Source organism: Halpernia sp. GG3 (assembly GCF_052976925.2).
The window spans coordinates 57,672-115,342 of the sequence record NZ_JBRIIR020000014.1 but is presented as its reverse complement, the minus strand read 5'-3'; the positions used below and the strand labels follow the sequence as shown (position 1 = coordinate 115,342).

44 protein-coding genes and 2 pseudogenes (2 of these 46 cut by a window edge) are annotated in these 57,671 nt (G+C 34.5%); 22 read left to right on the top strand and 24 right to left on the bottom strand.

Annotation, left to right across the window (positions count from 1 at the left end):
* The 10 genes from ACVBED_RS07975 to ACVBED_RS07930 all read right to left on the bottom strand — a co-directional run.
* On the bottom strand, positions 1-1,210 hold the 5' portion of the coding sequence (locus ACVBED_RS07975) for a T9SS type A sorting domain-containing protein (RefSeq protein ID WP_473094833.1). The gene continues 332 nt to the left of window position 1, outside the view; only the first 1,210 of its 1,542 coding nucleotides appear in the window; it begins with the start codon at positions 1,208-1,210; its stop codon lies beyond the left edge, outside the window.
* A gap of 166 nt (positions 1,211-1,376) precedes the next feature.
* A complete protein-coding gene (locus tag ACVBED_RS07970; RefSeq protein ID WP_473094832.1) occupies positions 1,377-3,089 on the bottom strand; it encodes a family 16 glycosylhydrolase in 1,713 nt (570 codons plus the stop codon).
* Entirely contained in the window at positions 3,082-4,029 is a 948-nt protein-coding gene (locus tag ACVBED_RS07965) for a glycoside hydrolase family 17 protein (protein WP_473094831.1), read from the bottom strand. Before ACVBED_RS07965 ends, ACVBED_RS07970 begins: the two co-directional genes overlap by 8 nt.
* An 8-nt stretch (positions 4,030-4,037) precedes the next feature.
* Positions 4,038-4,943, bottom strand: a complete 906-nt coding sequence (locus tag ACVBED_RS07960; RefSeq protein WP_473094830.1) for a glycoside hydrolase family 17 protein — start codon at positions 4,941-4,943, stop codon at positions 4,038-4,040.
* Positions 4,944-4,960: 17 nt separating this feature from the next.
* On the bottom strand, positions 4,961-7,330 hold the full coding sequence (locus ACVBED_RS07955) for an MFS transporter (RefSeq protein WP_447121327.1): 2,370 nt from the start codon (positions 7,328-7,330) through the stop codon (positions 4,961-4,963).
* 3 nt (positions 7,331-7,333) lie between these two features.
* Complete coding sequence (locus ACVBED_RS07950; protein ID WP_473094829.1) at positions 7,334-8,788, bottom strand: glycoside hydrolase family 30 protein; 1,455 nt, start codon at positions 8,786-8,788, stop codon at positions 7,334-7,336.
* A 50-nt stretch (positions 8,789-8,838) separates the two neighbouring features.
* The gene (locus ACVBED_RS07945) at positions 8,839-12,279 is read right to left on the bottom strand and encodes a hypothetical protein (protein ID WP_473094828.1); all 3,441 of its coding nucleotides are present in this window, start codon (positions 12,277-12,279) and stop codon (positions 8,839-8,841) included.
* 51 nt (positions 12,280-12,330) lie between these two features.
* Positions 12,331-13,161, bottom strand: a complete 831-nt coding sequence (locus tag ACVBED_RS07940; RefSeq protein WP_447121324.1) for a glycoside hydrolase family 16 protein — start codon at positions 13,159-13,161, stop codon at positions 12,331-12,333.
* Between the two features lie 11 nt (positions 13,162-13,172).
* A complete protein-coding gene (locus tag ACVBED_RS07935; protein ID WP_447121323.1) occupies positions 13,173-15,059 on the bottom strand; it encodes an Ig-like domain-containing protein in 1,887 nt (628 codons plus the stop codon).
* Between the two features lie 105 nt (positions 15,060-15,164).
* Positions 15,165-18,299: a glycoside hydrolase 5 family protein gene (locus tag ACVBED_RS07930; RefSeq protein WP_473094827.1), complete on the bottom strand. Its 3,135-nt coding sequence runs from the start codon at positions 18,297-18,299 to the stop codon at positions 15,165-15,167.
* A gap of 493 nt (positions 18,300-18,792) precedes the next feature.
* Between ACVBED_RS07930 and ACVBED_RS07925 the strand changes: the two genes are divergently transcribed.
* Together ACVBED_RS07925 and glk are read left to right on the top strand one after the other, a co-directional pair.
* The gene (locus ACVBED_RS07925; protein WP_447121319.1) at positions 18,793-19,374 is read left to right on the top strand and encodes an SOUL family heme-binding protein; all 582 of its coding nucleotides are present in this window, start codon (positions 18,793-18,795) and stop codon (positions 19,372-19,374) included.
* A gap of 96 nt (positions 19,375-19,470) precedes the next feature.
* On the top strand, positions 19,471-20,541 hold the full coding sequence (gene glk / locus ACVBED_RS07920) for a glucokinase (protein WP_447121318.1): 1,071 nt from the start codon (positions 19,471-19,473) through the stop codon (positions 20,539-20,541).
* Between the two features lie 29 nt (positions 20,542-20,570).
* Here the strand turns inward: glk and ACVBED_RS07915 are convergent, their stop codons facing one another.
* From ACVBED_RS07915 to ACVBED_RS07875, 9 genes are all read right to left on the bottom strand, one after another.
* Positions 20,571-21,326, bottom strand: a complete 756-nt coding sequence (locus tag ACVBED_RS07915) for a hypothetical protein (protein WP_447121317.1) — start codon at positions 21,324-21,326, stop codon at positions 20,571-20,573.
* A 62-nt stretch (positions 21,327-21,388) separates the two neighbouring features.
* Complete coding sequence (pgl, locus tag ACVBED_RS07910; RefSeq protein WP_447121316.1) at positions 21,389-22,111, bottom strand: 6-phosphogluconolactonase; 723 nt, start codon at positions 22,109-22,111, stop codon at positions 21,389-21,391.
* A gap of 2 nt (positions 22,112-22,113) precedes the next feature.
* Entirely contained in the window at positions 22,114-23,628 is a 1,515-nt protein-coding gene (zwf, locus tag ACVBED_RS07905) for a glucose-6-phosphate dehydrogenase (protein ID WP_447121315.1), read from the bottom strand.
* A 35-nt stretch (positions 23,629-23,663) separates the two neighbouring features.
* Positions 23,664-25,100, bottom strand: coding sequence for an NADP-dependent phosphogluconate dehydrogenase (gene gndA, locus ACVBED_RS07900; protein ID WP_473094826.1), 1,437 nt, complete (start codon positions 25,098-25,100; stop codon positions 23,664-23,666).
* A 4-nt stretch (positions 25,101-25,104) separates the two neighbouring features.
* Positions 25,105-25,728 (bottom strand): HAD family hydrolase, encoded by a 624-nt coding sequence (locus ACVBED_RS07895; protein WP_447121312.1) that lies wholly within the window; start codon positions 25,726-25,728, stop codon positions 25,105-25,107.
* A 3-nt stretch (positions 25,729-25,731) separates the two neighbouring features.
* A complete protein-coding gene (gene tal, locus ACVBED_RS07890) occupies positions 25,732-26,823 on the bottom strand; it encodes a transaldolase (RefSeq protein WP_447121311.1) in 1,092 nt (363 codons plus the stop codon).
* A gap of 65 nt (positions 26,824-26,888) precedes the next feature.
* Positions 26,889-27,353 carry an RpiB/LacA/LacB family sugar-phosphate isomerase gene (locus ACVBED_RS07885; RefSeq protein ID WP_447121310.1) on the bottom strand — a complete coding sequence of 155 codons (465 nt, stop codon included), beginning with the start codon at positions 27,351-27,353 and terminating at the stop codon, positions 26,889-26,891.
* 47 nt (positions 27,354-27,400) lie between these two features.
* A complete protein-coding gene (gene tkt, locus ACVBED_RS07880; RefSeq protein ID WP_447121309.1) occupies positions 27,401-29,407 on the bottom strand; it encodes a transketolase in 2,007 nt (668 codons plus the stop codon).
* A 394-nt stretch (positions 29,408-29,801) separates the two neighbouring features.
* Positions 29,802-30,269 (bottom strand): Lrp/AsnC family transcriptional regulator, encoded by a 468-nt coding sequence (locus ACVBED_RS07875; protein ID WP_447121308.1) that lies wholly within the window; start codon positions 30,267-30,269, stop codon positions 29,802-29,804.
* A gap of 111 nt (positions 30,270-30,380) precedes the next feature.
* Here ACVBED_RS07875 and ACVBED_RS07870 point away from each other — a divergent pair, with 111 nt between their 5' ends.
* The 19 genes and pseudogenes from ACVBED_RS07870 to ACVBED_RS07780 all read left to right on the top strand — a co-directional run bounded on the left by ACVBED_RS07870 (position 30,381) and on the right by ACVBED_RS07780 (position 52,483).
* Positions 30,381-31,850 carry a CoA-acylating methylmalonate-semialdehyde dehydrogenase gene (locus tag ACVBED_RS07870; protein ID WP_447121307.1) on the top strand — a complete coding sequence of 490 codons (1,470 nt, stop codon included), beginning with the start codon at positions 30,381-30,383 and terminating at the stop codon, positions 31,848-31,850.
* Positions 31,851-32,054: 204 nt separating this feature from the next.
* Positions 32,055-33,401 (top strand): aminotransferase class III-fold pyridoxal phosphate-dependent enzyme, encoded by a 1,347-nt coding sequence (locus ACVBED_RS07865; protein ID WP_447121306.1) that lies wholly within the window; start codon positions 32,055-32,057, stop codon positions 33,399-33,401.
* 51 nt (positions 33,402-33,452) lie between these two features.
* On the top strand, positions 33,453-34,913 hold the full coding sequence (locus ACVBED_RS07860) for an NCS1 family nucleobase:cation symporter-1 (protein WP_447121305.1): 1,461 nt from the start codon (positions 33,453-33,455) through the stop codon (positions 34,911-34,913).
* 39 nt (positions 34,914-34,952) lie between these two features.
* Positions 34,953-36,335 carry a dihydropyrimidinase gene (gene hydA / locus ACVBED_RS07855; RefSeq protein WP_473094825.1) on the top strand — a complete coding sequence of 461 codons (1,383 nt, stop codon included), beginning with the start codon at positions 34,953-34,955 and terminating at the stop codon, positions 36,333-36,335.
* Between the two features lie 159 nt (positions 36,336-36,494).
* Entirely contained in the window at positions 36,495-36,626 is a 132-nt protein-coding gene (locus tag ACVBED_RS07850) for a four helix bundle protein (protein ID WP_447121540.1), read from the top strand.
* 140 nt (positions 36,627-36,766) lie between these two features.
* Entirely contained in the window at positions 36,767-37,633 is an 867-nt protein-coding gene (locus ACVBED_RS07845) for a nitrilase-related carbon-nitrogen hydrolase (protein ID WP_447121302.1), read from the top strand.
* A gap of 259 nt (positions 37,634-37,892) precedes the next feature.
* A complete protein-coding gene (locus ACVBED_RS07840) occupies positions 37,893-39,230 on the top strand; it encodes an NAD(P)-dependent oxidoreductase (RefSeq protein ID WP_447121301.1) in 1,338 nt (445 codons plus the stop codon).
* A 193-nt stretch (positions 39,231-39,423) separates the two neighbouring features.
* Entirely contained in the window at positions 39,424-40,692 is a 1,269-nt protein-coding gene (gene preA / locus ACVBED_RS07835) for an NAD-dependent dihydropyrimidine dehydrogenase subunit PreA (protein ID WP_447121300.1), read from the top strand.
* A 181-nt stretch (positions 40,693-40,873) separates the two neighbouring features.
* Complete coding sequence (locus tag ACVBED_RS07830; RefSeq protein WP_447121299.1) at positions 40,874-42,109, top strand: M20 family metallo-hydrolase; 1,236 nt, start codon at positions 40,874-40,876, stop codon at positions 42,107-42,109.
* An 88-nt stretch (positions 42,110-42,197) separates the two neighbouring features.
* Positions 42,198-43,406, top strand: coding sequence for a helix-turn-helix domain-containing protein (locus ACVBED_RS07825; protein ID WP_447121298.1), 1,209 nt, complete (start codon positions 42,198-42,200; stop codon positions 43,404-43,406).
* A gap of 121 nt (positions 43,407-43,527) precedes the next feature.
* Positions 43,528-43,875 carry a hypothetical protein gene (locus tag ACVBED_RS07820; RefSeq protein WP_447121297.1) on the top strand — a complete coding sequence of 116 codons (348 nt, stop codon included), beginning with the start codon at positions 43,528-43,530 and terminating at the stop codon, positions 43,873-43,875.
* Between the two features lie 273 nt (positions 43,876-44,148).
* The gene (locus ACVBED_RS07815; RefSeq protein WP_473094824.1) at positions 44,149-46,077 is read left to right on the top strand and encodes an ABC-F family ATP-binding cassette domain-containing protein; all 1,929 of its coding nucleotides are present in this window, start codon (positions 44,149-44,151) and stop codon (positions 46,075-46,077) included.
* A 130-nt stretch (positions 46,078-46,207) separates the two neighbouring features.
* Positions 46,208-47,534, top strand: a pseudogene (locus tag ACVBED_RS07810) (hydroxymethylglutaryl-CoA reductase, degradative).
* A gap of 169 nt (positions 47,535-47,703) precedes the next feature.
* Positions 47,704-48,090 carry a DUF423 domain-containing protein gene (locus ACVBED_RS07805; RefSeq protein WP_473094823.1) on the top strand — a complete coding sequence of 129 codons (387 nt, stop codon included), beginning with the start codon at positions 47,704-47,706 and terminating at the stop codon, positions 48,088-48,090.
* 190 nt (positions 48,091-48,280) lie between these two features.
* Positions 48,281-49,033 carry a DUF1223 domain-containing protein gene (locus ACVBED_RS07800; RefSeq protein ID WP_473094822.1) on the top strand — a complete coding sequence of 251 codons (753 nt, stop codon included), beginning with the start codon at positions 48,281-48,283 and terminating at the stop codon, positions 49,031-49,033.
* 21 nt (positions 49,034-49,054) lie between these two features.
* Positions 49,055-49,312, top strand: a complete 258-nt coding sequence (locus tag ACVBED_RS07795) for a hypothetical protein (protein WP_447121295.1) — start codon at positions 49,055-49,057, stop codon at positions 49,310-49,312.
* Positions 49,313-49,394: 82 nt separating this feature from the next.
* Positions 49,395-50,678 carry a chloride channel protein gene (locus ACVBED_RS07790; protein WP_447121294.1) on the top strand — a complete coding sequence of 428 codons (1,284 nt, stop codon included), beginning with the start codon at positions 49,395-49,397 and terminating at the stop codon, positions 50,676-50,678.
* A gap of 225 nt (positions 50,679-50,903) precedes the next feature.
* A pseudogene (sucC, locus tag ACVBED_RS07785) lies at positions 50,904-52,096 on the top strand (ADP-forming succinate--CoA ligase subunit beta).
* Between the two features lie 96 nt (positions 52,097-52,192).
* Positions 52,193-52,483, top strand: coding sequence for a GNAT family N-acetyltransferase (locus ACVBED_RS07780; protein ID WP_447121292.1), 291 nt, complete (start codon positions 52,193-52,195; stop codon positions 52,481-52,483).
* Here ACVBED_RS07780 and ACVBED_RS07775 read toward each other — a convergent pair.
* The 5 genes from ACVBED_RS07775 to smpB form a co-directional block, all read right to left on the bottom strand.
* Positions 52,472-53,443: a glycosyltransferase family protein gene (locus tag ACVBED_RS07775; RefSeq protein WP_473094821.1), complete on the bottom strand. Its 972-nt coding sequence runs from the start codon at positions 53,441-53,443 to the stop codon at positions 52,472-52,474. The two genes, ACVBED_RS07780 and ACVBED_RS07775, sit on opposite strands and share 12 nt — an antisense overlap.
* Complete coding sequence (locus ACVBED_RS07770) at positions 53,440-54,270, bottom strand: UDP-2,3-diacylglucosamine diphosphatase (protein ID WP_447121290.1); 831 nt, start codon at positions 54,268-54,270, stop codon at positions 53,440-53,442. The genes ACVBED_RS07775 and ACVBED_RS07770 overlap by 4 nt, the downstream gene beginning before the upstream one ends.
* 149 nt (positions 54,271-54,419) lie before the next feature.
* Complete coding sequence (locus tag ACVBED_RS07765) at positions 54,420-55,160, bottom strand: YebC/PmpR family DNA-binding transcriptional regulator (RefSeq protein ID WP_447121289.1); 741 nt, start codon at positions 55,158-55,160, stop codon at positions 54,420-54,422.
* 95 nt (positions 55,161-55,255) lie between these two features.
* Positions 55,256-56,779: an OmpA family protein gene (locus ACVBED_RS07760; RefSeq protein WP_473094820.1), complete on the bottom strand. Its 1,524-nt coding sequence runs from the start codon at positions 56,777-56,779 to the stop codon at positions 55,256-55,258.
* 77 nt (positions 56,780-56,856) lie between these two features.
* Positions 56,857-57,315: an SsrA-binding protein SmpB gene (gene smpB / locus ACVBED_RS07755; RefSeq protein ID WP_473094819.1), complete on the bottom strand. Its 459-nt coding sequence runs from the start codon at positions 57,313-57,315 to the stop codon at positions 56,857-56,859.
* 86 nt (positions 57,316-57,401) lie between these two features.
* On the opposite strand from smpB, the gene ACVBED_RS07750 reads away from it, so the two are divergent.
* Positions 57,402-57,671, top strand: the beginning of a protein-coding gene (locus ACVBED_RS07750; protein WP_473094818.1) for an ABC-F family ATP-binding cassette domain-containing protein. Its footprint extends 1,359 nt past the window's final position; 270 of the gene's 1,629 nt are visible here — the first part of the coding sequence; it begins with the start codon at positions 57,402-57,404; the stop codon falls past the right edge of the window.

Genomic DNA, 57,671 nt, shown 5'->3' with positions numbered 1-57,671 from the left:
AAAAGGTCGCTGGATTAAAACCTTTTGCCACAAATGTTGCAAGTGGAACCGAGATTGTTTGCCAAGAACCTTTAACCAATACTGCATCTCCGCCGGTAGGTTTTATTTCATAATTGCTTTCTTTCACTGGGCTATTGGAAATAAGATCGAAGTAAAATTCATCTCCATTAGCTCCTGGAGTTTCATTAGCAGGAACAAAGTAATCAAAATTAAAATAGGAATAGCTGCTAACATTTCTATTTGCTGCACTTCCAGCACCATAACCAGTAGTAAAATCAGTATAAATAGCATTATTAGTTCCTGACGTTGCTAAATTTTTAATACTTGTAAACCCACCAAAAGTGTAATCTGGATTCCAAACTGTTGCCGTTGACGGCGTTCCAGTATCGTTTACAGTCGCATTTGTATTGAAATTAAGAGGTAAAAGTGTACCGGTAGTAGTATGATATGGTGAAGCATTTGGTAAATCTGCTATAAAATTAACCGTATAAGTACTCGTTGTTGTTCCATCTACAGCCGTTACCTTAACCGTTGCGCTTCCTGGCAGAGCTGTTGCTTGTGTAATAATTTTTGAAGCTGCAGCATTCGTAGTAGTAGCGGATGTTATTTGTGGTACAATTGTAGTTCCAACTGGTAATTCATAAGTATAAGATTTTGTTCCAGTAAGAAAACCTGCGATCGTGGTGCCCTTTACTTTTAAATCGCTTAAAGAAGCATCAGTAGTAGGATCTTGAACAAATACTTTTAGAGAAACATTATCAATTCGTACAATTCCAACTTCTGCACCCATATCGAAGATAATTCTACTATCCGAATCACTAACTGTAGGCGTAAAACTTAAAGTATAAGTAGTTACTGCGGTTGTAATATTTTGTTGTGCAGTAACAGACGTATACGGATTATGATTTAAACCTAAACCAACAATAAAACCTCTTGGTGCGTCAGACCATGAGTCAAATTTTAAAGTGTATTTTGTACCGGCTGTTAAAGAAAGAACATAACTTAAGTTATTTGTGTAAGCTGGTTGTCCTGGTGTGGTGACATTGGTTTGATAATAACTGTTTCCACCAACAGTTACTACATTTGCCGCATTACCGCCAGACCATCCAGTATAACCGGCATTAAAATCACCATTCGTTACGAGTTCTTGCGCAAAGCCAAAAGCAAAGCTAAAAACTACGATTAAAAAGGATAAAAATTTTGTTTTCATTCTAGAATTTTAATTTATATTACATTAATTTTTAATTCAGATCATGACTTTCATTCCTGAATTTTCTTCTCAAATATACTTACTTAGCATCTACTAAATCGTTGTAAAACAGTAAAATACCGATCTGTATATACAATGTATAGATGGTATCGCGGAGATGTTTTTTTTAATTCTTTAGGATTTTTAAAGTTTGTGACTTTGCGCTATTTTTAATTTCCAAATAATAAACACCTGGTGGATTTTTAGATAAATCTAAAGTCGTGCTCTTACCACAGTTTTTAGTTAAAATAGTTTTACCACTTTCATCAATAAGCTTAAGAGTATTTTGGGCTTGTTGCAATTCAATATTTAAAATATCTTTCACTGGATTTGGATAAATTTTCGCACTTTGATCAGAAGTTTCCGAAGTATTTAAACTACATGTGCTTCCCACGACATAAGGGAAATATTTTGTCACCGAAAGTCCACCTGCAAAAGCAAATTTCACGGCATAATTTATCGTAGAATTCACGGTTTGACCAGAGATTGTTTTGGTGAACGTGTTATTTCCTAAAGCGTCCATCGGTGTTTCTGTGAAGGGGCTTTGTTTCCACAAATAAGCAACCACGCCAGTTTTATCGGTATCCAATAATTTAAAAGTAAATTTAACGTCCGTCCCGATTGTTTGAAATTGATAATTATAACCTGAAGTAAAAGAACCTTGGCTCGCATCTGCACTTGTTCCACTGCAATTATTACTGACATTATTTGTCGTTTTTGCACTAATATTTAATGGACTATTTGCAGCATAATTTCCTGCATTATCTGCACCGGCAACCGTAAAATTATAAGTAGTGTTTGGCGTAAGATTATTGATGACCACAGATTTATCTACCCCAGATGCGCCCGTTACATTAATATCAGTTCCATCGTGCGACACTTTATAATTTAAAGTGCCGTAATTGTCTGTTGCATTTAGTAAAAGTTCGATAGAATTATTATCAATAGCACCTGTTTTTGCTGTAAATAAAGTCGGTGCTTCTGTATCTGGCGCGTTATTTTGATAAATCTTTACATAATCTACCTGCATAGAAGTTTGAGTAAAATTCGCAGGAATAGACCCCGCAACACCGCCCAGTGCAATATTCAAAAGTAAATACTGTTCTTTATCAAAAGGCCAGGTCGAAGCGTTTTTTACGGAAGGATTATAAGTGTAATATGCAACACCATCCAATAAAAAAGTCATTTGGTTCGGTGACCAGTTCAAAGAGTAAATGTGATAATTAGACTGCAAATCACTATTTGCAATTGCACCACCGTTGTTTACTGAATTACCATAAGAAGAAGGCGTATGTAAAGTACTTTGGATGTAATTAGTCGGTTTTCCACCGAAAATACCGTGTTCCATCATATCAGTTTCCCCACAAGCTGGCCAATTAGTAGTACCATATGTCGCAGAATAATAACCACCAGGTTCATTTACATTTTTACCTAAAAGCCAAATTGCAGGCCAAGTTCCCCCATCAATTGGCACTTTTGCGCGAACATCTACTCTACCATATTTAAAAGAAAATTTAGAATTTAATCTTGCAGACGTATAATCTTTAGTAAAACCATTACTGGTGTAGGTTTCCTTTTTTGCAACAATGTTCAATAAGTCATTATTAACAAAAGAATTGTCCACTCTATCTGTGTAATATTCTGACTCACCATTAAATTGTTCTCCGTTTGCGCCAGGCAACAACGTCTGGTGAAACCATTTAGTAGCATCTACAGGACCATTTGTGCTAAAATCATCAGACCAAACTAAATCGTGATAAACAACATCTACCTGTGCTTTGCCCATGATATGAAAAAATAAAAGAAGAGAAAATATTCTAGAAAATAGTGGTTTAAACATAATTAAATTTTGTTATTGAAAGATTGGTCAATGCTTGTTTTGAAGTCCGGTTTTCATAAAATAAACCCCAATGTTTTTCCGGTTCCAACAAATCATTCGAGCCTTTCCAAGATTCATCAAAAGCTTCAAAATAAAAGCATAAAATATGTTCAGTTTTGCACCAATTCATTAAAGCTTTAAAATAAGCTTGCTGCGCGTTTTCATTGGCATTTTCTGCTGGAAATCCTTTTCCGTTGGCTGATGTTGCCCATCCCGCCTCAGTAATCACAATCTGTTTATCTGGATATTTGCTTTTTACCGCTTGGTAATTTTGAATCGTAAAATTTAAGGCCTCAGTGATATTTTTATATTCCCAAAGCGGATAAGAATGAATCGAAATAAAATCTACCGTTTCTGCTAAAGTTTGCAATTTATCAATCCAAGGCAAATAATTTTCACAAAAAGTGACAGGTTGTGTTGTTTTTTCTTGAACTAATTTTGTGTAGTTAATCACACTTTCCTCTGACACTAGATGATCTGTCCAACTCACGCAAGCTTCATTTCCCACTGATAAAAACGAAACTATTTTAGTATATAAATTGGCCAAATCAATTAATTTATAAATTTTTTGCTCATTGTTTTGCTGGTTAAATTTCATTTGTTCATCAGACAAAAAAGGCGTTTCCCACGGACAGTTTTCATTATTTTTTTCTGCTTCAATGTGAGCACCAAGCATAATTTTAAAATCAAATTTTTCTTGTGTAATAACTTTTAAGAGAATTTCTGCATGCAGATCAATATCATAAATTCTCAAATATTTAAAATGAGTTTGAAGTAATAATAAATCTTCTCTGATTTCGTCATAAGACGGATAATTTCCGCCTGGTTTTTGACCTGCCCGAAAACCGGAATAGCAGACTGCATTTCCTGGGGAAAGATTATATTTTTCGAAAATTGTCATTTCTAATTTTAAAATTTTAAGTTTTCATTTTCATCCCAAATTCCCCAATGCGCACCAATTTCTCCTTCCGCATTTTTCTTCCATCCTTCATCAAAAGTGGAAAAATAGAAAACCTCAACGTTTTCATCCGCTGCCCAAAGTTGGCTTTCTATAAAGTATTTTTCACTTTGTAAAAGCGATGGAACAGAATTTCCAATCTTTTCCCCAGCAGTAGGCCAGCCAGTTTCTGAAATAATCACCTTTTTATTTTGAGCGACATTTTTACATTGCTGGTACATATCTTTTAGGTGATTTAAAGAAAATTCACCCGGTGTTCCTTCCCAAAACGGATAACAATTACATAAAATTACGTCGCAGATTTCGGTGATTTTTGGACGAACAACAAACTCATAATAAGCATCAACATAACCAACTACACAATCTGGAATTGCATTTTTAACATACAGAATATGCTCCATTAATTCTTCTTCAGTTAAATCTTCACGGTATAAAACTTCATTCCCAACCGAGGCGATATCAACAAAACCGTCTTTTTGAAGTTGGATCAAAGCATCCATTTCAACTTGGTTTTTATCTTTTTCATTACCAAGCCACGCGCCTACTAAGGTTTTCATCCCATATTCTTTTGCGATTTTTGGTATTAATTCATTGCCTTCTGTGCAGGAAAAAGACCGAATCCAATTGGTATAGGGCTTTATTTTCTCAATTCTGCGGCGGACCTGTTTTTCTGTGATAATATCACCTGGTTTTTGACCTTCTTCATAAAGACTAAAACATAAGCCGTGAACCCCGCTCTGAAGTATGTCTGTAAATAAATGTTGAAGTTCTTCCTCAGATTTATTTTTAAAAAATGAATCTTCAGTTTTAGTGCTTGTATCGTTATAATTTAAATATTGGCTTATTCTAAATGACATGTTTAAAAATTTAATTATTAATATTTAAAATTTTCTTCACTATTCCAAAGTCCCCAAGAAGTGCCTGTCCAACCTTCAGCATGAATTTTCCAAGACTCATCAAATGAAGAAAAATAATACAATTCCATATTTTCTTTTTCAATCCAGTTATGAATTTTTATAAAATACTTCATTACATTTTCTGGGGAAGGTTCGGCGTTTCCCACTTTATTTCCTTTGCTTGGCCAACCAGTTTCAGTAATAATTACTTTTTTTTCAGCGGCTGCAATTTTGGTTTTCTCATACATTTCCTGCAGGTAAAATCCCGCATTATTTATCCCAACCCCTTCCCAAAAAGGATAGCAATTAGCCAAAATAACATCACAAGCGGCGGTTAATTTTGGTCTGTTGATGAATTGATAATACACATCAACACACGCAACTGGTGTTCCATTCGCGGTATTTTTTATTTTTTGGATATAACCAATTACAGTTTCTTCACTCAACTCATTGCGAAAAAGAACTTCATTTCCAACCGCAGCAATATCAACCAAGTTATCTTTTATAAGATTTGATAAAGATTGCAGTTCTAATTCGTTTTCTTCGGATTTATTATTTATCCACGCGCCTACTAAGGTTTTTAAACCCATTTCTTTTGCAATTTTTGGTATTTTTTCATGGCCATTTAAACAAGAAAAAACTCGGATCCATTTCGTATGTGGTTTTAATAGTTCTAATTTTCTTCTAATTTGTTCTTCGGTAATGTTGTCGCCAGGTTTTTGTCCGTCATCATAAGCGCTAAAACAAATTCCGTGCATTCCTCTATTAAATACATTTTGAAATTCTGTTTTTAAATCTTCTATGGAATTTTTTTTAAAATCAATGCTAGAAGTAGATATAAACGGATATTGACCTTTTAATTCTGCCTCGGTTAAAAAATTAAAATTCATACCTGCGGCTAATAAAGTTTCCGAATATCCTGAAGGTTGAGGTGTTTTTCTTTTCTTTAATTCTGCACTTATACCAACTGCTTTTTCCTCCGTTAAATCATAGTTTCTCATAATGAGCATTGCGCCAATTGTACCAGCAATGGGTAAACCAGAGAAAAATAATCTTAAACCTGTTACAGATTCGGGAGAATTTACTGCATCTGGAACAAAACCAACGACCGTCATTATTACACCGGTTAATAATCCCGCAATTGCAAAACCAAATTTTACCATCCACCAATAGATCGCACCAAAAATACCTTCTCTTCTCTTACCCGTTTCCAATTCGTCTAAATCACAAACATCTGCCGTCATAGACATCATTATTGTGAATAAACTGCCGATACCAAAGGAAAAAAATGGCAAAGCAAATAAAAACATATAAGGTTTTCCGGGTATTAATAAAAAGTAAAGCATAATATAACCAACCACAGAAATGCCCTGTGAAAGCATAAATGCATCTTTTTTACCCATTTTTTTGGACATCCAAGCCACAATTGGAATTACAATAAAAGTAGTTGCTAAAGCACCGATACATCCAAATAAAGTTGGCCAAAGTCCCGCTGCAGGTGCATTACCTTTAAAAAGATAATAAACAATGATGAAAAAAGTAAAACCTGCAACCGTGTTAAAAGCATTGAAAATTAAAAAAGTAGAAAAACAAAGTTTTTTAAAAACATCATAACTAAAAGCTTCTTTGAAACTTTCGAAAATTTCTTTAAGACTGCCGCCAATGGTTTTGAGTGTCAATGGCGAATAACTTGTTTCGTTTAAAGTCGATTTACTTTTTATAAAAAATGCAGGCACCATTGCTAGAATAGCGCAAGAAATTCCCACCCATATCGCTAAAGTTCTTGTCGCAATATCACCAGAAGGAAACCACTTTGGATCATACATAATTACCCAAAACCATGGTGCGATTACCCATGCCCATTGACCAATCCATTGTGCAATGGCCATTATATTAGTTCTTTCATTGTAATCATCACTCATCTCATAACCCATTGCTACGTAAGGAACACTGAAAATGGAAAGACCTAAATAAAAGACAAAAGACCACAATAAAAAATAAATAAAATTGTAGGTAACACCATCTGCTTTCGTCATTTGCCACATTAAAGAAAATGAAATTCCCATAATAACCGCACCAATGAAAACATACTGTCTTCTTCTGCCCCAAACAGATTTTGTATTATCCGTAATAAACCCCATAATGGGATCTACAAAAGCATCAAAAATTCTTGGGAAAAAGAATAGCGTTCCCCACATTAACGGAGGAAAACCTAAGTTTTGAACAAGAACGACCATAAAAATACCCAAAGCAGCGGGAAACATTTGGTTGGCAAGCATACCAAAACCAAACGCTATTTTTTGGCCCATTGCTACCTTATTTTCAGTGATTGAGGCATTTTGATTCATTAGTTATTTTTTAATGATTATAGTTTGTAACGCTTTTTTTGATATCTGAAAACTTGTTGATTGATGCCCTAAAACTATTTTACCTTTTTGTAATTCTTCTGACGGATTAAAAATGATTACAACAAAATCACCATTTGGATTTTTTAAAGCAGTCGTCATCAAAGTTTGATTATCACTTTTAAAATCAATCCGAACTGCGTCTGGCCGAATGAATTTGCTGAATTGTGCCATCACATAATAAATCGGTGTAAAATAAACTTCATCTTTTTCCGGATCTACAATAACCGGCGCCACGCACCAGTTTTTAAACCAATTTGGACCGCCTTGTTTATTCAAAATCATATTCCAATCAATCCAGCCGTTGACTGAATGATTCAGACAACCAATTATATCTCGTGCATAGCGATAAACAGGAACATATTTTGGGTGTAAATGTTGGTCTTCTTTTGGCGCCCAATCAAAACCCCAATCCGTCGCTTCCTTGCTCCAATACCACGCATCATCTTGCCAGTGCGGCACATCTGCATCAACGCACGCCTCCGTTTGAATAATTAATTTATCCGGATTATCAGCATGTGCTTGATCTAAAATGTTCGGAAAATAATCATAAGTACTGTCATACCAATGAATTGCTGCACCAGTAAAATATTTTGAAGATTCTTTATTGCGGTACATTTCTTTCGTCCAGTTCAGTAAATCTTTTCTATTTTGATCGTAACCTAAAATTTTAACATTTTTAAAAGGTGAATTTTCTAATTGTGGACCTAAATAATTTTGAACAAAATCTGTCATTTCTTTGGGTGTAAAATGCATACTTTCCCAATTTCCACCGTTTCCGTTAGGTTCATTTTCAACAGTTAAACCCCAAATATTAATATTTTTTTTCTGATATTCAGCGAGATATTTTTCGAAAAACAATGCCCAGGTTTTATCGTATTTTGATAATAATTTACCATCAATCCAGCTGTTATTATCTTTCATAAACGGCGGCGCAGTCCACGGTGAAGCAATAATTTTGAAACTATTTTTTGAAATCTTTTGTGCGTCTTTTATCATCGGAATTAGATATTCTAAATCATGCGAAATGCTGAATTTTTTTAATTCTAAATCTTCCGGATCTGACACGTAAGAATAATGATTTAAAGCAAAATCTGTAGATCCGATTACTGTGCGGGTTAAAGAATAATTTGCCCCTTCTTCACTGAAATAAGCATTTAAAACTTTTTCCTTATTCTTTTGTCCTAATTCATTGTAGAGATAAGCGCTGCTCTCTGTAAATGCACCGCCAAAACCGATTATTTTTTGATAGGTTTTTTCTGGATTTAAAGTAATTGTAGAATTATTTTCAGGTTCATTTTTAAACTCTGGACTATTCAATTTTGTTAATTGGTGGCCTTCCGATGAGGTTTCAAAAACTTCTACCTTTAAAGCAGAATGTTGTGCGGTGTAACTTTGCATAAAGCAGAGCGATATATAAATTAATATTATGTAAATTTTTAAATTTTTCATTAGCGTAACTGCGCTTCTAAAATTCCAACGTTAATACTTTCTATTTTACCTATTCTTTTCCAGATTTCAGCGCTCAATTTTTCATTTAAACTATTGGCTAAAATGCGCGATTCATCCCGGTCAAAATATTTAATTTTGATAAAATTTTCATCTGAAATTTGGTAAATGATTGGCACTTGACAAAGGGTAAAACCAATAGAGTTTTTTGGTAATTCAAAACTGATTTTATCATTATTGACATCCGTCATCTCAAACCTATTTTTTTCTGCTAAAAAATTAGATTTCTTTAATAAAAAAGGATCAAATTTCACGCAACCGTTTTCTACCACGACACCCAATTCACCATATCTTGCGAGTAAATCTTCTTTCACTTGTCCCGTCATTCCTGGTTGTTGTGCACCGCGGTGCAAGGGTGTGTGAGAATAAGGATCTGTGGGAAATGCGCCATAATTTTTTGGAGATTTATGCGCACCAATTCCGTCTTTTATGTCTTCGTAATAACCAATTAATTGATTAATAACCTCCACAGAGTTTCCGTCTTTTCTGGCTTTTATAACTACTTCCTGAGTTGCCAAAAGTAATTTTGAAACCATATGCCAATAAATAGAACCCAAACCTTCATAGGCGAAGAAAGTTCCAGATCTGCCGGTAAATTCTTTGTGGTGAAAGACGTTTTCGTAGATATTTAGAATTTTATTTCTTTCCCGATCATTTGTGTCTAAGGCGTGTAATTCTTTATTTAAATCATCTCCATTTTTAAATTGACTATTAAAATGGTAGTGATTTGTCACATCTTTTTCAATCAAACTTTTATTGCCCGATTTTAAGTGGTTTGTTAAAAGTTCTGACTTTAAAACTTCACTTTCTGGAATATTATTTTTTGTTAAAAACCCTTTCAATTCATGATTTGGGTAAAGCAAATAACTATTTTGATCTTGTCGATACAAATCGCTTTTTCGCAAAGCTTCTAAGACGGCTAACGATTCGTTTGCAGAGAGAAATCCTGAACTTAGAACTGCAACTTGCCCTTCTAACATATCATTTAAATGAGAAATCGTCGCGGAGTTTTCAGTGTAAGAAATAAGATTGTAAGCGTGGTAAAGTCCGTTTTGTTTTTTATTAACGCTAATTGTTTGATCTAAAAACTTCAACGAAACCGTCATTAAATTTAAGATCTCTGAAGTATTTATCTTTTTAAAATTTCCTGAAAATGACTGGTCGTAAATTTGTTCGCGATAAATGCTTCCCGCATTCCCGAGCGCATCCATAATACTTTTACGTGATCCGTCGCTTATTTTATTTTGAAGAAGATGTTGATTATTTTCAAAAATTTTAACCAAGTTTTGAAAAAATGTTTCTAATTCTTCAGAAATTTCTACTTTCTTCTCGTGTGATTTTTCTAAAATATTTTTAAAAAAATTAAGAAATCTGCTTAGATAATTGAGCGTCACCATAGAAACGCCATTTCCAACCAACGCATTATTCGCGTCGTTCCATTCTGGGCGTTGCGTATTCATCCAAATGCCGCCTTCGGGGATAAAATTTGAAAGTTTACTTAGTGTTGTTGCAAGAATCTTTTCTAAAAAAGTAACGTGGTGAATTTCATTTTTCTGGTTTACTTTTAAAGTAGCATCTTCCCCTAAAATTGATTTATTTTTATGAATTTCTAATTCCTGATCTTGCTCAAAATCGATGGTTGATTTTGGATTTTTTAGAATGTCCTCATATTTTTTTATTCTATATGGCACATTGGCGTAAACAAATGATTTTTGTAAAAATAGATCTTCTAAATATTTAGGATAATAATTTTCGGAAAATTCTAAAAATTTAAGTAAATAAATTATCTGATGGTCGCCCCAATAACCAATGTAAGACCAGGGATCATCTGGTTCAATAGTTTCCCAATCGAAGCCATTTTTAGTAATTCTGTACGAGTTGTATCCATCGAAAGTGGAGGCGTTTAAAAATCTAAAAAGCATCGAATTTTGCCACTCTGGAAATGCGTGCGCCAATGCTTCCCAGTTTTGAAAAATATCGCGCCAGTTTCCTTCGTAATTTAAAATTTTAGAACCGTCTTTTTCACTTCTTGTTTCAATGGAAAATTTATTCCAAGGACGAGAAGGATCGCCGTGACGGCGGCTAAACTTTAATGGTAAATATTCTACACTTAGTCTTTTTAAGTCTTCATTACCTTGATTTTCAACGAAATCGGCAAGCTCAAATTTTGTAAAGGAATCTGGTAATTGATTTAATTTTTTAAAATAATCTTGGTATATTTTTGAATTCCTTTTTTGAATTGAATTTAGAAAATCTTGTTTTTCTATGCAATATTGATCATCAAAGACGCCGCCGCGCATAATGTTGAAAAGCGTGTTAGAATAATATCTTGCATCATCCCGCAAATCTGCAGTATGCTGAATGCCGTCTGCGGAATTGATTAATTTTAAAAGATTTTTTGTACCTAAATGAATGTCTGAAGTGATTTTTTTAATGAAATTTTCTTCATTTTTAATTTCAGAACTTAGATTTACAATGTTTGAAATGTTTTGATTAACATTTGCAATAATTTCCCAGTTTTTACTTTTATTAGCAGAAAGTTTAAAATCTTCCACAATAAAATAAGCGCCTTTTTCGCCTTTAGAATCAACTTCTTCTAAAATTTCTTTGTTTTCTCTAAAATTTTGAAGTTGTAAAGCGGAAAGCAAAATTTTAGGATTTTTAAAACCCAAAGACCAAGTAATATTAGCGTTAAGAGATTCATTAGGTTCGGCTTTATCTACAATTGTCGCACTCAAAGCGTAAATACCAATTTTAGACGCAGATTCTAATTCACTTCTTTTGTAGGCATCAACTAAATTGCTGGTGCTGTTTTGTAAATCGCTGCCAACGCCGGCAGGCAAAATATTTTGTAAACCGTCACAAATACTGAGATTTGTGTCTGCATCTGAAATGTTTTTCAATTCCGTTTCCCGAACGAAACCGTAAAGATTAGAATTAGACCATTTGTATTTAAAAATGAGACCTAGATCTTCATTTATTTCCTCAAAAATAATGGAGTTTCCGTAAATGCTTTTGTATAAATTCCTTTTAATATTATTAACTTGATTTCTAATGGAAAAAGGTTCCCAAATTAAAATTCCTTCATTTTTTAAAATTTTAATAATGGTTTTACTTCCGGTAATTTCTGCTGACTCTGTGATTTTATCGTCTGTATAGTAAGGGAAAAGTGCAAATTCACTATTTTTTCTTCCTGCACTCAGAGCGCCATTACTTGAAATAAACATCCAATGATTCGAGTCACTTACAACGCTCATAAAAAATGGACGCATTTGATCAACATTAGAAATTTTAAAAAAAACTTCATTCTCAATTTTGATTTGTGACATTTTCACAGGACAAATTTTATTTTCTTGAGTAATATTTAAAACAGAATCGTTCATGAAGAAGTAACTAAATTTTAATTCAGATTTTTTTGTAATTAATTATAAAAACTATTTGTAAACCCGCACGTAATCTACTGTCATAGTTTGTGGAAAAGGAGTTAATGAGGTTGGAAAACCAACATAATTACCACCTACGGCAAGATTTAAATAAATATAAAAATCATGATCAAAAACCCATTTTCCTGTTACTTTTTCGGGCGTTACACGTTGGTAAAGAAAATTATCTACATAGAAATCGATTTGGTTTGGCGACCATTCTACAGAAAAATTATGAAAATCTTTATCAAATCTATCATTTGGCAAACCATATTCTTTAGTAATAGATGCACTGCCAGAATAGCCTGGGCCGTGAACGGTTCCATTGATAATATTGGGTTTTTGACCCCGAAGTTCCATAATGTCTATTTCGCCGCAATTTGGCCAAGTATTCGTATCTTCATCGGCGCCGATCATCCAGAAAGCCGGCCAAATTCCGGGTCCATAAGGTGTTTTTATTCTGGCTTCAATTTTACCGTAAGTGGTTTTGAAAAGACCTTTTGTTTTTATACGGCTTGAGGTAAATTGACTTCCGTTATAAGCTTCGTTTTTTGCTGTTATTACCAGTTTCCCGTCACCGTCTTGGGATATATTTTGGGGTCTATTAGTGTAATATTCTAACTCTTGATTACCCCAACCGGAAGCGCCAGTTCCGATATCGAAGTTCCAGTTTTTTGCATCGGGTGCACTTCCAGCAGAACCATTAAACTCATCACTCCAGACCATCTGCCAATTGTGATTTGGCAAATCTTGAACGGCATCTCTTTGGCAAGAATTTATAGTGAAAAGTGCAAGCAGAAATAATAAAATTGAACTGAATTTATATAATATTGATTGTTTCATTTTGTAAAAATTTATTTATGAAAATAGAGATTGTCTAAAAATATATCACCGTTACCATCAAACTTAAATTGGATGATATTCGCAAGATTTACTGGTGAAAAGGCGGATAATGGAATGTCAATACTTTTCCATCCAGTGGTTGTATTATTCGTCGGAACTGGAAGTGCGAAAGGTTTTTCCACAGGTCCTGTACTTATTAAATAAACATTTAAAGCAGCAGAATTTGCAGAGTAATAATCTAAATGAAGATAGTTCATCCCAGTTGCGTCAAGTGAATTTGCCAATTGAATTCCTTGGTAATCTAATCCTGCATATTTTAAAGTATTATTCCCAGCGATTAATTGTTGAGAAACCACAGTTTTTTGACCCCAATTAGGATTTAGATCTGAACCAGATAAATTGGTGTAAGTATCGCTAAAAACTGAAATTACATCTGCGGCATTTGCGTTAGGAACAGGCGCGGCGACAGTTGGTGCTGCTGGAATAATACTCCCATCATTGTAGAGATATATATTGTCTGCATAAAAATTATCAATGTTAGTTCCAGATAAAATAATCTGACCTAAATGCTTTTTATTTTTCAATCCAGACAATGCAGAAAAAGGAATATCAATACTTACCCATTTCTGTCCGGCAAGAGTAGGTGCGGTGTAAACTTTTGTACCTGAAGTGTCATCACCTCCCCCATAAACACCGTCTGCACCCCAATCTAACAACTGAATTGAAAAATTAGCGCCCGCTTTTATAGCCTGAGGTAAATAAATATCCATATGAAAAGTGGACATTGCGGAAGCATCAATTGTTGGTTGACTAAACTGAATCCCTACAAAATTAAAATTAGTATAATTTAAAACATGGTCATTATTTACAGTAAAATCTGCAGACTGCGTAGTTTGATATGGTGCGTAATAACCATTATAATAATCTACCGGAACACTTTTATATTTATCAGTAAAAATTGAAATTACTTTTGTAGGATCTTGCTGAGGTATTGGTGCCGATAAAAAAGACCCCGATGAAGTAATTGTTAAACTTCCTTTCGCTAAAGTCTTACCTAAATTAGCAGTAATTTTGGCCGTTCCAGTTCCTACTGTCGTAATGACACCCGATTCACTGACCGTCGCAACGGCTGGAGCAGAAGAATTAAAAGTAAAATAACTTGGGGAGGCATTTACAGTCTCATTTACACCATTTGGCAAATTAAATATTGTTGCAATATCATCAACTTTATTGGTAACACCAGTGAAAGAATTTGCATTTTTATCTTGACCTTTAAATATTGACGCTTGCGCATTACCTATTGTTCCAATGTTTTCAAATTTTAAGTCATCAATCCAAAAAGTATAACCTCTTCCATTTTCCGGACCTTCGGAAACATAAAACATTCCTCTTTCGGCGGTTAGTTTTGCAGCATCTGGAATTGGAATATAAACTTTTTGCCAGTTTGTGTTTACAGGTAATCCATTTATTGAAACTTGATATTTATTAGCACCCAAATCAGTCCCGAAGCCCAACACATCTATATTTGCGGGTTGCGTGGCTTTAATCCAAAAACTTAGCGTGGTATAGCCAGATAAATCCCGCGGTTTACTCGTAAAAAAAGCACCACCAGCATAAGAACCGTTTGGATCATTAAAATCTGGAACGGCAAAACTCATTGATGCTGCAGAGTTGTTATAAGTGACCGATTTATCAACTTGAAAGGCAGTTGGAACACTACCGCCAAAAGCGGCGTATATTAAATCAGGGCTAAAACCATTAATGAAAATATCTCCATTGGTGGGATTTTTTGCAGGTTGCAATTCACTAATATCCCGTTGGCAAGATCCTATCAAAAGTAGCGCGGAAGAGGCCAATAAAATTTTGGTGAATTTGTATATATTTTGTTTTGATTTCATTTGTTGATATTTATTTATTTTAAGGGTCAAATAATATTGCCATTCATGAACGTTAGTTTGGATAACAATTTTTTAAACATGGTGATTTCCATATTTTTTCACATATTACTTACCGATGCTTATTTGAATATAAGTTCTAATTTCCCACTCATTTCCATTAGGAAAACCAATCGCAGTAGGATCTGGAAGATAATCTCCTGCAGGATTAAATGATGACGTAGGATTGTAACGCGGTGAATATTGATTTAAAGTTCTGTACGTCCCTCTAATCCCAATTTGAGTTCCCGGAAGTATAAACCAATCTGGTTTGCCAATTGTGGTAGAAAGATCTAATACAAATTGAAGTGGATAGGTTAAATTGAAATCCCGGTGATAATCATAAGGTCCCCAATCATTAAATTTAGCACCTGCTACTAATTTTACTTTTTTGTAAATTGTTCTTAGATCCACACCCAAACGCATGATTTTTCTTTGATCACTTCCATTTGCTTGGGCGTCACCGCCGTAAAAATTAGAAATAAAACCAAAATCAGAGTTTATTTTAGAAATTACTTTGCCATTTACTTCCCAAAGATTTGCTGCTGGTGGCGCACCTGGAAAAGCAAAAGTTGAGCGTCCATCAGGGAAAATACCAATTGCGGCATCCTGAGTTGTAGGCATGTGTCTGTAGATAACGCCGACATTAAATGCAAAAGGTGCATCTTCCGCGCGGTCATTATCCCATTGATACATCCAAGTCGCTGGTGTTGGATCGTAAGTAAATAATAATTCTCCGGCAGTCATTTGACGGTTCACACGCACACTAAAAGGATCATCTAAGATATTTCTTGGTCTTCCAGGAGTTGGAACACCCATTGGAATTGGTCCTTCAATAGGTTTTTGCCATAAAAAGTTCGGTGCAATCTGAAAATCTCCGATGTTGTAAGTGAAACCAGAAAGAAAATTATATTGATTGCCACTTCCGCTGTCTTTTAAATGCCATCCAGTGAAAGTTTGGGTGTAATCTGCCCCACCAAAAGCAACTAATCCCATTGCAGCGCCTTGCGCGTACCAATTGAATTTTCCTCCCGTGTAAGTCAGTTTCATTTTTCCCCCAAAATTATCTTTAGATTTAATGACATCTTGGTAAACTGTATAATTGCCTTCATTACCTCTTACTGCCTGGAATACACGACCGTTTAAAGGTTGACCCGCCCAAATACCGCCTAAATCTATTTTAAATTTCCCGAAAGTTCTGTCCATTGCTAAAGTCACACGTCGTGTTTTAGGTTGTGGAATTGCGTAAGAACTTGTGGTGCTTTGTTGTTTATCTAAATCTTCATGATAAATACCTGTCAAATTATATTTTCCTAATTTTTTAGAATATTTAACTAAAACGGCTGGATTTGCGCCCCACCAAAGTTGTGGACCGAAGGCGATTTTTAAACCATTAAGTTCTTTTTTACCCGTAAATTCAAATCCGACGGGCGCTTCACCATTATAAATATCGATGTTTGGGCCATAGTTCGCTTCCGGATAAAGTCCGAAGAAATCACCTTCATATTCCCAATGGTAATGGCCAGTTCTATAAAATCCATTTAAGTCAAAATATTTTGCTTGCCAGTTATAACTTGCTCTGTAAAGCGCCACGCGACCTTCTGAATTTAGAACCGTTGTTCCATCAACCGTTTTGACTTTTACTGGTCTTGCTCTATTTTCGTAGAAAATCTCATCAATTGGATTTAATGCAACGTGCCCAACAATATTAAATTCTGCAGTAGCACGCATATTTGATGCAGGATTTGCTTCAACGCCCACATAAACAGATTCCATGTGATCAAAACCCAATCGATTTGGATAAACTGCTTTGTTAGGATCGGGTTGTTTAGGCGTCGTAATTAAGCTTCCCCCTGTATTGTAAGTACTAAAATTTGCATTGAAGGTGCTTAATCTTAAAAGTTTTGAAGAATTTCCTTCCAGTGCAGCGGCATCGCCACGGGCTTGTAAACCGGCAGAAGTAGAATTAATATTTTTAAACTGATCATCCAATTTCACCAGAGATTCATTTCCAGAAAATAATTTTAAATGATGAATGTCCTTCAAAGCGTAATAAGCAGCTCGTGGATAAAGTTGATATAAACCGTTACCGTCTGCAGGACCTTTTGCGCAAATCCCAAACCATTCTTCGTTCATATTATTTTCACCTTGCACATAATCTTTTATGTAACCACCGTTGCTCCACGAAGCATCGGTATTGTGAATATCTAAATCTACAGTTTGTCCAGATTTCCACCAGCCGTCGCTAAACTGAAAAGTAAAACCTCCCAAAGCATTTCCTGCTTTGCCGAAACCTGCAGCATTTTCATAAATTTCCTTCCAGTTATTAATCAAATAATCGGCTTGGTCTTTTTGATTTTCTTTTTGCTCGATATTATTAAAAGCATCTGCGCCAAATTCTGTGAACATGACTGGTTTATCTACCACTTTTTTTACCCGTTGAAAGGCATCACCAAAAGAAGTTCCGCGATAAACATTTATACCTAATACATCAATATCCGGACATTCTTTTGCGATCATATCCAAAAACAATAAATCACCGTTGCAGATAGAAACGGGATGAGATTTATCGATATTTTTTACAGCTAAAGCTCCTTCATTAAATAAGGCATATAAAGCGACCGCTTTTTTAGTAGATTTTCTATCTTCTATGGGAATGTTTTCTGTCTCTGCGCCTTCCCAAAATAATCCATAGTTACTTTCATTTCCTAAAAGATACATTAGAAGTCCTGGCGTACCTTTATATTCATTAGCCATGTCTTCCACTTCTTTTAAAAGTACTTTTTTCACGCGTGGATCGCCATAATCTGTATTTGGTGCCCAAGTTCCATCTAAAGTTAAACCATATCTACCGAAAGTATCATTAAGAACGGTATAAATACCATAGTTTTCGTAGATATATTTAATCCATTTTGGAGGAATTCCTGCATAGACTCTAATGGTATTTACACCCATATTATTGAGTAATCCCATCTCAGTATCCAGCGCTTTTTTTACGGTATCATCAGATTGTTTCCAAAGGCTGTAGGTAAAATTTGTACCAATTGGATAATAATCCCAATTCATTCCATTAATCATAAATTTTTGCTGATCTACCATTAAATGGTTTCCATCATTATCCTTTGTGAGCTTTATCTCATTCGCTTGCGAATAAAATTTTGATGAAAGGACAATTAAGAATAGAAAATAAACATATTTTTTCATCTATTTATAAATCGTTTTTTGGTTACTTAATTTGATTATTCGTTTTTATTATATCTTGATTTTTAAATGTAAATTAAAGTTTTGATGTACACTTATATACATTCTATATACAAGCTTTAAAATTAATTAAATAACTGAAAAACAGTGGTATATAAATTTTAAACATCTTTACATAATAGAGATCAATGGTAAAAGCAGAAAAATTAGTTAAAAAAAAACTTTGAAAACTTTCCTTAAATAGGACGTTAGTTAAGGGAATGTTAATTATTAATTAAATTTCTGTCTTAATAAAAGATAATATAAGTCAAGGTATCTATTTTATAAGTTGTCAATAAATTAGAAGAATTACCAATTAAAATGAGCATTTTTCCTATTAGAAATAATTAAACAGAAAATCTTCAGCAGTATCTATTTCGGTTACATTTTTGCTTAGGTTAGTTGTTACGATTACAAATTTTTGGATTAAAAATTGTCTTTAATAAAACTACAAATCATGAAAATTGCTTTAATTCTAGGCGGCTCAATAATTATCTTATTTATTATTTCCCAATTATACCTTATAATGGCTAAAACAGAAACGCAACCTTATCAAGTTATTAAAAAAGAAAAAGATTTTGAGATTCGTCATTATCCGTCCGCAACTATGGCAAGCGTTTCGATGAATGCAAAATCCTACAAAGAATTATCCTCCGCAGGTTTTAGAAAATTGGCATCTTTTATTTTTGGTGGAAATCAGTCGAATAAAAGTATTGCGATGACCTCGCCGGTTCGTATGGATATCAATGATTGCGGATCATCCATGAGTTTTGTAATGCCTGCTGAATACACAAAAAATAGTTTACCAAAACCAAATGATCCCGCTATAAACATTGAAACTAAGGTCGAAGAATATGTTGCTGCCATTCATTTTGGCGGATTTGCAAATGATGAAGAAATTAAAAAATACACTTCTAAACTTGAAAGGGAATTGAAAGCAAAGGGAATTGATTACCATGGAAATTTTCGATTTTTAGCTTACAACGCGCCTTATCAATTGGTGGATAGAAGAAACGAAATTATTGTAAGTGTAGACTAGCGCTAATAAATTCATTTTAAATTTACTAAATAATTAAAGTTTTCTTTAAAGCAAATTTCTAGTAGAAAACACTTCAAACACATCAAACATAACTTAATGGAAGCATTTAAATCAATTTCTCTACCCGATATTTCTGACACAAAACTTCAGATAGCATTTCCTTCAGGGAAAAATAAATTACCCAAATCGGGAATTGTTTTGGCAGCAGATGTGGGCGGAACGAAAACTGAACTCGCACTTTTTCAAATTAAAGACGGAAAATTGGTTTCGCTTAAAAATCAACGTTATCCTACAAGTGACCATCAATCTTTTGTAAAAGCGATTCATGAATTTCATGATGATAAATCTCTAAAGATTAATTGCGCTTGTTTAGGCGTTGCAGGAACTGTTGATGGTGATAAAGTGAGCGGTACCAATTTCGCCTGGGAAATTGATGCAAAAAAATTAGAAAAAGATTTAAATATAAAAAGTGTTCTTTTAATTAATGACCTTCAAGCCAATGCTTATGGACTTTCCGCGCTTAAAAAATCTGACTTTGAAATTTTGTGTAAAGGCGAAAAAAACGAAGGAAATGCCGTTGTAATTTCTCCCGGAACTGGTCTTGGTGAAGCCGGATTATTTTGGGATGGTTCAAAATACAATCCTTACGCAACAGAAGGCGGCCATTGCAATTTTGCACCGCGAACAGACTTGGATATAGAATTATTTAAGTTTTTGCATCATAAATTTAACCACGTTAGTTGGGAAAGAGTGATTTCTGGAATGGGAATAATGAATATTTATGAATTTCTGCGACACTACAGAAAAGTAAAAGAACCAAAATGGCTTACGGAAGAACTAAAAATTAACAATTCAGCGAAGATAATTTCTGCTGCGGCATTAGAAAAAAAAGATGCAGTTTGTGAAGAAACCATCCAACTTTTTATAAAATACCTCGCTTTAGAAGCCAGCGAACTGGCATTAAAAGCAAAAGCCACGGGCGGAATTTACATCGGAGGTGGCATTGTCCCAAAAATTCTAAGTTTAATTGATAAAAAGGAATTTTACGAAAACTTCATCAACGTTGGAAGAATGGAACATTTGCTAAAAACCATTCCTGTAAAAATTGTGTTGAATGATAAAACGGCCTTGATGGGTGCGGCGTATTATGCGGCGATGGGGATTTAGAAATAATTTTAAACAATAGGAATTTTTTTTTAATAAATTACATCTGCTGTTCCAATTTCATTTCTGAATTTTGTTAAATCCGCCGCGTCAATATCAACTATATTATATTTGTTAATCCCTTGCTTTTTATTCAACATTTCTTGAGTAATTCTCCAAAAAAATCTATTATCTGTTTCATCAAATTCCAAACTAATACTTTCAATTGGATCAATTTCTGGCTGTGATTTTCTAGCAATTTCAATTAATTTACAATAAGAAAAATTTGTATCAATTGGAATATATTTTTCCTTCGGTGGAAAATTAAAATCATTTAAAATATTACCTTTTTTATCTAAAGCAATTCCTATATAATAGCCTGACAAAATATCAATTTTAAGTTCATAATAATAAAAATATTTTGCCTTGCAATATTTTAGTGTAACATCTAATCTACCACTTTTTTTAAATAAATTCAATTTGTCTTTGTAAACGACTTCAACTGAATTAAACTTTATTTTGTCAAAAAAATCTTTTCCAGAATATTCAATAATTTTATTTTCAATTTTATTTTTATATAAAAGAACATTTTCAGGCGCTTGAGAAATATCAATTGGATCATTTAACACATTCCAGTTTTTTGATTTGTCACCATTATAAGCAAAACTGTATGTCGGACATCGATGAATAAATTCGCTGAAATTATATTCACCTCCAGAAACAACTTTTTCTTTATCAATACATTGTGCAAAAGAGGTTATGTGTAGTAATAAAATTAAAAATATTAAAATGATGGTTTTTTTCCTCATAATTAAAGATTAAAATCAAATTTACCTTTTAATTTTTTTTCAATTTCAAAATTTTTAAATAATTACAATTTCCCCGCCGCTTCATTATCCATAAACCACTCAACTTTTCCCTCAGATTTAATTAGCCTCGCAGGATATTCATTTGCCGAACCAGATTTATCTTCCAAAATATGAAAAACTGCTTCTGATTTTCCTTCACCAAAAACTAAAAATACAATATTTTTTGCCTGATTTATTAATGGCGCCGTCATCGTAATTCGGTACATATTAACTTCTTCCACAAAAACAGATTTTATGATTGCTTCCGTTTCATTTAAAACCGAAGTATTCGGGAAAAGTGACGCGGTGTGAGAATTATCTCCCAAACCCAGAAGAATAAAATCAAATTCAATCGGTTTTCCGTTAAAATGTTTTGCGATAGTTTCGCAGTAATTTTCTGCAGATTCTTCTGGCGAACCAGAAGTGTCAAATTCAAAAATATGGTCACCTTTGATTTTTAAAGGTTCAAATAAGGCTTCTTTAACCATCACAGAATTCCTCTGAGAATCTTCTGCGGGAACAAATCTTTCATCGCCAAAAAAGAAATAAGTTTTATCCCAGTCTATTCTATTTCTAAAAGAATCTGATGCCAATAATTCGTATAATTTCTTGGGCGAACTTCCCCCAGAAAGCACAAAATTAAAACGGCCGTTAACTTCAATAGCAAATTCCGCCGCCACGGAAATTGCTTCTGCTAAAGCATTTATTAAATCACCAACCTCATCAAAAATTTTTAACTCCTTCATTTTTAATTTTTATCGGGTAAATTGATCCAGTGAAAGCCATCTTTTGCAATCAAGGCTTCTGCATTTTCCGGACCCCAGGAATTGGCGGGATAATTTGGAAAATCTAGCACTTTATTATTTTCCCAATAATCGAGAATTGGCATCACTACTTTCCACGCTTCTTCTACTTGATCCGCGCGCATATATAACGTTTGATCACCAGAAATAACATCGATCAAAAGTGTTTCATAAGCCTCGGGTGAATCCATCTTTGTTTTTCCAGAATAATCAAATACCATATCTACCGTATTTAAAGTCATTTCTAGACCCGGCGTTTTACTTTCGAGTTGAAATCTAATCGCCATATCTGGCTGAATACTAATTATTAACCTATTCTGTTTAGGAAGATTCTGCTCTCTGTTATTAAACATATTGTGCGGCACTTCCTTAAATTGGATGATAATATGCGACGCCGATTTAAATAGTCGTTTACCTGTACGCAAATAAAAGGGAACACCTTGCCACCGCCAATTATCTACATAAAACTTCATGGCAGCATAAGTTTCTGTATTAGAATCTGGATCGACGTCAAGTTCATCACGATACGCAGGAACCTCTTTTCCCTCTACCCAACCTGAACCATATTGACCTCGAACGGCCATTGAGTCAATCATTCCGGGGACAACTTTTCGCATGGCTTTTAAAACCTCCACTTTTCGATCCCGAACAAGATCTGCATCAAAGTTAATGGGCGGTTCCATGGCGATAATACACAATAATTGAAGCAAGTGATTTTGAATCATATCACGTAAAATTCCGGCATTATCAAAATAACTTCCTCTATCTTCTACCCCAATTTGCTCCGTTACAGAAATTTGAACATGCTCTATATGCGTGCGGTTCCAAAGCGGTTCCATAATCGTATTCGCAAAACGAAAAGCCATCACATTTTGCACGACTTCTTTCCCTAAATAATGGTCAATTCTGTAGATCTGTTTTTCATCAAAAATTGTGAGCAACTTTTTATTTAAAGTCATTGCCGATTCCAAATCACGACCAAATGGTTTCTCAATGATCATCCGCGTCGTTTCCTTATTATTTTCTAATTTGCTTTTTGAAATATTTTCTGCGATTGTGCAAAATAAATCTGGCGAAACGGCACAGTAATAAAGTGTAGAAATATCTACTTTCCACTCAGATTTTAATTCGCTGATTTTTTCCGCAAATTCATTGTAAGAAGCAACATCTTTAATATTGGATGCTTGATAAGTGATATTCGCAGAAAATTTTGCCCAATCTTCTTTTTTTGCTTTACCGGTTCTCGAAAATTCATTGATTCCAGCAAGTAGTAAATCACGATATTTTTGATCAGTGAATTTTGTTCGGGAAGTCCCGATGATAGCAAATTTTTCAGGCAGACGGTTTTCAAGAAAAAGATTGTACAAAGCTGGAATAATTTTCCGCTTTGTTAAATCCCCGTTTCCCCCGAAAACAATTAGAACCGTGGGATTTACTTTTATATTTGATGTATTTAGCATTATTTAATTTTAATAAAAATTTTGATTTCAAATAATTAATTTTTAATATTTTCCATCATCCATTTGCTATGAAAAACACCTTCTTTCCCTTTCAGTTCGTAAGTGTGCGACCCGAAATAATCACGTTGTGCTTGGATGAGATTGGTTGGCATATTTTCATTTCTGAAGTCATCGAAATAACTCAAAGCTGCTGAAAACCCCGGTGTTGAAATCCCGTGAAGTGCCGCATCAGAAACAATTGTACGAATTCCCGGAATCGTTTTAGAAAGTTCATTCGCCACCTCATCATCTAAAAGCAAATGCTGCAATTTCGGATTTTTATTAAAGGCAGCGTAGATATCTTCTAAAAATTCTGAACGTATAATACACCCACCACGCCAAATTTTAGCAATAGTATCTAAATTTAAATCGTATTTAAATTCTTCATTTGCCTGATAAAGCAAATGCATTCCTTGCGCATACGCGGAAACCATCGCAAAACAAAAGGCGTCTTCTAATTTTTTGCAATAGTCAGAATTATCAGTTTTGTAAGATATTTCTGTAGAATTTGGATAAATTTTTGAAGCCTCAATTCTTAAATCTTTTAGGGAAGAAAGATCGCGCATGGAAACGGCGATATCGATTATTGGTGTCGGAATATGTAAATCCATCGACGCCTGAGAAGTCCATTTACCTGTTCCTTTTGCTTTCGCCGCATCTCGGATATTGTCCAACAAAAGTGTCTTTTCGCCGTCATTTCGATAATCAAAAATATCGGTTGTAATTTCTATTAAATAAGATTTTAGTTTTCCCTCATTCCATTTTTTATAAACCTCATAAATTTCTTCATTTTTCATTTTCAGACCCATTTTCATGATCTCATAAGCCTCTGAAATCAATTGCATGATCGCATATTCGATTCCATTATGAACCATTTTAACAAAATGTCCCGCGGAACGTTCGCCCATAAAAGCAACCGTTGGTTCGCCATTTACATGCGCTGCAATTTTTTCTAAAATCGGTTTCAAAATTTCGTACGCTTCCAGATCTCCACCGGGCATCATACTCGGACCGCGTCTTGCACCTTCTTCACCGCCTGAAACGCCCATTCCTACAAAATGATAGCCTTTTCCTTCTAAGTCGATAAATCGTTGTTCGGTATCTGTAAAGTGAGAATTTCCACCATCGATAATGATGTCGCCTTTATCTAAGACAGTTAATAATTCTTTAATTACGTTGTCCACAATTTCGCCGGCAGGAACGAGCATCATTACAATTTTCGGACTTTTCAGACTGTCGGTAAATTCTTTTAAAGTTGAATAGCCTATTATATTGTCACTTTTTAAATTATTAAGCGCGTTTACTTTATCGGCGCTATTATCATAACCCGCACAGTTGTAACCGTGATCGGCAATATTTTGTAAAAGATTGGAACCCATTGTGCCCAATCCTATCATTCCAAATGCGTTTGGATTATTATTTTCTTGTATCATAGTTTTATTTTCTTGTAAAATTTTCGAGAATATTTTTTGTTGTTTCAAAATCTTGGTGCAGAATACTGTTCATCCCTAATTTTTCGGCGGCGTGAACTAACATTGGTCTATCATCAAAATAAATACATTCATGTGGTTTAACTTGTGCGATTTCCATTGCCATTTTAAAAATTCTGGGATCAGGTTTTCTCACACCAAGATAGCAGGAAGAGAAAAAACCATCAAATAAATCGTGTAACTTAAAGGTTTGAATGCGATATTCATTGAGTTCCGCATTTTCATTACTTAATGCAAAAACGGGTAAATCGGTTTGTTTTTTCCAAGATTTTGCCCACTCTAACATTTCAGGTAATTCAGTAGATTGCTCAAACATAAATTTTTTAAATTCCTCTTTCGTAAAATCACGCTTACTGTGAAAAAGAACGGTGTTGAGATATTCGTCAAGTGAAATGCTGTCAATCTCAAAAACGTCGTAGATGAAATTGTGTAAAATATTCATTTCTGTATAGTCAAAATCAAAAACTTTCGCAGCTTCTTGCCGAGATTCGTGTCCCCAACCATTGGTAAGCAGAACCCCGCCGATATCCATAAAAATAACTTTTATTTTCGAAGCATCAAATTTGGTCATTTTCTAATCTTTTTTACGTTTTTGGTCATCAATACTTTTCAGCAATTTATTATAAGCGTCACTGAATTTATCAATGCCCTCATTTTCTAGTTTTTGTGTAATTTTATCGATATCAATTCCTTTTTCCTTTAATTCAGACATTGCCTGGTTTGCTTCCTCTATATTTTGAATTAAAGTTTCTTCGGCTTTGCCGTGATCTCGAAATGCATCAATAGTTTCCATCGGAAGCGTATTAATAGTGTCTTTTCCGATGATACTTTCGACATATAAAACATCACTAAATGAAGGATCTTTTGTTCCGGTACTCGCGTAAAGTACACGTTGCGGTCGCGCACCATTTTCTTCTAATTTTTTAAAACGGTCGCTGGAAATCATTTCAAGATAAATCTGATAGGCTTGTTTTGCAGAAGCAATTGCAATTTTTCCCTTTAAATTTTCTGCACCTTTTTCTTTTAGTATTGGATCTACCATCACATCAATTCTGCTTAAAAAGAAACTTGCCACAGAAGAAACGTCTTTTATAGAATTTCCTTCAACGAGCCGGTCTTCAAGTCCGCCCATAAAAGCCTCGGTGATTTCCTTGTAACGTGGAAGTCCAAAAAGTAAGGTTACATTGATATTAATTCCTTCGCGAAGACATTCTCGAATAGCGATCAATCCTTCTTTAGTTCCCGGAATTTTTATCATTACATTTTTGCGGTTGACTCTTTTCCAAAGATCTTTTGCCTGCGCAATCGTTCCGTCTGTGTCGCGAGCCAAATAAGGCGAAACTTCCAAACTCACAAAACCATCTTCCCCATTGGTTTTATTATAAACTGGTTTAAAAATATCAGCCGCTTTTTGAATATCTGCAATTGCCATTTCGAAAAATATCACTCCATTATCATCTTCTTTTTTTGAAAGTTCAACGATATCCTGATCATAATCTGAACTTCCACTGATCGCTTTTTCAAAAATAGAGGGATTAGAAGTTAACCCGCGCAAATCATCATTGTCAATTAAACTTTGCAATTTGCCGGATTCCATGATTTCACGGTCAAGTAAATCGAGCCAAATACTTTGATTTTGCTCTCTTATTTTATTTAATGGATTCATTTTGTTTATTTTTAAAGTTAAAAAAAGTGTGTAGAAAAAAGCGATATTTTTAGATTAAATTTTTTCTAATTTTTTTCTATTGATTTGATCTTTTCTAAACGCCTCAAATGTCTTTCTTCGCCGATAAATTTAGCTTTAAGAAAAGCCAAAACCAATTCCTCTGCGCTTGCATATCCTATGACACGACCGCCGAGACAAATCAAGTTCATATCATCATCTTCCACACCTTGATGCGCGGAAAAGTAATCTGTAATTAACGCTGCGCGAACGCCTGAGATTTTATTCGCTGCCACACAGGCGCCCACGCCGCTTCCACAAATCGCAATCCCTCGAAAAACTTCATTCGACGCGACTGCTTTTGAAAGTGGAATTACAAAATCTGGGAAATCATCAGCGTTATTTAATTCAGTTGCACCAAAATCTACGCACTCAAAGTTATTTAAACTTAGAAAAGATTTAATCTTTTCTTTAAGTTCGAAACCGCCGTGATCTGCGCAAATTCCTATTTTATTTGATGTTTCGTTTGCCATTTTTTATTTAATTAAATGATGCGTTGAAAGTGATAATAAGGATAAAATTACTTTTTAGAAATTAAAGCCTTTGCTCTTTTCACCACATTTTCTACGGTAAAACCATATTCTTTCATCACTTCATCACCTGGTGCAGATTCACCAAATTTATCGATGCCAATTACATCGCCATCATCTGTGGTATATTTCATCCAACCAATCGAAGAACCTGCTTCCACAGCCAATCTTTTTCTGATATTCTTTGGAAAAACTTTTTCACGGTAAGCGGCAGATTGTTTATCAAATAAATTCCAACACGGCATACTTACAACACGTGAATTAATTTTATTTTTTTTGAGTTCCTTTTGCGCTTCCAAAATTAAATGGACTTCTGAGCCAGTTGCGATTAAAATTACATCCGGTTCACCATCTGAATCTGATAAAATATACGCCCCTTTTTCCAGATTTTTTGCATTTGCGTATTTTTTCTGATCAATAATTGGAATTTCCTGACGTGTTAACGCAATTGCAACCGGCCCATCTATGTGCTCGATTGCAACTCGCCACGCTTGCGCTGTTTCATTGGCATCGGCGGGACGAATAACCGTCATATTTGGTACAGATCGTAATCCAATTAATTGTTCAATTGGTTGATGCGTTGTTCCATCTTCGCCCAAAGCAATGCTGTCATGCGTGAAGACCATTATCTGACGAATTTTCATAATAGCCGCCAAACGGATTGGTGGACGCATATAATCTGAAAAGATTAAAAATGTGGCGCCGTAAGGAATTAAATAATTACTCAAAGCCATTCCGTTTAAAACCGCACCCATTGCATGTTCACGAATTCCGAAGTGAAAATTTCTGCCATCGCGGTGTTCTGAAGAAAAAGATTGATAATCATTAAGAATTGTGTCTGTGGAAGGCGATAAATCTGCGGAACCACCAATTAAATTAGGTAAAAATCCTGCAATCGCATTCAACGTCTTTCCTGAGGCTTTTCGGGTGGCTATTCCTTCGCCGGGCTCAAAAACGGGTACTATTTCTTTCCAGCCTTCAGGTAATTTTCCGGATGTAATCAACTCATATTCTTTGGCTAAAGCCGGGTGGCGTTTCTTATAATTTTTATATAAATCATTCCACTCTTTTTCATTTTCTGCAGAAACTTCGCCGGCTTTTTTATAAAAATCTGCAACTTCTTCAGGAATGAAAAAATCTTTATCAGGATCAAACCCGAAATTTTCTTTTACCAAACGAACTTCTTCGACACCTAATGGTGAACCGTGAGCGGCGGCAGAATTTTCTTTATGTGGACTTCCGTAACCTATAATACTACGAACTTTTATCAAAGAAGGCCGATTCGTTTCATTTTTTGCTTTTTTAATGGCTTTTCTGAGTGATTTTAAATCATTTATATCTGACAAATCCTGAACGTGCCATCCGTAGGCTTTAAATCTTTTAGAAACATTTTCATCAAAAGCGATATCAGTATTTCCTTCAATTGTAATGTGATTGCTGTCGTAGAAATAAATCATATTTCCCAAACCAAGATGACCAGCCAGAGAAGCTGCTTCCGCGGATACGCCTTCCATTAAATCACCATCGCTACAAATCGCATAAATTTTATAATCAAAAATGTCAAAATCTGGCTGATTATATCTTTTCGCCATGTATTGTTGCGCAATCGCCATTCCTACGCCATTTGCAAATCCCTGTCCCAAGGGCCCAGTTGTCACTTCAATTCCTGGCGCCAATCCATATTCCGGATGACCTGCAGTGATGCTGTGTAATTGTCTAAAGTTTTTAATATCCTCCAACGAAATTCCATAACCGGTTAAATGCAAATAACTGTATTGCAACATACAGGCGTGACCGCAAGAGAGTACGAATCGGTCTCGATTTGCCCACTGGGGATTTTTCGGATTATAATTCATCGCTTCTGCCCACAAAACGTGCCCTAAAGGCGACAAGGCCATCGGTGTTCCGGGATGTCCTGAATTTGCTTTTTGAACGGCATCTGCAGATAAGATTCTTACAGTGTCAATGCATTTTTGAATTAAATTTTTAGTTTTCATATTTTTAATGTGCTTGTAAATGTGATGTTTAAAATTAAATTTCAGAATGTCAACTTTTAAAATCGGTTAACAAGAAAGTAGTTTATTAGCAGGAATGCGTTAATAAATTTATCTGGACCGGAAAGTTCAAATTTATAAAGTCGTCTTGAAGTGTCAGATTAAATAAAATATAGTCACAATTTTTTATATATAATATTTTGGCTGAGTAAAGGCCGATAAGCCCTAAAAACCGGAATAATATTAAACTTTTTTCTGACATAATAATTTAGAATTCTAAAAATATATGACACAGAATATCATATTTTTAGATAACCTGAGGGTAGCCAAATTTATGCCGAAAGATTCCTGCAGATAATTGTGCTTTTTAATTATTTAGAAAACAATTTTCAAAAAATTATTTGATTAAATCTAAATCTGGTTGCGCATACTTATGAACATTCATATAAAGAGTAGTTCTGGTTTGAAAAACACCATCAATTTTTGCAACTTTTTGATTAACCAGATCATGGAGCTGATCATTATTTTTAGTCATTATATCAACTTCAATGTCAAAGTCACCCGAAGTATTCGCAAGAAAACTAACTTCCGGCATCTTCATTAAATAATCTATAACATCTGGAATTTTTTGCGCGGGTCTTACTGACACTGCAATATTCGCGTAAGCATTAAAACCCACTTTTTGCGGATTTACTCTTCCTACGATCTGTATCGTTTTTTCTTCAATAAGTTTTGTAACTCTCGTTCGAACATTGCTTATAGAAACGCCCAATTTGTCTGCAATCTCTGTAAAAGAAACGCGACCGTCTTTTTGAAGTTCCTTTAAAATTGAAAAATCTAATTCGTGTAAATGCTGTGAATTCATAAACAAATTTACATTAAATAAATATTTTTTTGCAAATTTTGTTTTAATATGTATACATTTGGTAAAATTAATTTTAATTTATCAATTAGTATTTCGATAATATCAAAGAATATGTCAGCACAATTAAAATACGGGAAAACCAAAAACTTCATCCATGGTCAATCAGTAGATTCTATTTCCAATAGATGGATCGACATTAATTCACCTTTAAATGGTCAGGTGATTTCCGAAGTTGCTATGTCAACTAACGAAGATTTAAACCAAGCCGTAGAGTCTGCGAAAAAAGCATTTAAAACTTGGTCTGTCACGCCAATAAAAGAACGTGTTCAGGTATTTTTTAAATTTAAAACTTTACTTGAAAAGAACATGCAGGAACTTGCAGAATTGGTGCAGGAAGAAAATGGAAAAACCTTCGGTGAAGCGAAAGCCGAAGTTGAGAAATCCATCGAATTAACAGAATTCGCGGTATCATTACCTCAGTTGATACAAGGTGAAATTTTAGAAGTCAGCAAAGGTGTTGAATGTCGTGTAGAAAGAGTTCCTGTAGGAATTGTGGCCTCAATTGTTCCCTTTAATTTTCCTTCAATGGTTCCCAACTGGACGATTCCAAATGCGATTGCTTTAGGAAATTGCATGATTTTAAAAACATCCGAAGCCGTTCCATTGAGTGCAATGAAAATTGCAGAATTATTGAAAGAAGCCGGACTTCCAAATGGCGTTTTAAACATAGTTCATGGCGACAAAGAAATCGTGGAAGCCATTTGTGATCATCCAGACATTAAAGCCATCTCATTTGTAGGTTCTACAAAAGTGGCAAAATTAGTTTATCAAAGAGCCACGTCAAATCTTAAAAACTGCCTCGCATTAGGTGGTGCAAAAAATCATTTATTAGTTCTACCTGATGCAAACCCCGAAATGACCGCTGCAAATGTAACTGCTTCAATGGCTGGTTGCGCCGGGCAACGCTGTATGGCTGCTTCCGCGATGATTGCAGTGGGCGAAACTGATCACATTATTGCAAAAATGGTTGAAGAAGCGAAAAAAATTATTCCTGGTGAAAATTTGGGTGCCGTTATTTCCAAAGTTTCCAAAGATAGAATTGAATCCTATATTTCTCAAGCAGAAAAAGATGGTGCGAAAATTTTATTAGACGGAAGAAACACAGTCGTAAAAGGTAGAGAAAGTGGCTTTTATGTGGGGCCCACAATTATTGATTTTGTAAAACCAACCATGTCCGTCGCAACTGAAGAAATTTTCGGACCTGTAATTTCTATTATGCGAACCAACAATATTGATGAAGCCTTAGAAATTGAAAACGCAAATCCTTACGGAAATGCGGCAGCAGTTTTCACGCAAAGTGGGGCTGCAGCAAGACACGTGATGGATCACGCTTCCGCCGGAATGATCGGTGTAAATATCGGTGTTCCCGTTCCGAGAGAGCCTTTTTCTTTCGGTGGTTGGAACGATTCCCGTTTTGGAGTTGGAGATATTACTGGAAAAAGTTCCATCGAATTTTGGACAAAACTTAAGAAAACGACTATTAAATGGAATCCTGAAGCAAGTGTAAATTGGATGAGTTAGAAACAATTACGAATTTCAAATTAATGAGAAGATTTTTACAATACCTAATTGGTAATTATAAATTCGTAATTTTTTTGGGCAGCAATTTCCGCCTACCACTCTCAATCTTTTTTATTTTTTTAAATAAAAAAGGATTTCCGCTCAAGTCGGGCTGCAGCATATTTCTACTAATAAAACTTTGAAACATTAAATAAAAAATTTAAAATGTCAGAAACATTAAATAAAACAGAAAAACAAGAAGTTATAGATAATGCTTTGAATCATACCATCATGTCTTGGAGCAAACAAAAAGGAATTGATCCTTTCGCCATTGAACGTGCAGAAGGCGTTTATCTGTATGAATTTGGAGGCCGAAAAATTATAGATTTCTCTTCTGGTTTAATGAATTCAAATATTGGTTACGGCGATCAGCGCGTTACTGACGCCGTAGTAAAACAAATGCAGAAAGTGGCTTTTATTTCACCGTCCTGCGTTTCTAAAGTTCGCGGTGACTTAGGTAAAAAACTCGCAGAAATTTGTCCGGGCGATTTAAACCGCGCATTTTTTACTGTTTGTGGTGCCACCTCAAATGAAAATGCCATAAAATTAGCCCGACTTTATACGGGACGTCACAAAATTTTTGCAAGATATCAATCTTATCACGGCGCAACCATTGGAACAATTTCCGCAGGTGGCGATCCCAGAAAAATTCCTGTTGATTCCCAACAAGCACCAAATTTTGTCCATTTTGATTTACCTATTGCTTACCGTTATGAACGTGGTGAAGAAAATTTATTAAAAGAATCAATTGAATCGTTGGAACGTCAGATTGCTTACGAAGGTCCCACTACAATTGCTGCAATTATTTTGGAAGGTGAATCTGGAACTTCAGGTTGCCTTAAATATCCTAAAAATTATTTAAAAAAAGTTAGAGAAATTTGCAATAAACACGGCATTCTTTTAATTATGGATGAAGTAATGTCAGGTTTTGGACGCACCGGACAATGGTTTGGATTTCAAAATCACGGTATTATTCCCGATATGATTGGGATGGCAAAAGGGCTGACTTGTGGCTATTTACCTTTAGGTTGTTTGATGGTAAGTGAAAAAATCGCGTCAAAATACGACGATGCATTTTTACCTTTAGGTTTAACTTATTCCGCTCACGCCGTTGCTTGTGCGGCCGCTTTAGAAGTTTTAAAAATTTATGAAGAAGATAATCTCATCGAACGAGCGCGCGAAATGGGGAAATATATGGAAGAAAAAGTAGAAGAATTAAAGAAAATTCATCCATCTATTGGCGACTTCAGAAATACAGGATTATTGGGTTGTATCGAATTGGTGAAAAACCGTGATACTAAAGAGCCAATGGCGCCTTACAATGCTAAACCAGAAGAAATGGTTGTGATGAATAAAGTCGCCGCAAAAATTAAAGAATTAGGAATGTACACCTTTGTAAAATGGAATTACATATTCGTTGCGCCACCTTTAATTGTCACAAAAGATCAAATTGATGAAGGATTAGCGATCATTTCTGAAGCTCTTAAAATTGCAGATCAATCTGTAATTTAATATTAAATTTTTTAACGGTTTTAAAACTTAAAATCTTTTTTAAATATAAGTATGCTTGACAAAGAAATAATAAAAAATTCTAAACTTTACAGCAAAGATTTAGCGCCAATTGCCCTGAAAGATAGAACTTGGGGCACTTTCAACTTTGCTGCATTGTGGATTTCAATGTCAATGTGTATTCCAACTTATATGCTCGCAAGTTCTCTAATAGAAGGCGGCATGAATTGGTGGCAATCTGTTCTTACCATATTTTTAGGGAATTTAGTAGTTTTAATTCCGATGATCTTAAACGGTCACGCCGGAACAAAATATGGCATTTCTTTCCCAGTTTTTGCAAGAGCAAGTTTCGGAACTTTTGGTGCCAATATTCCTGCAATTTTACGGGCAATTGTGGCTTGTGGCTGGTTCGGAATTCAAACCTGGATCGGTGGCGCTGCAATTTATCAAATTTTAAAAATATTTTTTCCAAGTCTTCCCGATGCTGTGATCACCGGATTTTTCCCTGGTTTAGTTCCTTTTTTATGTTTTATTTTCTTCCTCTTAATTAATATGTATGTTGTTTATTTGGGCGTAGAAAGTATTCGGAAATTACTGGTTTTTAAAGCAGTTTTTCTTCCAGTTGCTGCAATTGCATTGCTTTGTTGGGCGATTTTTGCGGCGCACGGATTAGGTCCAATTTTGTCACAACCTTCAAAATTCGATAATGATTCCGCAGGTTTTTGGAAATTTTTCTTTCCTGCTTTAACAGGAATGGTGGGTTATTGGGCAACTTTATCTTTAAATATTCCAGATTTTACAAGATATGCAAAAGACCAAAACGCACAGATCAAAGGTCAAATTTTGGGCTTACCTACTTCGATGACAGTTTTTGCGTTTATTGGCGTGGTAGTAACTTCTGCAACTTTTATTATTTATGGCAAAACAATTTGGGATCCAGTTATTTTAGCCGGAAAATTTGAAAATAAATTACTTGTCGCTTTTGCAATGTTGGCAATCGCGCTTTCAACTTTGGCGACTAATATTGCTGCTAATATTGTAAGTCCAGCAAATGATTTTGCCCATTTAAACCCTAAAAAAATTAATTTCAGAACCGGCGGTTACATTACGGGAATTATCGGGATTTTAATTTGTCCCTGGAAATTAATTGCAGATCCTTCCGGTTATATTTTCACTTGGCTCGTTGGTTATTCCTCACTTTTAGGACCAATTGGCGGGATTTTGATTGCCGATTATTATTTCATTAAAAAACAAAAATTAGTTCTTAATGACTTATATCAAAGCAACGGAATTTATTCTTTCACCAACGGAATTAACCGTTACGCCGTTTTAGCTTTGATCATCGGGATTTTACCAAACATTGCGGGATTCTTAGTCACAGTAAAAGCAATTCCTGAAAATTCAGTTCCAGAATGGATCAATCATTTGTATAACTATGCGTGGTTTGTTGGATTTTTTGTCAGCGCAATTGTTTATTTAATATTAATGAAGTCTAAAAAACCTAAAATTATTTAAATGATCTATTTTGATTAAATTTAATTTAAAATTAAGAAAATGAGTACTTTAATAAAGAACGGAAATATAATTACCTCATCTGATAACTTTATCGGCGATATTTTTATTGAAGGTGAAACCATTTCTGTAATTGGAAAAAATCTAAATTTTGAAGCAGACGAAACAATCGACGCAACAGGAAAAATGATTTTTCCCGGTGGAATTGATCCGCACGTTCATTTAAGTATGCCTTTTATGGGAACTTCTTCCAGCGACACTTACGAAACCGGAACGCGCGCCGCACTTTTTGGCGGAACAACGACTGTGATTGATTTCATTCTTCAAACCCAAGGAAAATCTTTGCATTCTGCGCTTGAAGAATGGCAAGGAAGAGCGACTGGAACTGCAGTTGGTGATTATTCTTTTCATGTGGCGGTGACTGATTTTAATGAAAATACGAAACCGGAAATCCAACAATTTATTGAAGAAGAAGGCATCACTTCTTTCAAAACTTTCATGGCTTACAAAGGCGCGTTGATGATTGATGACCGACAAATGATTGGTTTAATGGAAGAAGTTAAAAAATATAATGGTTTGATAAATGTTCATGCAACTAACGGTGATGTGATTGATTACTTAGTTCAAAAACATAGGAACGAAGGAAAATTAGAACCACTTTATCATTATTTATCGCAACCGGAAGTTACCGAAGCCGAAGCGAGTGAGCGATTTATCGACATGGCAAATTTTACAGGATGCACCGGTTATATTGTTCACATGACTTGTGAAGGCGCTTTGAATGCAGTAAGAAATGCGACAAATAGAAATCAAAATATTTTTGTGGAAACCTGTATTCAATATTTGCTTTTAGATGCTTCACTTTATGAGAATAATTTTGAAGGTGCAAAATGGGTAATGTCGCCACCTTTACGACAAAAAAAAGACCAGGAAACACTTTGGGCAGGGATCAATCAAGGTCTAGTGCAAGTAGTTGCAACAGACCATTGTCCGTTTATGTGGGAACAAAAATTATTGGGAATTGATGACTTTTCGAAAATTCCAAATGGACATCCCGCAATTGAAAACAGAATGGAATTGTTGTTTTCTGAAGGTGTTTTAAAAAACAGGATCACTTTGCAAAAATTCGTAGAAGTTTCTTCTACAAACGCTGCAAAAATCTTCGGAATGTTTCCTAAAAAAGGAACGATCTCAATTGGTTCAGATGCAGATCTGGTGATTTTTGACTCCAATGAAAAACACGTGCTTTCTGCTGAAAAACACCACATGAATGTAGATTACAGCGGTTATGAAGGTTGGGGAATTACTGGGAAAGTAAAAACAGTTTTTTTGCGCGGTAAAAAAGCAATTGACAACAATGAATGTTTTGCAGAAAAGGGTTACGGAAAATTTATCAGAAGAAATAAAGTGGATAATAAGATTTAATGACGAATAAGAATTTACGGAAATTACGATGAAAAATGATAATATAATTCAACAAAAAAGTTTTGCTTTTGCAATAAGAATTGTGAATTGTTATAAATATTTGAAATTAGAAAAACGTGAATTTTTACTTTCAAAACAATTATTAAGAAGTGAACTTCAATCGGAGCAAATATTGAAGAACCAATTGGAGGACAATCAAAAGTAGATTTTATTTCGAAACTTTCCATTGTTTATAGGGAAGCGAGAGAAACTTTATATTGGTTAAACTATTATTTGCAACTGAATATTTAAGTCAAGATATGGCGCAAAGTTTAATAAAAGATGCTCAAGTAATTTGTAGAATTATTGGTAAAATTCAAATAACTATGAAATCTAGTCTAGAGACAAAAAAACAACGTAATTCGTAATTAATAATTTGAAATTAATTTAAAATGTTAAGAAAAATAAAATCTGGTTTGATCCAAATGTCCCTCGCCATAACCGAAGGCGAAGGAAGCATTGACGAAATAAAACAAGCAATGCTCGAAAAACATTTGCCATTTATTGAGGAAGCCGGTGAAAAAGGTGTTCAGATTTTATGCTTGCAGGAAATTTTCAACACGCCCTATTTTTGCCCTGGACAAGACGCAAAATGGTATGCTTCCGCGGAAACCGTTCCTGGACCGACAACTGATTTAATGAGTGATTATGCCAAGAAATATCAAATGGTGATCATAGTTCCAGTTTACGAAAAAGATGGCGAAGGAATTTTGTATAACACCGCCGCGGTCATTGACGCAGACGGAAAATATTTAGGAAAATACCGCAAAAATCATATTCCACAAACTGGCGGATTTTGGGAGAAATTTTTCTTTAAACCAGGAAATTTAGGTTATCCCGTTTTTCAAACTAAATATGCTAAAATTGGTGTTTACATTTGCTACGACCGTCATTTTCCCGAAGGCGCAAGAGCATTGGGTTTAAACGGCGCCGAAATCGTTTACAATCCTTCCGCAACAACAGTTGGTCAATCTCAAAATTTATGGAAATTAGAACAACCTGCACACGCGGTTGCAAACGGCTATTTCATGGGTTGCATCAATCGCGTTGGAATTGAAAAACCATGGAATTTGGGCAGATTTTATGGCACTTCTTATTTCGTAAATCCAATGGGTGAAATTTTTTCCTGCGCCTCAGACGATAAAGACGAACTTCTGATTGCAGATCTTGATATGGATTTAATTACAGAAATCCGCTCAAAATGGCAATTTTATCGGGACAGAAGAGCAGAAACTTATGGCAACTTAACAGAATTATAAATTTTAAAATTATTTGGGCAGCAATTTCCGCCTTCCGTTCCCAATCTTTTTATTTTTTCGAAAAAAATAAAAAGGATTTCCACTCAAGTCGGGCTGCAAAAGATTCAATGTTTAATAGTGAAAAGATTTGGTAGAAAAATAAAATTCCGACCAAATAGAAAATAAAACTTTGTGTGCTAAAAATTTAAAATAGATAGTTTCTCTTGTGAAAATATTTATGGCTTTGTGCTAAAAGATTTCAATAAAAAGAAAAAAAACAATGATAACAACCAAAAAACTAACTACCGAAGAATATTCACAAAACTTTTCAGATATTCATCCCCCTTTTGAGAATAAAGAAGGTGCTATTTTGGAAGCAAATCGCTGCATTATGTGTTATGATGCGCCTTGCACCAAAATGTGTCCGACGAGTATTGATATTCCAAAATTCATTAAACAAATTGCAACCGATAATTTAAAAGGTTCCGCGAGAACAATTTTTACATCAAATATTTTTGGTGGCGGTTGCTCTAAAGTTTGTCCCGTAGAAAAATTGTGTGAAGGCGCTTGTGTTTATAATTTATTAGATGAAACGCCGATTCACATTGCAAAACTTCAGCGTTACGCGACAGAACCAGCCATCGAAAATAAATGGAAATTATTTGAAAGAAAACCTTCCAACGGAAAAAAAGTGGCCGTTATTGGCGCTGGACCCGCGGGATTATCATGTGCATTTTATCTTTCACTGCAAGGAACTGAAGTGACTGTTTTTGAAAAAGAATCAAAAGGCGGCGGTTTAATGACTTACGGAATTGCGGCTTATAAAGTAACGCCAGAATTTTGTGAAGATGAGGTAGAATATATTAAATCCATCGGTGGGATTGACATTCAATACAACCAGGAATTAGGAAAAGATTTTCAAATTGAAGATCTGCAGAATAATTTTGATTCCGTTTTTATGGGAATCGGCGTTGGTGTTGCGCGACAATTGGGGATTCCAGAAGAATTTTCTGATGGTGTTCAAGATGCCATTTCTTATATTTATGATTTACGAACGAACGATTTTTCCGAAATTCCAGTTGGCGATAAAGTCGCAGTGATCGGACTTGGAATGACTGCAATTGATGCCGCAACTCAAGCAAAAAGATTAGGCGCAAATGAAGTGACCATCGTTTATAGAAGAACAGAAAACGAAAAACCTTGCACAGACGTTGAGTTAGACATCGCAAGATTAGACGGTTGCAGATTAGAATTTTTAGCCGCGCCAAAAGAAGTTTTACTCACCGACGGAAAAGTTTCCGGTTTGGTTTGTAGCAGAATGACTTTGGGCGAACCCGATGCTTCTGGAAGAAGAAGTCCGATTGACACTGGCGAAACTTTCACTTTGGAAGTTGATATGATCATCAAAGCAGCCGGACAAACCCCTTTTGAAAATTTGGTTAATGACAATCAATTTCACAATAACTACGGAAAAATTTCTGTTAATGCAGACTTATCTACCAACTTAAAAGGCATATTTGCTGGTGGCGATTGCATCAATGGCGGAAAAGAAGTTGTTAACGCCGTTCAGGACGGAAAAGATGCGGCGAAATCAATTTTAGAATTTATAAATCAATAATTTTTCAAATATTTAAGATTACTTCAATTGCATTTAATTGAAACACAATATGATTGCAGCCCGTCTTGAGTGGAAATCCTTTTTTTGTATTTGAAAAAAAAGATTGGGAACGGAAGACGGAAATTGCTGCCCAAATAAAAAATAAAAACGTTTTTTAAATTAATTATCATACATCAATTATTAAAATAACATTATGGCAGATATTTCTTGTGATTTTTTAGGTATAAAATCCCCAAATCCTTTCTGGCTCGCTTCTGCGCCGCCCACAGATAAAAAAATTAACGTGATGCGTGCTTTCGAAGCAGGTTGGGGCGGCGTCGTTTGGAAAACTTTAGGTTCTCAAGTGAAAAATGTTTCTTCACGTTATTCCGCAATTAATTTTAATGGGCAAAGAATGGCGGGTTTTAATAATATTGAACTTATTTCTGACCGACCTTTAGAAGTTAATTTAAAAGAAATTATAGAAGTTGTTAGAGAATTTCCAGACAGAGCGATGGTCATTTCTTTGATGGCAGATAACGATAAAAAAAGTTGGCAGGACATCGTGAAACGCTGCGAGCAAACAGGTGCACACGGATTTGAATTAAATTTCGGTTGTCCGCACGGAATGACGGAACGCGGAATGGGCGCTGCGGTTGGGCAAGATCCAGAAATTGCAAAAATGGTTGTAGAATGGGTAATGGAAGTCGCCACTTTGCCGGTCATCACGAAATTAACGCCAAATGTACATTCAGTCGTTCCCACGGGAAGAGCCGCGGTAGAAGGCGGAAGCAACGCTTTGTCGTTAATAAATACCATTCAGTCTGTTACGGGAATTGATTTAGATACTTTTGTTCCCAATCCAAATGTCGGTGGAAAATCCGTTTTTGGCGGTTATTGCGGTCCTGCCGTGAAACCGATTGCGCTCAAAATGTTGACAACCATTGCGAAAGATTCGCTTACAAGTCAGGTTCCGATTTCCGGAATTGGCGGTGTTTCAAATTGGAAAGACGCTGTAGAATTTATGCTTCTTGGCGCAACTTCCGTGCAGGTTTGTACCGCTGCAATGAAATATGGTTTCCGGATTGTGGAAGATCTGAATGAAGGTTTAAGCAATTGGATGGACGAAAAAGGCTTTGAAAAAATTACAGATTTTATCGGAAAATCAGTTCCAACGATGACGGAATGGGAAAAACTCGACATCAATTATCATGTTATTGCGAATATTGACCAGGACAAATGCATCCATTGCGGCCTTTGTCATATCGCGTGTGAAGACACTTCGCACCAGGCGATTTTCAAAATAGACGGCATGCCTTACAATAATTACGTCGTAAATGACCCCGAATGTGTCGGTTGCAATCTCTGCAATTTGGTGTGTCCCGTGGAAGATTGCATCACGATGGAAGAACACCGCGTTGCGCCGGAATATCTCAACTGGAAGATGTTTCAGGAACAGGGAATTCCTTTAAGTGACCATTAAAATTTAAAATATTTGGGCGCACTATTCCGTCTTCCGTTCCCAATCTTTTTGTAATTGCGAACGAAATTTTGTAGTTAGTTCAAATTTTATATAATCGCAATTACAAAAAGGATTTCCACTCAAGCCGGGGCGCAACTTGGTTATAAAAAGAAAATTATTTATTTAACAGAAAGTAAGAAAAATGAACATCAATTCAATCCGCCTCGAAAATCACTTCTATGAAATGAGTCTTATCGGTAAAATCGGCGAAACTGGAACAAACCGACCTGCACATTCTGCGGAAGAAAAAAAAGCCTTTGAACTCGCGTCCACTTGGATGCACGAAGCCGGAATGCAAACGCGCATCGATAATTTTGGAAATTTAATTGGCATTGTAAAAGGGACAAATCCAGAATTACCAATCTTAATGCTCGGTTCGCATCTGGATTCTCAACCTTATGGCGGAAGATATGATGGCGTTGCTGGTGTTTTATGCGCCATCGAATCCTTAAAAACCATGTCCGAAAATAATATAAAACCAGAAAGGACTATTGAAATAATTTCTTTTGCAGACGAAGAAGGATGGCGTTTTAACAAAGGTTTATTTGGTTCCCGTGGGATTTTAGGAAAATTAGAAAAAGGCGAACTCGAAAGAACTGACGCAGACGGAATTTCCAGAAAAAAAGCACTCGAAGATTTCGGTTGTGACATTACAAAATTCGCCAATTCTGAATACAAAAAAGGAAGCGTTTATTGCTATTTGGAACTTCACATTGAGCAAGGTCCGGTTTTAGAATTTGGAAATTATCCTGTCGGAATTGTTTCAGGGATTTCCGGTCCACTTTGGTTGACTGTAAAATTGAAAGGAATGGCGGGGCACACAGGTTCTGTTCCGATGCCGATGAGAAAAGATGCATTGGTCGGCGCGTCAGAAATTATTTTAGAAATAAATCGCATTGCAAACTCAGTTCCGGGAAATCCAACCGTTGGAACTTGCGGAACCATAAAAGTTTTTCCCGCGTCCAGAAATATTATTCCGGAAGAATGTGAATTTACTTTAGACTTACGCGATATCGATTTAGACCGAAGAAACCGATACGAAAAACAGTTGCGCGATAAAATTGATGAAGTTTGCGAAAAACACGGTTTAACCGCAGAAATTACCGAAGATTGGAATTCCGAACCACGCTATTGCGCCGATTGGATCAAAGATTTAATTAAGAAAAACTGCGATAAAATAAATCTTGATGCGCCAGAATTAATGAGCGGCCCTTTCCACGATGCAATGGCAATGTCTTATGTTTGCGATTACGGGATGATCTTCATCCGCTGCAAAGACGGTATTTCCCACAATCCCTTAGAATTTTCCACACCCGAAGATTTGGCTTTGGGAACTGAAGTTTTGTATGGGACTATTTTGGATATTTTGAAAAAGTAATTTAGAATAATAAAACAAAATTTAAAACATCTTTATTTTAACTTTGGAATAATTTCTAAAACGCATATATATTTAACAAAACGATTTTATGTTATTTCAATTTGGATTTTATTCTTCTTTGTTATTAATCACATTCTCGCAAGGAATAATATATACTTTTCTACTACTATTTAAAAGATTAAAAACAGGAAACAAATCTAATTCTTGGCTAAGTCTTTTCATTTTTTTATGTTCTCTTTATATCGCGCCTTGGATGCTTGGTTTTGCCGGTTGGTACGACAATCAACCGTATCGCGATATTCTTTTTTATACACCATTACAGCATCTATTTTTTATTGGTCCTGTTATTTTTTGCTACACACAAAGTTTATTAAACCCTGGTTTTAGGTTTAACAGAAAACAATTTTTACATTTTATTCCCGGGATTTTGTATTTAATTTACATTATTTCAATCTGGGTTTACGATAAATTTATTGCAAAAACCTACTTTTTTTACGCCGATGGAATGGATAAAGACTTCGATAAATGGTACCAATATCTAGGATTGTTGTCGATGGTTATTTATTTTATTTTAAGTCTGCGGTACTATACTATTTATAAAAAATTAATTTATCAAGTCGTAAGTTATGCGGATTCTATTATTTTTAAATGGATCCAAACTTATTTAGTCGCCTTTTTAATCATGATTTTGTCGCCTTTAATATTTAATGGGGTATACTATTTTTACCCAAAACTAAATTCTTATATAGGCAGTTGGTGGTTTTTTCTGTTCTTTTCATTGGTAATGTATTATATTGCAATTACTGGTTATTCAAATCCTGTAAATTCTTCTATTCGTTTTAAATTTTCTGAGTTGAATAAACACCAAATTTTATTATTGTTTGAGGATAATAAAATTATACAGCAAGAATCTGTCATTGATATTGATTATGAATTTTCTAACGAAAATAATTCTACTGAAATTGATTTATGGAAAAGTAAAATTGAAAATTTAATGCAGCAAGATTTACTATTTAAAAATCCAGAATTAACTTTGTCTGATGTCGCAAAAGATTTACAAACTAATGTTTCAATAATTTCCAAAACTATTAATCAAGGTTTTAAAATGAACTTCAATGATTTTGTTAATAAATACAGGATTGAGGAAGTTAAAAAAGCGTTTGACAAAGGCGAACATAAAAAATCTACACTTCTTGGGATTGCTTTCGATTGCGGTTTTAATTCCAAAGCAACTTTTAATCGTGCTTTTAAAAAAAATACTGGATTTTCACCTAAAGAATATTTAGAAAAAGCATAACTTCTTTATTTTCAATACTTTTTCCCATTTAGAAATAGGTATCAAATCATAATTTGAAGCGATTGACTCTAATTTATACCGCAAATTTGCCACAGTATAAACCAAATAACAATTTCTAATTATGAAAAATCTAATCGCACTCATCATTTTCGCCACTGTAACTTTATCCTGCGAAAGTTTAACTTCTAACACTGTTATAAAACCAAACGACAGTTTTGTATTAGGTAAAAATGAACATGGAAATTTTAAAGTAAAATTAAAAAATGTGTCAAAAAATGACATCGAAATCCATCAGGAACCAAATGACGGTGGGAAGCATTCTTTTCAAAAAGTGAAACCAAACGAGTTAATTACAATAAAAATTGATAAGAACACGGCTTTAATTTTTGCCAATGCAACGAAAGATACTGCCTCTGTTGATTTAAAAGTTACTGGAGATACAGGACTTTCGATGGGTTACAAAAAATAAAAAAATATAACTAAAATAAGAAGTTGTCTCTTTTTACTAACTTCAATTTTTGCAATGTTCCAACTAATAAAGTTTTTTAAATAATTTTCAATTTAAATGATATCATTTACGCTCTGATTTTCAGAGCGTTTTTATTTATATATTTTGCAAAAAAAATAAATTTAAATTTTAAAAATATAACTATTGAGAATGGTTTAAATTTTAACTTCCCAATCCTTTCAAAATCACTACTTTTGCAAATTCAAAAAAGAGTTCAATTTTAAATATTATAGCGTGCTTTCAGTTCAAGGTTTAGGTCTTCACCATTCAGGAAATTATTTATTTTCAAACGTTAATTTTACCATCAAAAAAGATGATAAGATCGGTCTTGTTGGTAAAAACGGTGCCGGAAAATCAACACTTTTAAAAATGTTCACCGGCGGAATTAACTTCTATGAAGGGACAATCGTTCCGGAAGGAAATATTACGATTGGTTTTTTAAAACAAGATCTGGATTTTGTAAAAGGCAGAACCGTTTGGGACGAAACCATGCAGGCTTTTGAGCAAATTAATTTGCTTAAAAACGAACTTGAAGACGTTAATGTGCAATTAGTTACCAGAACTGATTATGAAAGTGATATTTACGATCAGTTAATTCACCGAATGACAGATTTGAATGACCTGTTGATGCACCACGACGCTTATAATTTAGAAGGCGACGTGGAAAAAGTACTTTTTGGATTAGGTTTTAAAGCCGATGATTTCCAAAAAATTACTGACGAATTTTCTGGCGGATGGCGCATGAGAATTGAACTTGCAAAATTATTACTTCAAAAAAATGATTTAATGCTTCTGGATGAGCCAACCAATCACTTGGATATGGAATCCATCATCTGGCTGGAAGATTTTTTAAAAACTTATAATGGCGCAATTGTTTTGGTAAGTCATGACAAGCAATTTATGACGGCGGTTTGTAACCGAACTTTTGACATCAATAATAAGAAAGTTGATGATTATAAGGCCAATTACACCAAATATTTAGAACTAAGCAAAGAGCGAAAAGAGAAGCAGATTCAAGCGAAGAAAAATCAGGATGTCGAAATTAAGCAGATGGAAGATAACATCAACCGTTTTCGCGCTTCTGCAACCAAATCTTCTTTTGCGCAATCTTTAATTAAAAAATTAGATAAAATTGACCGAATTGAAGTGGATAACGATGACGTTTCAAAATTCAATATTCGTTTCGTTCAATCTGTTGTTCCTGGGAAAGTCATTTTTGAGGCTAAAAATCTTGGTAAATCTTACGGTAAAAAGAATGTTTTCGATGGTGTCGATTTCTTCATAGAACGCGGCGAAAAAATTGCGCTTCTCGGTCAAAACGGACAGGGAAAAACAACTTTGGCCAAAATTTTATCTGGCGAAATTACAGATTATTCTGGTGAATGGAATTTAGGACACAATGTCAATATTGGTTATTTTGCACAAAACCAGGAAGAAGTTTTATCAGCAAATAAAACCGTTTTAGAAGAAGCCGAAGATGCATCAACTGAAGAGACTAGACCAAGAGTTCGTGATTTATTGGGAAGTTTTCTTTTTCAGGGTGATGATGTAACAAAAAAAACAAAAGTGCTTTCCGGTGGAGAACGAAACCGTTTGGCTTTGTGTAAATTATTGTTGCGTCCGTTCAATGTTTTAATAATGGATGAGCCGACGAATCACTTAGATATTCAGTCGAAGGAAATTATTAAAATGGCTTTAAATAAATATGAAGGCACTTTAATTGTGATTTCTCACGATAGAGAATTTCTTCAAGGTCTAGCCGATAAAATTTTCGAATTCCGTGACGGTAGAATGAAAGAATTTCTAGGAAATATTAATGAATATTTAGAATTTCGCCAAAAAGAAAGCATCCGTGAGATTTCTGCGGAACGCTCTAAACTTCAATTGGAAAAAGATGAATCTGCAATTCGCGCAAAAAAGCAAGTTGCTGTAGAAGTGGCACCCATAAAAATTCACAGTAAAGAACAGCAAAACCTCATTAATAAAATAAAAAAAGTAGAAGACAAAATTTCGGATTTAGAAACTACGGTTGAAAGTCTGGAAAAATCTTTTACTGGCGGAAATCCTTCAGAAGAAACATTAGAAAATTACAATTCAAAAAAAGAAGAACTGAGTTCGGCTTTGGAAGAATGGTCGTTTTTGGCGGATCAAGTTGAGATTTAAGACTATCTAAATCAATTATAAAAAGCGCAGAAATTAGATTTTTCTGCGCTTTTTTTATAAAACTTAGAGTAACCTTAATCTCAACCTTAATCCTAAATTTCCTTATCTTTGAAATTCAAACGCAATTTCTATGAATCATACGCCGGTAGAAGGTTTTTCTAAATTATCAAAAGAAGAAAAAATCAATTGGTTACTTAAAGAATATTTAAACGAAGACCAAGATTATAAAAAAGTTTTAGAGCAATATTGGAGTGACAATGAAACGCTGCAAAAGCTTCATGATGAATTTTCTGAAAATACTATTTCTAATTTTTATATGCCTTACGGTATTTCGCCAAATTTCTTAATTGACGGTAAATTATTAGCTTTACCGATGGCGGTAGAAGAAAGTTCCGTGGTTGCGGCGGCTTCAAAATCTGCAAAATTCTGGCTGAATAAAGGGGGTTTTAAAACCACAATAATCAATACCGAAAAACTCGGTCACACGCATTTTATTTTAAATGTTGAACCGCACAAAGTTTTGCATTTCTTTAATTTTAAATTAAAAAAGAAACTTTTAGAAGCCACAGAAGCGATCACTAAAAACATGCGACACCGCGGCGGCGGCATTTTAAATATAAAATTAATTGATAAAACGGCAGACTTAGAAAATTATTTCCAACTAAAAGCCAGTTTTGGAACAGCAGATTCTATGGGCGCGAATTTTATTATTCTGTTTAGAACAATTTGGAAAAACGTTGAAAGAAGAAGTTTCAAAAGATGAAACTTTCACAGAAGAAGAAAAAAATTCTCTACAGATTGTGATGAATATTCTTTCCAATTACACGCCTAATTGTATTGTAAGAGCCGAAGTTTCCTGTAAAATTGAAGATTTAAAAGATGAAAGTGGGATTTCTAATGAAGACTTTGCCTGGAAATTTAAACAAGCCGTAACCATTGCAGAAATTGAACCTTACCGCGCAACGACTCATAACAAAGGGGTGATGAACGGCGTAGATGCCGTGGTAATCGCAACTGGGAATGATTTCCGAGCCACAGAAGCTTGTGCGCACGCTTATGCGGCAAAAGATGGCAGTTATAAAAGTTTAACGCATTGCACTATTGCTAACGGTGTTTTTCGGTTTTGGATCGATCTTCCCATTTCCGTGGGAGTTGTGGGCGGTTTAACGAATCTTCATCCGCTTGTGAAATTCTCTTTATCGCTTTTGGGGAAACCTTCCGCACAAGAATTAATGAGTATTTTGGCAGTTTCAGGTTTGGCGCAAAATTTCGCTGCTTTGCGCTCACTTATTACAACCGGAATCCAGAAAGGCCACATGAAAATGCATTTGCTCAATATTCTAAATCAAATGGGTGCGACGGAAGCAGAAAAAGTACATTTCGTGACATATTTTAAAGATAAAACCGTGTCTCATCATGAAGTGATTGATGAATTTAATAAAATGAGAAATTTATAACAGCATGATTGGCCTCGTATTAAGCTTTGCAATTCTCACTTTTGGATTTTATTTAAGAGCCACAACAAATCCGGGTTTGCAAAGTTCAAAAAAATGGCTTGGATTTTTATTCTTTTAGGGCTTTTAACCTTCATTGGTAAACTAACATTAATGTTTTTAAAAAAATAATATGAAAACTTTCACACTAATATTTGGCACCGTTTATGGTTTAATTTCGGTGATTCTCGGTGCATTTGGCGCACATTTATTTAAAAAATTTCTAACCGTAGAAAAACTTCAAAGTTTTGAAACCGGCGTACGCTATCAGATGTACGCGGCTTTTTTTCTGCTAATTATCGGCTTTTTTTTAAAGTTCGAAACAGGCACAGAAAAATGGATCTCTATTTTAATGATTGCCGGAACTTTCCTATTTTCAGTAAGCATTTATCTTCTGGCCTTTCAGGAAACATTGAATTTGCCAACAAAAGTAATCGGTCCAATTACGCCTCTTGGTGGACTTTTAATGATCATCAGTTGGGGAATGTTAATTTACTTTTTCGCTAAAAACAGAGTTTAATTTTTTTGGAGCAAGAAGATTTATTTCTATCTCGAAAATTAATCCCGCTTTCCATTGCAATCTTTTTTATAATTTTTTTTAAAATTATAAAAAAGGATTTCCATTTTAATCGGGGCTAGTATCAAATGTTTTTTTTTTTTAAAACTGCAAAATACAAAATCATATTTTTTAGTATGTTTAAGTAAATCTTATGAAACTAAAATCACTTTTAATACTTCTTATTCTGCCTCTTTTTGGTTGCTCACAGAACAATAAGACTAAAACCACTCAAAATAGCAACAATTCACAATCAATAAAAGTAATTGAACTTTTCACTTCGGAAGGTTGTTCCAGTTGTCCGCCGGCTGATAAATTGGTTGAAGAACTACAAAATAAAAATTTAGACAACGTGATAATTCTCGCTTACCACGTGGATTATTGGGACAGATTGGGTTGGAAAGATACTTTCAGCCAAAAGAAATTTTCAGAGAGACAAAGTTGGTATTCTTCAATTTTTAAATTAAATTCGATTTACACGCCACAAATCGTGATGAACGGTCAAAAAGAATTTGTCGGTTCAGAAAGCGGTTTACTCAAAAGCGCTTTGGAAAATAAAAATCTTGCAAGTAGCGACGCGGGAATTCAAATCAAAATTTTAAATTCTGGTAACGGAAAAGTTTCTGTGGAATATAAATTAGATAAAATAAATCCGGATGAAAATTTAAATTTTGCGTTGGTTGAAAATCATGCCATTACGCAAGTAAAACGGGGCGAAAATAGCAATCGAACGCTTTCTCATGTTGATATTGTGAGAGAATTTCAATCTACAAAGCCAGAAAAATCCGGTAATATTGATTTGAATAATGAGAATTTAATTCCAAAAGATTTTCACGTGGTTGCGTTTTTACAAAATAAAAAAACGGGAAAAATTTCAGAAGCAAAATCTACGACGCTTTCACAATAACTTTTATAATAGCAAAATTCTATGTTCTTTATCTTCGGGATCAGTAAAAAATTAAAAAAGAAAATTGACCAAAAAGTTCTTTATAATGGCGAAATGGTTACTGGAATTATCAAAGTTTACCGTTTTTATTTCGACTTCTTTTTTATTCCATTTATTCCTTTGCACAGAACTTACAGTTTGTATATCCCAAAAACTGATGAGTATTTTGAAAATAATTATTTTGGGAAAATGCCAAAAAAATATTTAGAAATTTGCAAAAAGGCTACAAAATCAGTTTAGAAAATAAGCAGGTCGCTTTTTTATTTTTTTTAAATTTGCAGAAATGAAAAATAGGCAGACTATTTTTGATAAGAAGTAAAAAATGAAATTACGCCGCCGCAGAAAATTAGTCCATTATCTAAATATTTTAGATCAACCGATAAAATTTAGTCCTTTTGTTTTTAGTAGAAATTTTCTGATGTGGGCAACTGTGGGTTTAGTTGGCGGTTTTATTGCGGCGCTATATTGGATCGTTCTTGTGTTTTTAACAGCAAAAGCACACTTATTTGTTGGTTGGGAAGTCATTCCATTAATGTCAGTAGCTGGCCTTCTTGCAGGACTAATTATCCATTTTATTGGTGACCCCGGCGAAATGCATTTAATTGTAAATAACATCCGGTTTAATAAAGGAAAACTTGATCCTAAAAATAATCCATCTGCGATTTTGTCTTCTCTTCTCTGCGTTGCATCAGGCGGAAGTTTAGGACCGGAAGCACCTTTAGTACAAATTACGGGTTCGACGGGAACTTGGCTAGGTAAAATTTTTCGTTTAAAAGGTGAAGATTTAAGATCATTAACTATTGCTGGAATGGCTTCTGGGTTCACTTCACTTTTTGGCGCGCCACTCGGTGGAAGTTTATTTTCCTTAGAAATTCTACATCATGAACATGCGGTGGAATATTACAAGGCGATCATACCAGCGCTGGTTTCCAGTTGTTTTAGTTATGTTGTTTTTGCTTTGATTATTCATTTGGGTTTAGGCGCTACCTGGAATTTGCAGGATTATCAATATTCTGGCGTGTACGATTTCCTTTATGCTGTTCTTTTCGGCATTTGCGCTACCATTATCGGCTGGACGTTTATATATGTCACAAAATTTTTCAAGAAATTATTTGAAGCGAAACCTTTACCGATCTACATTCAAACTTTAATTGGTGGGATTTTATTGGGAATTATTTCTTACTATTTTCCAATCACTAGATTTTTTGGGCATGCTGAAATTAATACTTTAATCAGTTCTAATTACACTTTGTTAATGCTTGTTTTGATTTTAATTTTTAAAATTTTAGCCACTTCAATTACGGTAACTTCGGGATGGCGAGGTGGATTTATTATTCCTCTATTTTTTGTGGGAACTGCATTGGGATTGATCATTCACCATATTTTCCCTCAGACAAATCTAACGTTGGCGATTGTAAGTTGTATGGCCGCCATAAATTCTTGCGTAACGAGAACACCGATGAGCACTACGATTTTATTGGCAACGCTTACAGGATTTACCTATTTTATTCCGATACTTTTCGCGAGTTTGACAGGTTATTTTCTTGCTCCAAAAATTCCTTTTATAAGTGCACAATCAGACAGAAAGCATACGGAAGTATTTTAAATACTTGAAATTTTTGAACGTAAAAAAATTTTTCCGAAAAATCTGCAGCCCGACTTGAGTGGAAATCCTTTTTTTTTGCATTTAAAAAAAAGATTGGAATCGGAAGGCGGAAATTGCTGCCCAAATAATCTTTATTATATTTTTTCAAGTGTCTAAAGTTTAGTGAAAGTGCTTCTTTTTTCTTAAATTTGTAAATCTTAAAAAAATAATTAATTAAAATAAATTATGAATCTTCACGAATATCAATCGAAAGAACTTCTTGCAAAATACGGCGTAAGAATACAACGTGGACACGTTGCAAACACTGTAGAAGAAGCGGAAAAAGCAGCACAAAAATTAGCAGACGAAACCGGCGCGAAAGCTTGGGTAGTGAAAGCGCAAGTGCATGCAGGTGGACGTGGAAAGGGCGGCGGTGTAAAATTCTCGCCAAATATGGAAAAATTGAAGGAAAACGCGGGAAATATTTTAGGAATGCAGTTGGTGACGCCGCAAACTTCCGCAGAAGGTAAAAAAGTACACATGGTTTTGGTAGCGGAAGATGTTTACTACCCCGGTGAAACTGAAACTAAAGAATTTTACGTTTCTGTGCTTTTAGACAGAGCGCAAGGAAAAAATATGATCGTTTATTCTACAGAAGGTGGAATGGATATTGAGCACGTTGCGGAAGTAACGCCTCATTTAATTCATAGCGAAGTGGTTGATCCGGCAGTTGGATTACAAGGTTTTCAAGCGAGAAAAATTGCTTTTAATTTAGGTTTAGAAGGTGACGCTTTTAAAGATTTTACAAAATTTATCACATCACTTTATAGTGCTTACGTTGGAATTGACGCTTCTTTATTTGAAATTAATCCGGTTTTAAAAACATCCGATAATAAAATTATAGCTGTAGATGCTAAAGTAAATATCGATGATAATGCGCTTTTCCGACAAAAGGAATTAGCTGACATGCGCGATCGCGTGAGGAAAATGCGATAGAAGTTGAAGCAGGAGAAGTGGGATTAAATTTCGTGAAATTAGACGGAAACGTAGGATGTATGGTGAACGGAGCTGGATTAGCAATGGCGACTATGGATATTAATAAATTATCTGGCTGAAATCCTGCAAACTTCCTTGACGTTGGCGGAACTGCTGATGCAGAACGAGTTGAAACTGCTTTTCGAATTATATTGCAAGACAAAAATGTGAAAGCAATTTTAATCAATATTTTTGGTGGAATTGTACGTTGCGACAGAGTTGCGCAAGGTGTAGTAGATGCTTATAATAATATGGGTTCTCTTCCAGTTCCACTAATTGTAAGATTACAAGGAACAAATGCGGTAGAAGCTAAAAAACTGATTGATGATTCTGGCTTGCCAGTTCACTCAGCGATTACTCTGGAAGAAGCCGCAGATAAAGTAAAAGAAGTTTTAGCAAACTAAGATTTTTGACATAAAATATAGAAAGAAGATCAATTTTGGTCTTCTTTTTTCATTATACTAGCTCAATAATTTTACCTAAATTTAAATAAAAAAAATATGGAATTTATCAATAATAGAAATGGAAATGGCGGGTTTATCACTTTAAATAAAGAAGTAGACGAAGTTGGGCGATTAACTTACACAATTTTTCCCGATGACCACAAATTAATAATCTCTTTTGTTTTGGTTCATCCAAAATTTGAAGGCCGTGGAATGGGGAAATATTTGGTAGAAGATGCCATAAAATTTGCGCGCGAAAATAAATGGAGCGTCTATCCCCATTGCAGTTATGCAAGATCCGTAATGAAAAGAATGAATGATGTAGATGACGTATTTTTAGAAAGTTAGCACTTCTTTAACTATTATTTCTTCGATATTATCTGGATAGTCTACCTTAATATTTTGATCAGAATTTATCCAATCTGAAATTTCTTTTACATCTAAAATTTTAGAATTACTTACGCCTATTTGATTTAATGCAAAAGCATTGCATTCTTGCTCATAATGATTATGAATAGGGATCACAAATAGTTTTTTATCCATAAACAGCGCTTCCGCAGGACCTTCAAAACCAGCGTTGCACAAAAAACCGTCGCACTTTTCAAAATAATGTAGAAAGTTTATTTCATCTATAGCAAAAATTTGTACATTTTTTTCTACGCAATTCAAGATGTTTTCCTTCGAAAATATCTTCCACTCCACCGGAATTTGCTTTAAAACTTGAATGATATTTTCTAAGGAAAAACTAGGTAGATAAACTAAATAAAATCCCATTTTTGATGGATTAAGGCCTCTAATTTTTCTCCTAATTACAGGTTTTTTAATCTGAGGGTGATAATTTTCAAAGTGAAAACCTATTTTATTTTTACTTGGTGCATAATTTTTTAAGATTATTTTGCCGACCAAATCATCTGATGGTGGTTTGGGTGTTTCTTTAAAACTCATTGCCGCCTGATGACTTAACTCAAGCATTTTAAAATTTTTCAACTTGCAAGCCCAAGCAGTTAAGGGTTCGTAATCATTTATAATTAAATCATACTGATTCAAATTAATTTCATTGATTGTCTTAAATGCTTTTAGAAAATTATTCTCAAAAAATGTTTTTATATAAGAAATTCCACCATTTTTATTATACAACAGCGAAATACCTTTATGCTGAAAATTAATTTGGAAATCTGTTCTTAACTGAGACTGGTGACCACTAATTAAAATATCTACGGAACAATATTTTTTAAGAATGGGAACAATTTCTTGTGCGCGAGCGATATGTCCGTTTCCTGTTCCTTGAAACGCGTAAAGCACTTTCATGTTAAAGAAAATTGAGTAACAATTTTTAAAAGTTGATCGTTACTTATTTCGGGAATATCATCTGGATCTTCACCTAAAAGTAAATGCTTATTTTCTTCATAATAAAAGATTTCCCACTCACCGTTATTATATTCTAGAGCAGAAAGATTTTCTACCCAATCACCAGAATTAAGATAAATGCAAGAGCCATTTTTATTTGTGACTTTGCGAATTTGGGGTTGGTGAATATGACCGCATATTACGTAATCATAGCCATTATCAATGGCAAGTTCGGAAGCGGTTAATTCAAAATCTCCAATAAATTTAACTGCTTTTTTAACGTTACTTTTTATTTTTTTTGAAAATGAATATTTTTCTTTTCCCATTTTGTCTAAAAACCAATTCACTATAGTATTAATTACTATTAATAAATCGTAACCTTTTCCGCCTAATTTCGCAAGCCATTTAGAATGTTGAACGGAAGCATCAAAAACATCACCATGGAAAATCCAGATTTTCTTTCCATTTAGTTTAAGAAAAAGTTTGTTACAAAGTTTTAAATTACCCAATTTAAAATCAGTGAATTTCCGGAACATTTCGTCATGATTGCCCGTAATATAAAACACATCTATATTTTTTGAAGCGAATGAAATAATTTTCTTTATTATCTTTAAATGAGATTTGGGAAAGTAAGATTTTTTAAATTGCCAAATATCAATAATATCACCATTTAAAATCAATGTTTTCGGTTGAATAGAATTTAAATATCGAAGCAATTCTTTGGCTTTACAACCATAGGTTCCTAAATGTACATCTGAAATAACAACTAGTTCTACGTTTCTTTCCATTCGCACATATTTATTTGTGTTTCAACAACCAAATGTAATCAACTAATCAAAATTGGAATTTAAATTTTACCAAACATAGCGATCGTATTGATCATTAATCACAAAGAAACAACTTGAAAATGAACTGGATATGAATGCAACATTATCTTTTATAAAGATGCCAGCAGTTGCTCTGTAATTTCCATATTATGATAGATATTTTGCACGTCGTCGTCTTCTTCAAATCTATCAAGCATTTTCATATTAATCTTAAACTGCTCTTCATTAACTGATTTTGTAGCATTTGGCAGACGCTGCAAATCGCCGCTCATTACTTCAATTTTAAGATCATCGAGTTTATGCGACAATGATCCAAAATCTTCAAAAGCAGTGGTAATGAATACTTCTGAAGCGTCCTGATCTATATCTTCGGCACCAGCATCAATCATTTCCATTTCGAACTCATCCCAGTCTAATTTTACTGCAGATTCCTCTAAGTGAAAAATACCTTTTCTGTCGAATATGAATGCAAGCTCGCCATTCTTTCCTAGATTACCATCAAATTTATTAAAAATCGCTCTAACGTTTGCCACTGTTCGCGTGGGATTATTTGTTGTGCATTCTACAAAAAATGCAATTCCACCTTGTCCATAACCTTCGTAGGTGATTTCCTCATAATTTTCTGCATCTGCACCACTAGCTTTTTTAATGGCTCTTTCAACGTTTTCCTTTGGCATATTTGCACCTTTTGCATTTCTGATACAATGTCTCAAAGATGGATTTGCTTCTGGATCAGGACCGCCTGCCTTCACAGCTAGGGCAATATCTTTTCCAATCTTAGAAAATGTTTTAGCCATTTTATCCCATCTGGCCATTTTAGATGCTTTTCTATATTCGAATGCTCTTCCCATAATATCTATTAATTAATACTTGCAAATTTACACAAATCATAAAAAACGCCCTCAAAATTGAGAGCGTTTTTTTATAATTTGAAAAGAATTTATTATTATTTTCTTTTTTTCATCATTTTTTTCTTGCTTGACTTCATCATTTTCTTTTTACCTGTTTTCGTTGCTGTTTTTTTAACAACTACTGGTAAGTCAGATTTGTCCATTGCATCAAAAGCAGCTTTGTCAACCGAAGTAACTACTACTTTTCTATCAGCCATTCTATCAGCATCAGAAGCTGTTTCAGCAACCATTGCGTTTGCTTCACCTACTCCTTTAGATTTCAACTGATCTGTTGATACTCCTCTAGCTTCCAAAGCAGCAACTACCGAAGCAGCTCTTTCTCTAGAAAGTTTTAAGTTATAAGCATCTGAACCTTTTTTATCAGTTTCACCTGTTACTAAGAATGTACCACCGTTAGAAGATTTAACTACAGTTGCAGCTTGATCTAATTTATCACTTGATTCTGGTCTTAAGGTAGCTTTATTAAAGTTAAAGAAAATACCTTTAAGAGCTCCTGTAGCATCATCAGCGTAAGCGGCTTGTGGTTTTGGACAACCGTTGTATTCTTTTAAACCGAAAACTGTAGGACAAGCATCATCCTTATCTAAGATTCCGTCACCATCAGTATCTGGCCAAGGACATCCTTTATTTTCAACCGGACCTGCAACTGTAGGACAAGCATCATCTTTGTCTAATACACCATCACCGTCAGTATCTGGCCAAGGACATCCGTCATTTTCAGCTGGACCTGCAACTGTAGGACATTTGTCTACTTTATCAAATACACCATCGCCATCAGTATCAGGACAACCGTTAAATTCTGGATTTGAAGAAGCAATACCTGGTACATCTGGACATGCGTCATCTTTATCCATTATTCCGTCTTTATCCCTATCAGTGTTTCCAAATCTAAATAATAGGGAAGCAGATGCTTGAAAAAAGTTTGGAACTCTCGTTTTTTCTATAGGGGTGGAAACATAATCACCTTGAATACCAAGGCCAAAGTTTTTAGTTACCCAAAAATTAGATCCTATACCAACTGAAGCTGCAAAATGATTCGCTTTACCTGAAAGATTACCATCTCTGTCATATTGAGAGTAATTAATTCCAGTTACAGAAGTTCTTGGAAAAGTAAGACTAGTATAATCATGTCTCAAATAATTTCCACCAACTCTCACGTAAGGATCAAACCAAGAATCTTCACTCCAAAAACCATTTACTTTAAATTGTAAACCTAAGCCTGTCATCAAGAAAAATTGTTTTGGATAAGCAAATTTCTTGTTATCTACATTACCAACAGTAGTCTGCCAGTCAATAACTAAAAATTTGTTAATATTTCTCGCAACAGTTAATTTTGATAATGGCGGTGTGATAGTAAAATTGCTTACGTTATACAAGTCACCAATAGTTCTTCCACCAAAAGCAGTAGATAAAACATTGCCCGCATTTCCACCAGCTGCTATGTGGTTTTCACCATGAGCTCCTACCCCAATAACCCAAGGGTTTGTAGTAGTTTGAGCGAAAACAGTAGAGGCAACTGTTAGTGCCAATGCTGAAATTCCTAATTTTAGATTTTTCATAGAATTAAATGATTAAATAATTGATATTGCAAAATAAATATAATTTTTCCTTATACACAAAGATTTCACGAGTTTTTTTAACTTTTCTTTAGTACTCTGTCCAATTGTCTTTTACTTTCTCTGTCTTTTATACTCTCCCGTTTGTCAAATAATTTTTTACCTTTACCTACTGCTATTAGGATTTTTGCTTTCCCAGCGTCATTAATATATAATTTTAAAGGTACAACTGTATTTCCTACATCTTTTAGTTTTTTGTTAAATTTTAACAATTCTTTTTTATGCAGTAATAATTTTCGTTCTCTTTTAGCCTTATGATTATAAAAAGTACCAAGCTTATACTCTTCAATACTCATATTTATAACATAGAGCTCTTCATTTATAAATTGACAAAACGCATCGGTTATAGATGCTTTTGAACTTCGTAGTGATTTAATTTCCGTTCCTGTAAGTACAACCCCTGCTTCAACTTCATCGGTAAGTTCATACTCAAAACGTGCTCTCTTATTTAAAACAGTAACTGTTTTCTGTATTTTCATTAATGTTATCTTTAACAAAGTACATTTATAAGGTCTTTATATTTTCCATAAAATTTTGTACTTTTGCGCCAAATTTACAAAACAATATGTTAACAGTATCAAATCTTTCCTTACAATTCGGCAAAAGAGTTCTCTTTGACGAAGTTAATATAAAATTTACAAAAGGAAATTGCTACGGAATTATCGGTGCAAATGGCGCTGGAAAATCAACATTTCTTAAAATTTTAAGTGGAGAACAAGATCCAACGGCAGGAAACATTTCTTTAGAACCAGGAAAAAGAATGTCAGTTTTAGAGCAGGATCACTTTGCCTATGATAATTTTACGGTTTTAGACACTATTTTAAGAGGTAATCAA

Coding starts and splice junctions, on each gene's coding strand:
- ACVBED_RS07775 (WP_473094821.1), bottom strand. CDS start 53,443: ATGAAAGTGCTTTACGCGTTTCAAGGAACAGGAAACGGACATATCGCT.
- glk (WP_447121318.1), top strand. CDS start 19,471: ATGGAAGCATTTAAATCAATTTCTCTACCCGATATTTCTGACACAAAA.
- ACVBED_RS07965 (WP_473094831.1), bottom strand. CDS start 4,029: ATGACAATTTTCGAAAAATATAATCTTTCCCCAGGAAATGCAGTCTGC.
- zwf (WP_447121315.1), bottom strand. CDS start 23,628: ATGCTAAATACATCAAATATAAAAGTAAATCCCACGGTTCTAATTGTT.
- ACVBED_RS07820 (WP_447121297.1), top strand. CDS start 43,528: ATGAAAAATCTAATCGCACTCATCATTTTCGCCACTGTAACTTTATCC.
- ACVBED_RS07955 (WP_447121327.1), bottom strand. CDS start 7,330: ATGAATCAAAATGCCTCAATCACTGAAAATAAGGTAGCAATGGGCCAA.
- ACVBED_RS07865 (WP_447121306.1), top strand. CDS start 32,055: ATGTCAGAAACATTAAATAAAACAGAAAAACAAGAAGTTATAGATAAT.
- ACVBED_RS07780 (WP_447121292.1), top strand. CDS start 52,193: ATGGAATTTATCAATAATAGAAATGGAAATGGCGGGTTTATCACTTTA.
- ACVBED_RS07860 (WP_447121305.1), top strand. CDS start 33,453: ATGCTTGACAAAGAAATAATAAAAAATTCTAAACTTTACAGCAAAGAT.
- tal (WP_447121311.1), bottom strand. CDS start 26,823: ATGAATCCATTAAATAAAATAAGAGAGCAAAATCAAAGTATTTGGCTC.
- ACVBED_RS07895 (WP_447121312.1), bottom strand. CDS start 25,728: ATGACCAAATTTGATGCTTCGAAAATAAAAGTTATTTTTATGGATATC.
- ACVBED_RS07825 (WP_447121298.1), top strand. CDS start 42,198: ATGTTATTTCAATTTGGATTTTATTCTTCTTTGTTATTAATCACATTC.
- ACVBED_RS07950 (WP_473094829.1), bottom strand. CDS start 8,788: ATGCAAAGTTACACCGCACAACATTCTGCTTTAAAGGTAGAAGTTTTT.
- ACVBED_RS07765 (WP_447121289.1), bottom strand. CDS start 55,160: ATGGGAAGAGCATTCGAATATAGAAAAGCATCTAAAATGGCCAGATGG.
- gndA (WP_473094826.1), bottom strand. CDS start 25,100: ATGATACAAGAAAATAATAATCCAAACGCATTTGGAATGATAGGATTG.
- ACVBED_RS07770 (WP_447121290.1), bottom strand. CDS start 54,270: ATGGAAAGAAACGTAGAACTAGTTGTTATTTCAGATGTACATTTAGGA.
- ACVBED_RS07925 (WP_447121319.1), top strand. CDS start 18,793: ATGAAAATTGCTTTAATTCTAGGCGGCTCAATAATTATCTTATTTATT.
- ACVBED_RS07800 (WP_473094822.1), top strand. CDS start 48,281: ATGAAACTAAAATCACTTTTAATACTTCTTATTCTGCCTCTTTTTGGT.
- smpB (WP_473094819.1), bottom strand. CDS start 57,315: ATGAAAATACAGAAAACAGTTACTGTTTTAAATAAGAGAGCACGTTTT.
- ACVBED_RS07930 (WP_473094827.1), bottom strand. CDS start 18,299: ATGAAAAAATATGTTTATTTTCTATTCTTAATTGTCCTTTCATCAAAA.
- preA (WP_447121300.1), top strand. CDS start 39,424: ATGGCAGATATTTCTTGTGATTTTTTAGGTATAAAATCCCCAAATCCT.
- ACVBED_RS07790 (WP_447121294.1), top strand. CDS start 49,395: ATGAAATTACGCCGCCGCAGAAAATTAGTCCATTATCTAAATATTTTA.
- ACVBED_RS07875 (WP_447121308.1), bottom strand. CDS start 30,269: ATGAATTCACAGCATTTACACGAATTAGATTTTTCAATTTTAAAGGAA.
- ACVBED_RS07945 (WP_473094828.1), bottom strand. CDS start 12,279: ATGAACGATTCTGTTTTAAATATTACTCAAGAAAATAAAATTTGTCCT.
- ACVBED_RS07885 (WP_447121310.1), bottom strand. CDS start 27,353: ATGGCAAACGAAACATCAAATAAAATAGGAATTTGCGCAGATCACGGC.
- ACVBED_RS07840 (WP_447121301.1), top strand. CDS start 37,893: ATGATAACAACCAAAAAACTAACTACCGAAGAATATTCACAAAACTTT.
- ACVBED_RS07915 (WP_447121317.1), bottom strand. CDS start 21,326: ATGAGGAAAAAAACCATCATTTTAATATTTTTAATTTTATTACTACAC.
- ACVBED_RS07970 (WP_473094832.1), bottom strand. CDS start 3,089: ATGTTTAAACCACTATTTTCTAGAATATTTTCTCTTCTTTTATTTTTT.
- ACVBED_RS07830 (WP_447121299.1), top strand. CDS start 40,874: ATGAACATCAATTCAATCCGCCTCGAAAATCACTTCTATGAAATGAGT.
- ACVBED_RS07795 (WP_447121295.1), top strand. CDS start 49,055: ATGTTCTTTATCTTCGGGATCAGTAAAAAATTAAAAAAGAAAATTGAC.
- pgl (WP_447121316.1), bottom strand. CDS start 22,111: ATGAAGGAGTTAAAAATTTTTGATGAGGTTGGTGATTTAATAAATGCT.
- ACVBED_RS07805 (WP_473094823.1), top strand. CDS start 47,704: ATGAAAACTTTCACACTAATATTTGGCACCGTTTATGGTTTAATTTCG.
- hydA (WP_473094825.1), top strand. CDS start 34,953: ATGAGTACTTTAATAAAGAACGGAAATATAATTACCTCATCTGATAAC.
- tkt (WP_447121309.1), bottom strand. CDS start 29,407: ATGAAAACTAAAAATTTAATTCAAAAATGCATTGACACTGTAAGAATC.
- ACVBED_RS07845 (WP_447121302.1), top strand. CDS start 36,767: ATGTTAAGAAAAATAAAATCTGGTTTGATCCAAATGTCCCTCGCCATA.
- ACVBED_RS07870 (WP_447121307.1), top strand. CDS start 30,381: ATGTCAGCACAATTAAAATACGGGAAAACCAAAAACTTCATCCATGGT.
- ACVBED_RS07940 (WP_447121324.1), bottom strand. CDS start 13,161: ATGAAACAATCAATATTATATAAATTCAGTTCAATTTTATTATTTCTG.
- ACVBED_RS07960 (WP_473094830.1), bottom strand. CDS start 4,943: ATGTCATTTAGAATAAGCCAATATTTAAATTATAACGATACAAGCACT.
- ACVBED_RS07935 (WP_447121323.1), bottom strand. CDS start 15,059: ATGAAATCAAAACAAAATATATACAAATTCACCAAAATTTTATTGGCC.
- ACVBED_RS07760 (WP_473094820.1), bottom strand. CDS start 56,779: ATGAAAAATCTAAAATTAGGAATTTCAGCATTGGCACTAACAGTTGCC.